We start from the raw sequence: 57,451 nt of genomic DNA, 5'->3' as shown, positions 1-57,451 counted from the left end.
CCGCCGCGGTTGAAGAGATCATCAACCATTGCATTGCCTGTAGTGATGGCAAATCCATCGTGGAGAGTATTGACAGCGTCGCCTACATTTCCTCCTTGAACGATTACGTGGCAAAGCCATCCCAGAAATACGCCGATTGCCAAAGCCGGCATTGCCGGAACTTTTTTCGCGACCATAACGACAACCGCGAGCGGCACAAGCAGAAGCCACGGTGAAATAGTGAAATTGCTGTCGAGCGTCGACAGGATAGCGTTGATCTCGCCTGAGTCTACAGCGGACCCGCCAAATTTGCGTCCAAGGAAGAAATAAGCGATAAGGGCAATTAATAAACCTGGTATGGTTGTGTAGATCATGTGCTTGATGTGCTCAAACAGGTCAGTGCCCGTAATGCCGGCCGCTAAGTTTGTCGTATCGGAAAGCGGAGACATTTTGTCACCGAAATACGATCCTGAAATAACTGCGCCAGCAACCATTGCGGCTGGAATTCCCATGCTCAAGCCGATTCCCATGCCCGCAACGCCGATTGTGCCCATTGTTGACCATGAACTTCCGATGGCCAAAGTGACGATTGCACAAATCATGCAGATGGTTACTAAAAACAGAGAAGGCGTAATCAGTTTCAAGCCATAGAAAATCATTGTAGCGACTATTCCCCCGCCAATCCAAGAACCGATGATCATGCCGACAAGTATGATGATAAGAATCGCTGGCAGTGCAAGCCGGATGCCTTTATAAGCCCCTTCTTCAATATCGTCCCATTTGTATCCGAGGCGCCAAGCGATAATCGCTGCAGTGGCGGTTCCGATCAATAGCGGGATGTGGGGGCTGCCTCCAAATTTAATGATTGTGACTGCCATTGCAGTAATCATCACCAATAAAGGAATGATTGCCAGAAAGAATGGTGTATGTATCTCTTGATGTTTTTTCATGCTTTCTCTCCTCACTTTTTAATCTATTAGTTATTTTGCCACTATAACAATGTAAGCGCAATCAGAATTTATAAAAACAAAAAAATTTCAAAAATTACTTTTTATAATTATTATGTTATTTTATTAAATATACGATACTTCGTTCAGGCGTGAAGAACCCGCCAAAACTTGAAAAGGAAAAGAGGGTTCTGGATGGGCAAAAAAATATTGGTGATCGGCGCTGGAATCGGCGGCCTCACAGCAGCATCCCTGCTTGCAAAGAATGGCGATACAGTCACCCTGCTGGAAGCATCTTCAGAACTCGGCGGCTGTGCCGGCAAATTCAAGCGCCATAAATTCCTGTTTCCCGCTGGCGCAACGCTCGGAATGGGACTGGAAGCAGGCGGCATCCACGAACGGATCTTTCGTTTCCTGGAGGCGCCGCTGGCGATCGAACCGCTCGAACATGTCATGGAAATGGTTCATCCTGAAGCGACTTACGAGTTCCTAAAGGACAGAAAGCTCCATGTTGACGGCATTGCGTCGCATTTCCCGGAATACGACAAACAGATTCGTTCTTTCTATCGGGAAATCCAACAAACTGCTGCGGTTGTCCGGACTTTGATGGGTCCACTCCCTTCCTTGCCTCCTTCGACACCTAAAGAATGGGCCTATCTCGCTGCCGCTGTCCGGCCGGTACATGTCAAACTGCTGCCCTTTCTGAACCAGACACTCGGGCAGCGCTTAGCGCACCATGGCCTGGCACAGCTCCAGCCTTTCCGCCATATGCTGGACGGCTTGTTGATCGACAGCATGCAGACCGGCAGCGAGGATGTTTCTTATCTTCTCGCCGCAACAGCGCTTGATATTTACCACGAAGGCGCTTTTTATGTACCGGGCGGGCTTTACCGGTTCGCTGAAATCATGGCGGACAGCCTGGCCGCAAATAACGGTGTCCTGAAGAAAAGGCGGACAGTCCTTAAACTCGAAAAAAGTGAAAGCGGCTGGCACGCAATCGATCACCGCGGCAATGGCTATGAAGCGGATGCCGTAATTGTCAATGCACCGATCCAGTTGTTGCCGCAGATGCTGCCGCCAGAACTCATGAAGCAATTGAAGAAGCCGCTCGCTGAAGGCATTCAAAGCGAAACCTGGACGACGCTGACGCTTTACATTGCCGTTGATGAATCGAAACTGGCGGCACCCCTGCCCTTGTTCCGGCAGATTTCCACAGGCGGCGGCATGGCAGAAGGGCAGCATTTCTTCATGTCTTCTTCGCATGCGGAAGATCGGCTGCGGGCTCCTGAAGGATTTCGCACGGTGACTGTTTCTACGCATTCAGAAGCACGCCATTGGGACAACAAGGAAAAATACAAATCCACCCGCAGAACTTTGACCGCGAAGATGCTGGGTGCAATCGAAGAGCAGATTCCGGGTTTCCAGAACGCCATCGTCCATCTTGAAAAAGGGGCGCCGAAGGCTTGGGAACGTTTTACCGGCAGGCCGAACGGCTATGTCGGCGGTTTTCCGCAAACGCTCGATTCCGCTTTATTCAACTCCATTTCACACCGTTCGGGAATCTCCGGCCTTTACCTTTGCGGAGATCATATTTTCCCTGGCGGCGGCACGATCGGCGCAGCAGCAAGCGGCATCCACGCCGCACGTTCGATTGCTGGAAAACGGCTGGTTTAATGTTTCTGCTAATGAAAATCTATAAATTCGATTAGACAAAATAGAAAGGGGACGGCTATTTTGCGAAATTATATATTGGATTTTCACGATATTACTGACAAGGACTTGCCGCTTGTCGGCGGCAAAGGATTGAACCTCGGTGTACTGGCTAAGATTCCCGAAGTGGCGGTGCCTCCAGGTTTTTGCGTTACAGCGGCGGCATTCAAAAAAATCATCACCGAAAACCCGGAAATCCGTAAAGCGATCGAAGGCCTCTCGGCGTGCCTTGCCGATGATTTTGCCGGCATCAGCAGCGCAGCCGGGAAAGTGCGTGGATTGATCGAAGCGGCCGAAATTCCGGAGGACATCCAAAAAGAAATCGTGCGCCGCCTTGCAGAATACGGCGAGCACGGTGAATACGCTGTGCGTTCAAGCGCAACCGCCGAAGATTTGCCTTCCGCCTCGTTTGCCGGCCAACAAGACACCTATCTGAATATCAAAGGATCCCAAGAGATTCTGCACGCGGTCCGCCGCTGCTGGGCCTCTCTTTTCACGGAGCGCGCTGCTATTTACCGAAGCCAAAACGGCTTTGCGCATGGCAGCGTTTTTCTTGCGGTCATCGTCCAGCGGATGATTTTCCCGCAAGTGTCCGGCATCTTATTCACAGCGGATCCGGTTTCATCAAATCGGAAAATGCTGTCGATCGATGCCAGCTACGGACTTGGCGAAGCTTTGGTATCTGGCGTTGTGTCTGCGGATAATTACAAAGTCCAAAACGGCGGAATCGTTCAAAAAACGGTGTCTACAAAAAAAGTCGCAGTCTATCCGATTCCAGGCGGCGGCACGCAAGAACAGGCAGTCGAAGACGGCAAACAGCAGCTCCAAGCTTTGCCGAACAATGAGATTTTGAAGCTGGCAAAGCTCGGGAAGCTCATCGAAGCCCATTTCCATACACCCCAGGATATCGAATGGTGCATTGATAAAGGAGAGCTATTCGTTCTTCAAAGCCGCCCGATCACCACCCTTTTTCCGCTTCCGCCCAAAAAGGACGGCGCGCTCCGCCTCTATATGTCCATTGGCCACCGGCAAATGATGACAGCACCCATCAATCCCCTGGGCATGTCATTTTTCAGATTCATGCCGGACATCCCGATGGATGCAATCGGCGGCCGCTTGTATTTCGATATTTCCCACGATTTGGCTTCCTGGAGCGGAAGGAAGATGCTCGTCAATGCGATGCGCAAAAGTGATATCAAGATGCATCATGCCCTTGCCGATTTCACCAAAAGAAAAGAACAGCTGCCACGCGGCAAAAGAGCGTTTAAAATTGGGTCCGGTGCGCTCTCCTGGAAATTCGTTTTTGAATTATTCAACGTCTACTTCCAGAATGACCGGGCTATCGCAAAAAAAGTTATTGCCAAAAACGAGGCTTCCATTCGGCAGGCTGCTGAACAAATCGGGTTGTTCTCCGGCGATGAACTGATTGCTTTCCTATTGCGGGACCAGGAGAATTTGAAGAAAAATGTCTACGATCCACAAGGTTTGGCCATCATCATGGTCGGAATTTACGCACTGATGTGGATCAACGCGAACATGGAGAAATGGCTCGGCGAAAAAAATGCGGGCGATACCTTGTCCCAATCCGTTCCGGATAACGTCACCTCTGAAATGGGCTTGGATTTGCTGGATGTGGCAGACGCTGCCCGCAACTCACCCGCCGTCATCCGCTTTTTAGAGAATCCGGATAAAGAAGACTTTTTCGGCGCGCTCCAAAAGCTCGAAGGCGGCAAAGTGTTCAGTGCGGCATACTGGGAATTCCTTGATAAATACGGCATGCGCTGCGCCGGCGAAATCGATATCACTCAGACACGATGGATGGAGCAGCCCGCTATTCTCGCGCCGGCCATCATCAGCAATATCCAAAATTTCCGGCCGAATGAAAAAGCGGCGCGGCTGCAGGAGGGCAAGTTCAAAGCGGAGATGAAAGAACAAGAGCTCGTCAGCGGGCTACAACAGAAGCGCGGTGGCAGAAGAAAAATCAAGAAATTGAAAAACCGCATCCGGATCTTAGACAATTACCTCGGTTTCCGGGAATATCCGAAATTCGCTTTTATCAAACGCTACGGCATTTACAAAGAGGCGTTGATGGAAGAAGCCCGTTTGCTGCAGGAACGTGGGGCTATACATGAACGGGAGGATATCTATTATTTATTCTTCAATGAATTGCAGGAGCTTGTCCATACCGGCCACGTGGATTACCGGCTTATTGAAGACCGGAAAGCTGCTTACCGGCAGTACAGCAAAATGGTGCCGCCCCGCTTGATCACTTCTGAAGGTGAGGTGTTGACAGGAGAATACGATACCGGAAATATGCCTGCAGGTGCGTTGCCGGGCATCGCCGTTTCAAGCGGCATTGTAGAAGGGCGCGCGCGTGTGATCATGCGGATGGAAGACGCTTTTTTGGCAGAAGGTGATATTCTCGTCACTGCGTTTACCGATCCGAGCTGGACGCCGCTGTTCGTTTCCGCCAAAGGGCTCGTGACCGAAGTGGGAGGGCTCATGACCCACGGTGCGGTCATCGCACGGGAATACGGCCTCCCTGCGGTGGTAGCCGTCGAAAATGCCAGCCGTCTGATCAAAGATGGCCAGCGCATCCGCGTCAATGGTTCGGAAGGCTATGTCGAAATCCTTTCTTAAACTTAGGCCCATCAAAAAGAGCCGATCCTGGATGCATTAAAGTCCAGAACCGGCTCTTCTTTTCTGCTTTTTAAATGGCCCAATTGCTGTCCGCCTCAAAAATCGGCGGCTCTTTTTCTTCGTAAGGCACAACGCTTACCTTCAATTCAGCATTCCCTTTCACTGCATTTGAAAACGGGCATCGCTCAAATGCACTATCCGCCAATGACTGTACTTGCGATATAGCCAATCCTTTAACCGATACATCCAATGCCATCGCAAACTCAGAACCCCCGCCTGTTGCATTCGGAATCATTGATACTTTACAGCTTATGCGGGTCCTGCCCGCTAGCCCCGCTTCTTCCATGATGTCTGCCATAGTGAAACTGAAGCTGCTGCTGCAGCTCAGCGCCAGAAACTTGGCCGGGCTGAAACCTTCACCTTTGCCGCCCATTTCCCGCGGCAAGGACACAAGCGTCGAAAATGCTCCGTCTTCCATGTAGCTTTCCCCGCCTGGACCGTCAATTGTGATGGCCGCCGCTGTGGTATGAATAGCTTCGGAACGATTGTCCATTACTGCCATCCCCTTTCTGAATCTTCCTTTAGCGACAGTATACGCCCATTTCTTCAAGCATTCCATCAGCAATTACCCGGAGAATTTTAACTGGTGTTCCGCTGGAGGGAGTTGTAGAATTAGGCAATGCATCGTTTTCCCACGAGCTCTAAACCCACCGAACCCTCTAAAGGAGCCTGATAACCATGAACAAGCAACAGCTCACGGCACGCATCCAAGCCGCCAATAAAACCACCCAAGCGGATTTGGTCATCCGCAACGCCCGGATTGTCAATGTCTTTACAAGAGAGCTGTCTTCCGGCGACGTCGCCATTGTAAACGGCACCATCGTCGGAATCGGAGACTATGAAGGAATTGAAGAAATCGATGCCGCCGGACGCTTCTTGTCCCCTGGTCTCATTGATGCCCATGTCCACATTGAATCGTCGATGGTCACGCCGCATCAATTTTCCCAAGTCGTCTTGCCTCATGGCGTGACGACCGTCATCACTGACCCGCATGAAATCGCCAACGTCCGCGGTTCAGCTGGCATCGATTTTATGCTCGATGATTCGGCAGACACGATGCTCGATGTCATGTTCATGCTTCCTTCATGCGTACCGGCGACGCCTTTTGAAAATAGCGGTGCCGCATTAAGTGCTGAAGACTTGCGCCCATTCGTTTCAAACAGCCGCGTCCTGGGGCTTGCGGAAGTCATGGATTTCCCCGCGGTCCTCAGCGCTGATAACGCCATGCTCGATAAATTGCTGCTCAGCAGCCAAATCGATGGCCATGCCGCCGGGCTTTCTGTAAATGATATCAACGTCTACCGCAGTGCCGGCATTCTGACCGACCATGAATGCACGACAAAAGAAGAAGCGTTGGCGCGCATCGAACGCGGCATGTATGTCATGCTGCGCGAGGGCTCGGTTGCTAAAGATTTGAACGCCTTGCTCGAGGCGGTAACTGAACAAAATGCTTCCCGCTGCTTGTTCTGCACTGATGATAAGCACCTCGATGATTTGATTGAAGAAGGCAGCATCGACTTCAACGTCCGCGCTGCCATCGCCTATGGACTCGATCCGATTACGGCTATTTCGATGGGCAGCTTTAATGCCGCGCAATGCTACGGCCTTTCTTCCAAAGGGGCGATTGCGCCGGGCTACGACGCTGATTTCATTTTACTCGACAGCTTGGAGGATTTTACGATTTCCGAGGTTTATAAAGGCGGCAAGCTTGCTGCCAAAAACGGCCGCTATGTCGGGGCTTCTTCTGAACGGGCAATCGCTGGCAGCGTTCAAGATACGGTCCATATGGCCGCATTGACGGCCGATAAGCTGCGCATCCCGCTCCAAACAGGTGCAAAAGCGCATATTATCGGCATCCATCCGAATAGCCTTCTTACATCGCATCTTATAGAAGAAGTTCCGCAAAGCGCTGGCTTTTTTACAGCTGATCCACAGCAGGACCTCTTGAAGATTGCGGTTATTGAACGCCATAAAGCAAGCGGCAACGTCGGGCTTGGAATCGCAAAAGGGCTCGGCTTGCAGCGCGGGGCCATTGCCACGACTGTTGCCCATGATTCGCATAACATCATTACAGCCGGCACGAATGACGCCGATATGATGCTTGCGGCAGAAACCTTGCAAGGGATGGGCGGCGGTTTGGCCGTAGTAGAGAACGGCCAAATCCTCTCCTCGCTGCCGTTATCCATTGCCGGCCTGATGTCCGAAGCACCGTTTGAAGATGTCTACTCACAGCTGAAAGAACTGGATAAGAGCTTGCTGGCAATCGGGGCTCCGACTCATTTCAACGCATTTCTGACCTTGTCGTTCCTGTCGCTGCCGGTCATCCCGGATTTGAAGCTTACCGACCTCGGGCTTTTCGATGTCAAAGCTTTCAAGCATATCCCGGTATCCCAACAAGGCTAGTAAGCTTTCTTCCTTGGTGGCAGAACCTTTTTATACTAGAATAGATGATGGATACAGATAGAATCTCAGAAACGAAAGGTTGTTACGCATGAAACCCTTTAACAGCATTACGGACTTGATCGGCGATACGCCGGTTGTGAAATTGAATAGACTGGTCCCAGCAGGCGCTGCGGATGTTTACGTAAAGCTTGAAATGTTCAACCCGACGAAAAGCGTCAAAGACCGCGCTGCGTTCAATATGATTAAAATGGCGGAAGAACAAGGCATCCTGAAGCCTGGCGCGACAATCATCGAGCCGACAAGCGGCAATACCGGCATCGGCCTGGCCATGGTCGCAGCAGCAAAAGGCTATCGTGCGATTCTTGTGCTGCCGGACAACGCCACCAAAGAACGCATCAATTTGCTGAAAGCTTTTGGGGCCGAAGTGGAATTGACTCCTGCCGATGACAAAATGCCGGGTGCGATCGGCAAAGCGCTTGCGTTGAAAGAAGAAATTCCGAACAGTTTTATTCCACAGCAATTTGAGAACGCGGCGAACCCGGATGCCCACCGCAATACGACGGCCACTGAAATCTTGGAGCAGATGGACGGCAAGCTTGACGCTTTCGTCGCCTCAGCGGGAACAGGCGGCACCATCACCGGGACAGGCGAAACCTTGAAAGACCATTTGCCGGACCTGCACATCGTTGTAGTAGAACCGAAAGGATCTCCAGTGTTGTCTGGCGGGAAACCCGGCAAGCATAAATTGGTGGGCACGAGCCCTGGCTTTGTACCGGATATCCTCAACACCAAGATTTACGATGAAATCATGCAAATCAATGATGACGATGCCATCGATATGTTCAAGAGAATGGCGCGTGAGGAAGGCATCTTCGTCGGCCCTTCCGCAGGAGCCACCGTTTTTGCGGCAATTGAAACCGCGAAGCGCCTCGGCGCCGGCAAAAAAGTGCTGTGCATTGCACCCGATACCGGCGAACGTTATTTAAGCATGAATCTTTTTGACTGATTGAAATACCCCTGGTTGCCGCGGCAACCAGGGGTATTTTCATGGAGTTATTCAGTTGATTTCATAGTCGAGCGCATCGCCTTTTTGCAGCTTGCGGATGTTCGATACCGACAATTTGCTGATCCGGGCAACCGCTTCGTATGTTGCCCCACCGATATGGGGAGTTGCGACGACGTTTTCAAGTTGCGGCAAGCCATTCGCCGGTGGTTCCTGTTCAAACACATCCAAAGCGGCTCCAGCAATTCCGCCTTTTTCAAGCGCCTCCGCCAGGGCTTTCTCGTCTACCAATTGGCCACGTGAAATATTGACCAAAAATGCGGTCGGCTTCATTTGGCTGAGCGTTGCTGCATTGACCAGGTGTTTGTTTTTCGCCGTCAGCGATGTCGCGACCACGATGAAATCCGCTTCGCTGAACAAAATATCCTTGTCGACAAAATGTGCATTTAATTGCTCGGCCAGCACATAATCTTTATGATTCCCATAGACGAGCGTCTTCATGCTGAATCCTGTCGCGCGCTTCGCGAGTTCTTTGCCGATGGCACCGAATCCGATGATGCCGAGTGTCTTGCCGGACACTTCAAAACCCATCTCCGTTTGCCAGACCCCGTTTTTCACTTCGCTGTCTTTTTTCGGAATGCGGCGCGCCGCTGACAGCATCAAACCGAACGCATGGTCCGCCACTGCCGGCGCATTCACTCCCGGTGCGCTCGTGACGCGAATGCCTTTTTGCTTAGCGTAATCGACGTCGATATTGTCGATCCCTGCCCCGAACTTGATGATGCCCTTCAAATTTGGCGCAGCATCGATCACTTCTTTATCGAGTTTAACGATATTCACCAAAATAATCTCCGCATCTTTCACTTCCGCTTTCAATTGGTCTTTCCCGATGCCATTATCCGTATGCAGCACTTTCACTTCACCGATTGTTTCAAGCTCGGGTATCAGGTTTTTGTCCGCTTCGTAAAATGCCTCTTTCAGCAACAACACAATATTCATCGAATCCCTCCAGCAATTGGTTTTCTTCAATCTTACCTTTCAGCTTCCCTTAATGGCGCAGTTTTTGCAAATTTACACATAAAAAAGAGGTGATCGCTATCACCTCTTTCCGTTAATTCTTATACTGCTCCCGAATTTGGCGCTTGAGAATTTTGCCTGACGCGTTTTTCGGCAGGTCTTCTACAATGGCCAGCGCTTTGAGGCGCTGATATTTCGCTGCTACACGTGTGTTGGCCCAGTCCATCAACTCGGCACTGCTGATTTTTTGGTTCGGCTTCAAGATCACCTGGGCTACAGGAATCTCGCCCCATTTCTCATCAGGGATGCCGACGACTGCCACTTGGGAGACCGCAGGATGGGAACTGACCACTTCTTCGATATCTTTCGGAAATACATTGACGCCGCCGGAAATGATCATGTCTTTTTTCCGGTCGACCAGGTAGATATAGCCTTCCGCATCCGTAAAGCCAATGTCGCCTGTTTTTATCCATTTGCCATCTACAAGCGCTTCTTCCGTCAATTCCGGCTTGTTCAAATACCCCGCCATCATCGTCGGGCCGCGCCCAAGAATCTCACCCGTTTTGCCCAGCGGAACTTCCTGGAGCGCTTCGTCGACTATCTTGAATTCATTGAAAATCATCGGCGGCCCGACTGAACCCGGCTTCTCCAGTACATAATCAGGGCGCAGCGTCGTCAGGAATCCTTCTGTCAGCCCATACAATTCAAACAGCCTGCCAGGCAATTCGGAAGCCAGCTGCTGTTTGCGGTTCTGCGGCAGCGGTGCCCCCAGCGCCAGCAATACTTGCAGCGACGACAAACGTGCCGGATCATAGCCAGGATGGTCAAGCACAGTGATGATCTGTGTCGGCACCATCATTGTATGCGTAACCCCTTCTCTTTCAATCAAACCGATAATTTCATCTTTATCGAATTTGCTTTCAAGGATGTAGGTCGCACCCGCACAGATCGCCGGGTACATGAATGCCACCGAACCGTTGAACACCAGGCTTCCCGTTGCCAGCACCGTGCTGTTGAAATTCACGCCGTATTCCATGCCCCACAAAAACGCATACATGATGCGGGTTTTATGGGTATGGATAATGCCCTTTGGCAGACCTGTGGTGCCTGATGAATACATGATGTTCACTTCATCGTTTTCGGAAATGGAAACATCCGGTTCGTGGTCCGGCTGGCCCTCGACCAATTCACTGTAGCGGAGGAATTCGCCCCGTTCTTCAGTGGCCGACACCAAGTACCGTATAAAACCGAGCTGTTCTTTGATGCTGGCAATTTCATCCTCGTAAGATGCATGGAACACCGCCATTTTTGGCTGGCAATCTTCCAATTGATAGATATTGTCCGTACCTCGGACCATTGGATTGAGCGGTACAATGACAGCGCCGATTTTGGCAGCCGCCCAGAAAAGCTCCAGCATCTCGAGGCTATTTGGCAATAACATCGCGACACGATCGCCTTTTTCGATGCCTTTGCCAATCAAGGCATTTGCCAAACGATTGACGCGCCCATTAAATACTTTATACGTCAGCCGTTCGCTGCCGTGGATGATGGCTAATTTCTCTGGGTAATGGCGCGCATTGCGCTTCAGCATCATTCCGACATTCAAGAAGTCCATATTCATCTCCATATTGCGCTTCCCCCCCCGCTTATTTCAAATTCAATCCGGTAGTGAGTCCGCCGTCCACTTCAAGCAAAGTGCCGGTTACATAGCTTGAGGCAGAGGAAGAGAAAAACAGCACCGCTTGGGCAATTTCTTCCGGTTCCCCTACGCGCTTCATCGGGATTTTCTTGAGGAACTTCTCTTTCCCCTTTTCATCCATCGATTGGAACAGCGGGGTATCGATCGAGCCTGGCGCAATGCTGTTGACCGTTATTTCCGGAGCGAGTTCCAATGCCGCAGTGTTCGTCAGCGACACCAAACCGGCTTTTGAAGCGGAATAATTCGCCTGCCCGAAATTTCCTTTATGCGATACCGAAGAAATGTTGACGATTTTGCCATAGCCGCTTTCTTTCATCAAAGGCGCTATTTTCTTAATAGTGAGGAATGCCCCTTTTAAATTGACATCCAGCACGCCGTCCCATTCTTCCTCCGACATATTCACCAATTTCTTGTCGCGGAAGATTCCTGCATTATTGACCAGGATATCAATGCGCCCGAATTTTTCCATCGCCGCATCGACGGCGCTGTTTATATCTTCGCTATTTGCGACATTGCCTTTCGTGAAAAGGCTTTCATTTTCGAGTGAATGTGTGATTTCTTTTGCATCTTCATTCAAATCAAACACGACGACCGATGCGCCCGCCTGATCGAGTTGTTTGGAAATCGCAGCTCCAATGCCACTGCCTCCGCCGGTTACAAATGCAATCTTTCCTGTTAAATTCATGAGAATTCCTCCATCCTTTTCAAGAGACCCGAGTCTCTGAAAATCCAAAAAAATGATCGCCTTTTGGCAATCTGCGTATATTCCTGTAAAATGAAACCAGCTTGAAAGACCAGAGTCTTTAAAAATCATATCGCCTCAACCTTTAATTGTCAAACTATTCTAAACCTAAGGAGGCCATCCACTTGGCATCACGGCAACAGCAAGCACAGCTGACCCGCAAGAAGATTCTCGACGCCGCCCTGGAATTGTTCAATGAGAACGGCTTTGATGAGGTGCGCGTCAGCGACATCACGGAAAAATCCAACACTTCCAAAGGCGCATTCTACACGCATTTCAATTCCAAATACGAAATTTTCTTGGAGAAATTCAAGGAAATCGATGAATTTTACCTGGCTTTTGAGCAAGAGCATGCGGCAAGCACAAGCCCCATTCTTTTCCTTGAACGGCTGCACATTGCCCAAGCGCGTTATTTGCGCGATGAACTAGGGAAAGACACGGTGCGTACCATCTACATGAACCTGCTGCGGCCCAGCGAACAGAATTTTGTATCGGACCCAGGCCGCCCTTATTTCCAAATTGTCAAAAGACAAATTGGAAAAGGCCAGCAAGCAGCCACATTCCGCACAGATTTGTCGGCCGACGCACTTTCCTCCCAATGGGCAAAAGCGATCCGCGGCAATGTCTATGATTGGTGCGCCCATGACAATTTTGATATCGAAGAAGAACTGAAGTTGCTGATGGAGATTCTGTTGTCGGGGATTAAAGCGTAAAAAACCGCCTTCAAAGAAGACGGTTTTTTGAATTCAGTTCGACCCTATGGCCTTTTTATTATTATTGCCAAGCGACCAGACAACAATCGGGATGAGCAGAAGCGCCAGGAAGCCACCGCCAAGCGATAGCACCGCGTAGCTATATCCGGCAACAACCATCCCCGACAACATGCCGCCTGCCGCACCAGACAGAGCGACGAGCACATCAATCGTTCCTTGTGTTTTAGCCCTGGCTTCTGGCAGCGTCGAATCGACGATAAGCGCCGTTCCGCTGATTAAGCCAAAATTCCAGCCCAAACCAAGCAAAGCAAGTGCCAGAATCAGCATGGGAAGCGAGCCGCCTGGTGCAATTGCCGCCACAATTCCAGCGGAAAGCAACGTTGCGCCCGCTGCGATGACCATGGCCGTTCTCCCGATTTTATCGACCAATACCCCGGTCAACAATGACGGCAGGTACATTGCAGTGATATGGATGCTGATGACCATGCCCACTGCGCTGAGGTCATGTCCGTAATGACCCATGTGGACAGGCGTCATTGTCATGATCGCCACCATGACAATCATCGTGACAACCATCACCGAAGCTCCCAGAAATACACCGCGGCTATGGATTGCCGGCGTGCTTGCTGCAGGTTTATTCGCCGCTTTGTCGTCCTGCACTTTTTTATCCGCAACTGCCTGTGCCACCAGCAAAGGATCTGGACGCAGGAAAAGGAACAGCACAATGGCCGCAGTAAGATAAACGGCTGCCGATAAGATGAACGGCCCAGCAAGCGCCGGAATGCTGATGGACTCGGCGAATCGGCCCATGACACCGACCAGGTTCGGCCCGGCGAACGCGCCGAATGTCGTTGATACCATAACGATGCTGATGGCCTTTCCTCGCTGTTCCGAGCTTGCAAGATCCGTACCGGCGTATCGGGCAAGCAAATTAGTTGCCGTCCCTACCCCATAAACCAATAGCGAAATCAGCAGCATCACTATATTGTCCGCAAGGGCTGATACGATGACACCGACCGCTCCCATGCTCCCCACGAAAAAACCGGTAGCAAGACCTGGACGCCGGCCGTATTTCTGCGACAGCTTGCCGACCAGATACGCTCCGCCTGCTGAACCTAAAGTGAACAGAGCGGTCGGGATGCCGGCAAAGCTCTCGTCCCCGAACATATCTTGCGCCAATAATGCACCGACCGTTACACCTGCGGCTAGCCCTGCACCGCCAAGCATCTGCGAAAAGACCACAATCCACAATGTTTTCCGATACAGCTGCTGCAGCATTTCCGGCGATTCAGCGTATTGCCTCATCAACGCGGAGTTACCTTGGCCACCATCAAGGCTTTTATTTTTTTGTGACATAAAGCTTCCTTCTTTCTATATCCCTGTTTTGTTTTAGTATGCGCTTGAAAAAAGGTTTCAACAATACCTTAATTTAAATAGAGGGATAGCTCAGGATGAAGCGAATTTATATAGTATCAGTTTGGCGGGTGAGGGAACTGTTCTCGCTTGCTGCTTCCACCGCTGCCGCCACGGCGCACAAAAGCTGCACGATATCCATATCCAACTATCTAGAAGGAGTGAAGAACATGGATGAAAAAGATTTCACACCGTTCAAATCGTCTCCATTGCTTCCGATTTTCGAAAAGTTTTCAACAGCGCGCGATGTATCGCTCGTCTATGGCGATCCGATTGAGATGCAGGGCCGGACTATTATTCCTGTAGCCAAAGTCAAATACAGTGTTGGTGCAGGTGCCGGCAGCGGCTATGAACGCGAAGGCGCAGATGCCGATTCTTCCGATTTTGGCGAAGTGGAAGGCGGACAAGGTGAAGGGGCTGGCGGTTCTTTCCAAGTGAAGCCGGTGGGCATTTACAACATGACAGCTGAGAAAACCGTCTACCGGCCGATTGTCCCGGTGGAACTGATTATCCTTATGCCGCTCATGATGGCGGGCCTCGCTTTCTTGATGGCCGCAAGCCAGGACAAGCCAGGCCGCATGGATCACAAAAAAAGAGGCCGTATGCACATGGGCTCCCGCTGCAAAACCAAAGGCCAGGGCATGAAGATGAAAGGCCAAGGCATGAAGATGAAAGGCATGGGGCATAGCGATTAAGTTTCATAGGCCATTTTGAAAACGGCAAGAGCCCTACGGAATCAATTGATTCCGTAGGGCTCTTTATTTCGTTGAATGTCAGTTCGGCACCTATTCAATCTGTATTTGCTTGCCTTTCTCCTGTTTCTCTTGTTCTGTCGCTTTCGGAACTTGAAGCTGCAGCATCCCGTCTTTGAATGAGCCGGAAATCTTGCTGTCATCGATTTCCCCCACATAGAAGCTTCGTTTAAAAGAACCATACGAACGTTCTTTGCGGATAAAATGGCCGTCTTCTTCTTTTGTCTCCTTATTTTCCTCGTGAGTCCCTTCCACTTGCAGGTAGCCATCCTTGTATTCGACTTTGACGTCTTCTTTAGAAAATCCCGGCACGTCCATCTTCATTTCGTAATGATCTTCAACTTCTTTGATATCCACTTTCGGATAATGGGATTCCTTGAAAAACCGGTCGAACAAATCGGTTTCGAATCCGCTTTCAAATAGGCTCGGGAAAAAATCATCACGTTTGCTTGGCAAAAATTTTCGCATTGCTGCATCTCCTCTTTTCGTTTTTTTGAATAGCGCTCGGCATCCCTCGGCCTTTGACGCCTCTCAAATCCTCTTTTCCATAGGTTCGGCATCCGCCTCCCTGCATGCATTTTTCCGCTTTCACTCAAACTAAATAAAGTTATTAGAATATTTAGTTTTCTATAAAAATTATAATCCTAATCAAATTAATGTCAACCGTTTTTCATTTTTCTTCGCTTACTTTATTGGATAAGCGCTGAAAATAATAAATGGCGAAGCTACGTAATATTCATTAAATCGGGTATATAAAATTATCGCATAGCGTAACTTAATAAGGAGGAATCAGATGTTCATACCCAGCGTGCTCGTAATCATCGGCTTTATCATTGTCCATATCTTCACAGACGCTATCAAGTTCTTGGATGAACGCCCCACTAACCGGCTGGTTTCATTGGTTTCAGGCGGCTCAATCGCATATGTCCTCCTGCACCTCGTTCCGGAACTGACCCATTACCGGGAAGTTGTTGAAGAGGCGACGCTGCCCGGCTGGCTTGAACAAATCGATTACGTCACTTACGTAGCCGCATTGCTGGGAATTGCTGTTTTTTACGGCATCAATCAATTGAGCGAAAAATCGGAGAGGGAGAACACAGAAGAAAAGAACCTCACCCGGCCGGATAAATCCATATTCGCTTTGGAAATCGGCGCATTCTCTCTTTACAACGGCTTAATCGGCTATCTTCTCGCTGAATTAAGCGGGGATAATATTGCCGCATATGTTATTTACTTTATCGTCTTTTCCTTCCATTTCATCGCCAATAACCGAATTCTCCACTTGACCCACGAAGACCTCTATACGAAAATCGGGCGCTGGGTTTTGGCTTTTTCCGTTTTGGCAGGCTGGATCCTGTACGAGACAACCCATGCAAGTGATTTGACCATTGCCTTCCTGTCCTCTTTCCTGACAGGCGGTATCGTGTTGAACATCCTGAATGATGAGCTGCCGGATGAAAAGAAAAGCAGCTACCCTGCATTTCTCATCGGAATGGTGTTTATCGCCGTTTTGCTGCAGGTACTCATAAAATAAGGCAACATAAAAAAGGGCTTTCAGGCCCTTTTTATGTTGCCTTATTATTTTTCCAATGCCCCGGTCATTTTTTCCAGCATATTTTCCACCGGTGAAATTCGCCCATTGCTGTCTTTGAAAAGGATATGCTTGCGCTCAAGTTTCGTAGGAGAATCGACGCCCGCAGCAGCAGCGATATTGTATAACCCTGCGCGCAGCGATGTCAGGTAATTCGTCGTCCGGAAAAGCTTTTCTTCAACGACAAGCCCTTCCTGCAACTCCGGGTCCGTTGTCGCCACTCCGGCCGGGCACGTATTCGTATGGCAGACCTCCGCCATGATGCAGCCAACGCTGATCATAAAGCCGCGGGCAATCTGAACAAGGTCAGCCCCCATAGCCAGTGCAATCGCTATTTTATCCGGTGTGATCAATTTGCCTGAAGCAATCAGCTTTACCTGGTCCCGGACGCCATATTCACGAAGCACTTCATCCACAATCGGCAACGCGGTCATGATCGGCAGCCCGACTGAATCCGCCAGTTCCTGGTATGTCGCTCCGGTACCGCCTTCTCCGCCGTCAATGGAGATGAAGTCCGGTCCGCTTTGGCTTCCGCGCTCTTTCATCATTTGCGCCATTTCCTGCAATCCTTCAATATCGCCGACCACGATTTTTATGCCCACCGGCTTGCCGCCTGCTTCGCGCAGCTCGTCGACAAAGTCGAACAGTTTCGGAAACGTATCGTATTTTACAAAACGGTTCGGGCTATTGACGGTTTTCCCTGGCTCGATCAAACGGATCCGCGCAATCTCTTCAGTGACTTTCTTGCCTTCCAAATGCCCACCGCGTGTTTTAGCGCCTTGCGCAAGTTTCACTTCAAAAGCTTTGACTTGGTCAAGCGCGGCCTTCTCTTTGAATGCCTCCATCGAAAACTCACCATCTGGTGTCCGGACGCCGAACAGGCCGGGACCAATTTGCATGATGATGTCCGCTCCGCCTTTCAAATGGTAGTCGGACAAGCCGCCTTCGCCTGTATTCATCCAGGTTCCCCCAGCTAATGCCAAGCCGCTGGATAGCGCAGTGATTGCATGGTCTCCAAGCGCACCATAGCTCATGCCCGCTTGCCCGATCAGCCCTCGAAGACGGAACGGTTCGCGCACTCTGTTTTCACCCAGGACGACCGCATCGTCTTCGCGCAAATAATACGGGTCAATCTGCACGCCTTCGCGATGCTCTTTGCGCGACATCAAGCCTTCTTTGTCGATAACGTATTTAAAGGTGTCGATTTTTTCCGTATTGTCGACACGCAGTTCCGTGTCCAGGCGCGGGAACAGGCTATTTCGTATGTAATAGCCTTCTTCTTCAAAATTCCGGTTGGAACCGAAGCCGATCAAGCGCTGATTGTATTTTGCTGACCGCATGACATCTTCGAATTGAAGCCGCGAAAACGGCTTTCCTTCATTATCATCCGAAAACAGGTATTGCCGCAGTTCCGGCCCAACCGCTTCCGTCATATAGCGCACACGTCCGAGCAGCGGAAAGTTCCGCAAAATGGCATGCTGTTTTTGATTGTCATCCTTTTGGTAAAGGTAAGCCACATAAGCCAGCGGCGCCAAAATCATCGATCCCGTTAATGCCGTCGGCAAGTGTTTCGATATTTTCCCCATCAATAACCCACCTTTTTCAATTTGTCTTCTTTCATTGCAGGGCTTTCAGTGCTTCAGAGATTGCTGTTGTCCCCGGCCCAATTTCAAATGACCGGTTTGCTGCCGCCTCGCTGCCGAGCGACTCTACGAGAACCGCTGCCACATCTTCAAAAGGAATCTCGCCTTCTGCATCACCTATTGAGGAGGCTGCCATGATCGTGCCAGTTGCTGGCTTGCTGGCAGACTTGGCTGGACGGATCACTGTGTAGACCAGCCCAGAATGTATAATCATTTCCTCCGGCTCATCTTTTGCGCCGGTTTCTTTTGATTCTTCCGATTCGTCGGGGCGCACCGGACTTAAATAGATAAAGCGTTCTACGCCCTGCTGCTGTGCTTCTTCGACTGCGCGAATTGCCGCTTTGTGGTCGACCAGCATATTCTTGTTCTCACCGGCAATTGGATTGTCGCCGGCGATGTAGATAACTGCACTGCAGCCGGCCAATGCCCCGCTGAAGTCTTTTTCCGCCGCCACAATGACTTTGGATGCGCCCAGCATTTGGAGCTCCTCCGCCCGGATTTCCGTTTCCGCCATCGCCACCGCGTCGTGTCCACCTGCGGCCAGCTGTTTCAGCACGTGCCCGCCGATATCGCCGCCGCTGCCAAAAACAAACACTTTCATGCGATCCCTCCTCTTATCTAATCTTTTATCCTATTCCCCTTCTCGATGGCGAATAAAACAAACGCTCCTATAGCTCTGCCCGCCAGTACCCGGTGTAATGCCGCTCCAGCCATTCGCCCAATTCGAATAATGCCTCTTCATTACCATTTTTGCTGATCAGCTGCACAGCGACAGGCATGCCGTTGCCATCAATGCCGACCGGCACCGTCAAGGCAGGCAAGCCCCAGACATTTGCATAAGCCACATATGGCAAGTATTGCTGGAACGTTTTCTTCAAGGAAAAGATTTCATTATAAACGGCGCCGTGCTTGGCTGCGCCTGTATGATAAACCGGCAGCACCAGAATATGGCCGTGTAAATACCCTTCCAGAATATGGTCGCCATGTTCGATGAACTTTGTAATTTTCTTTATGCGGTTCGCTGATGGTTTGAACAGCGATGCACCGATGAGCGCCCATGACAGATAGCGATGGATATCGGCTTTTCCTGTCATCCGTTCTTTCACGTATTCCTGTAAGGGCTGGGAAGATTGAGTACCAAACGCTTCCCGTTTCGGGCCCTCCGCTCCACCGATGGACATGATTTCCTGCCACAGTCCGGCAGAATCTTCAAAATACGGCGGCACTTCCCGCTCGGTATCAAACTCCCGCGACAAATCGGCGTAAATCGAGTCGAGCAGATGCGCGGTCTCCAGCGATAAAGGGTACCCTGTCTTTGGCAATACGTTGATAGTGAAATCATGCAATTGCTTTTTCGCAGGCGGCGTTTTCGCCACAATGGAATAAAGGAGCCGGGCATCCCGGACCGTTTTCGCTATCGGGCCAATGCCGAGCATACGCTCTTGAAGCCCTTCTTCTACAGCGGGATAACTGCCTTCAGAAGATACTTGGCCTTTTCCTGATTTGAAGCCGATGACACCATTGAAGTGACTTGGAAAACGAATAGAGCCGCCAATGTCGGAACCCAGCCCGACAGCTGCCCCACCCGCCGCTATCAGCGCTGCTTCGCCTCCGCTTGAGCCGCCTGCCGTACGCGAAACGTCATGCGGGTTGTTCGTGCGGCCGTAAAGCTTATTGTCCGTTTCCTGGCAAAAGCAAAGCTCAGGCGTATTCGTTTTCCCCAGGATAATCGCACCTTCCGCCTTTAGTTTGCGCACGGCTTCCGCATCCTTGTACTGAAAGAAACCTTTTCGGCGCAGTAGCCCGCCAGTCGTCTGCATGCCCGCCACATCGAATGCCTCTTTCATGCCGATCGGCACACCGAATAATTTCCCCTGCGCAGTTCCTGCTGCAATTTGCGCATCTGCCTGGTCCGCTTCTTCGAGTGCCTCGGTAAACCGGTCTTCCACAAGGCAGTTGACCGAGGGGTTGATTTTCTTGATATGTGCGATGAAGATTTCCACTGCTCTTCTTGAAGTAATTTCTTTTTGTGATATGAGCCGTGCCAATTGCGTCGCGTCCATGTCCAGTATGCTTTGTGCCGTACGTTCCATCGTTCCCATTATTTCGCCCCCAAAAATTATCTATCTATTCTGATTATATATCAGCTGCTGGAAAACAAACCAATTATTTCTCAGCGTGAAAAAGCCTGCAGCGATATTGCTGCAGGCTTTGCATAAGTTAATAGGCCGACCAGCCGCCATCCGCGACAATCACCGCGCCATTGACAAAGCTCGCTTCATCGGACGCCAGAAACAACGCTACGTTGGCGATTTCTGCTGGTTTTGCGATGCGTGGATTCAAAGCCATCCCAGGCTGGGTCCGTCCCATGCCGAATTCATTGATGGCGGTCATGCTCGCGCCGATATTTGTTTCAACTGCTCCTGGTGCGATTGCATTGCAGCGAATCCCTTCATTGGCGTACATGAACCCCGTGTTTTTCGTAAACCCGATCACAGCGTGTTTACTGGCAGTATAAGCGGCGCCGGCGCGCGCTCCGTAGAGGCCGCCGATCGAAGCGATATTAACAATCGCCCCTTTCTTTTTCTCCCGGAAGATTTTCAAAGCTTCCCGGCTGCCAAGCATGACGCCATTTGCATTGATCGACAAAACGCGGTCCCACTTGGCTTCGTCGATATCACCCGCCGGCTCGAAATTATCCATGACGCCCGCATTATTGACCAAAATGTCCAGTGTGCCATACTCATTGACCGCCAAAGAAATCATCGCTGTGATGTCTGCCGTATCTGCAACGTCCGTTTTTACCGCAATCGCATTGCCGCCGGCCTCCGTGATGCCCGCAACGACATTTTCCGCGCCTGCCAGATTGATATCGGAGACAACGACTTTCGCCCCTTCTTCCGCAAACAATTCCGCTATTGACCGCCCGATTCCGGATGCCGCTCCTGTAACGATAGCCACCTTGCCTTCAATCCTCATCACACATCCCCCATTCGATTTCATCGTTCAGGATCTGCCTTAGACTTCGTAATCGTTTTGAGGCGGCCAAGTGCCGATTAAACTGCGGGTCGTTATGACTTGGCCCGCGTGGTAACTATTGTGGTTGACCATCACCATCAGCAAATCCCCGCGCGTCCTATCGGGACGGCTGAAGCCTGTCTCCGCCAAATCTTTCCCCGCTTCCTGTTCCGCATCCTTCAAGCCTTGCAGAAAACGCTCAACTCCGTATTCCCACGACTTCCGGCTTTCCGGCATCGGGTCAGCTGGCCAGGATTCTTCCGGATGGTCCGGCGCCTTGACGACATCGCCCTTCAAATAGCCAAGCATAAAGTCTTGCCAATAATTCATGTGGTACAGCAGCTCCCAAACCGAGTGAGGGCAATGTTCCGGTTTTTTTCCGGCAGATTGCCAATCCAAACCATCAAATATCAGTGCCGTGTCGACATGGGCGGAACGTCCATGCAAAGCTTTTTGAAACATTGATTCAGTCATCTTACTGCCTCCTTTATTTATCAATCCAAAGCATGTTTATAAGTAAGATTCAACGCACGGCAGTAAAATCCTTTTTTCGAGCGGATGTTTAGCTTGTGTGGAATCGGGTTGATATAATACGGAAGACAAATTCATTACATACTAAAGGAGTGTTTGAGCATGCAAGAAGTAAAAGGCAAAAATGCGCTGATCACTGGAGCTGGCAAAGGCATCGGGCGCGCAGCCGCTATCGCTTTCGCTAAAGAAGGCATCAACGTCGGGCTGCTTGGCAGAACTGGCGCGCATCTTGAAGAAGTTTTAAAAGAGCTGGAGCAATACGGAGTCAAAACTGTCATGGCAGCTGCTGACGTGTCCGACAACGACGCTGTGCTTTCAGCTGTCGAGCATATCAAATCCGAGCTTGGCCCAATCGATATCCTGGTCAACAACGCCGGCATCGGCAAATTCGGCAAATTTCTCGAATTGCCGCCGGAAGATTTCAAGAAAATCATTGATGTCAATCTGATGGGCGTCTATAATGTGACGCATGCCGTCCTGCCCGAAATGATTGAACGCGAAAGCGGAGACATCATCAACATCGCATCGACAGCCGGACAAAAAGGCGCGCCGGTAACAAGCGCGTACAGCGCTTCAAAATTCGGCTTGCTTGGATTGACCGAATCGCTCATGCTCGAAGTGCGGAAGCATAACATCCGTGTCAGCGCGCTGCTTCCGAGTACCGTTGTAACGGACTTGGCCCATTCCGAGAACTTGATCTCAGGCGATCCGGAGAACGTTATGCATCCGGAAGATTTGGCGGAAGTGATGGTTGCCCAACTGAAACTGCATCCACGCATCTTGCTGAAATCAGCTGCGCTTTGGTCGACAAATCCATAAACTGAAAAAAGCGAAGCCCTTCATGATATTAATGAAGGGCTTTTTACTTGTGCATCGGCATTTATTTAAGAGCCGCAATTGGTTATACTTATTTATAATTAACTGAATTTTTAGATAAAAAGGAGGAATTTCAATGCGCAAAACTTTGCAGGCTGCTGCACTGGCAATAGGCGTAACCGTTCCGCTGCTTTATGTCACTGATATGCGCCGCGCTTATAGAAGGCTCGAAGAATACGGAGCGTCAAAATTCAGGTCCGAATTCGGTATGATGGCTTACGTTGATGAAGGCTGGGGCGAAACCGTTTTGATCAGCCACGGTATTTTCGGCGGCTATGACCAAGGCATGGCCTCACTGAAAGGCATGGTCGGCGAAAGCCACCGGAAAATTGCATTGTCCCGCTTCGGCTATCCGGGCTCCAAGTTGCCGGCCCTGCCAACGCCCCAAAATCAGGCGAGAGTGTTCGCGGAATTGCTTGATGAGCTGAATATCGAAAAAACCTTTGTATTGGCCACTTCGGCCGGCGGTGCAGCGGCATTGTCATTCGCCCTCACCTACCCGGAGCGTATGAAAGGGCTGGTGCTCATTTCTTCCGATGTTCCCTCGTGCAAAATGACACCAGAATATTTGAAACCGGCTGGTCCGCCCAGCCCTTTGCTGAGCGAATTCCCGATGTGGCTGTCCACCAAATCGCTGCGGCCTGTCTTTAATGTGTTCTTCGGTTCCGATGTCGACAAAGTATTCTTCCAAACCATGCTTCCGGTCAAACCACGCCGCAAAGGCATCGAAGCCGATGCAAACATCACCAATCTGGACATGGACTTGAATTACGAAAAATATCCGGTAGAGGACATTAAAGCGCCGATACTTGTCATTCACGCCAAAGATGACCCGATGGCGCTGTTCGACTGTACTGAAAAATTCATTGCCCGCACGCATCCGGAAACCGTTATTTTCGAAAGCGGCGGCCATCTTCTGTCGGGCCATCAAACCGAAGTCACTGATGCAATACAGCAATTCATTCAAAAAAACGCTTGAAGAGTTAATGCCAGATGAATAATGTGAAGATTTTAGGCATTTATAACCACAAGTAATAAATCAATATTCCTTATAACATTAAATTCCACTAGTTAGTTCAGCATAAATACAGTACAATATCTAGACAGTTATCATTAAGCATCGAACATTCTAGTAAATTTTTCATTTCAAAGGCAAATTGAACGGGGGTAAGTAAATTGATGTCGCGCTGCAGAATTTTCATCACCGCTTTGATGGTTTCCGGATTGGCGCTCACCGGTTGTGCGCCGGAACAAGCCGCCGTTTTAGAAATAAGCAATAGCAATTTCGGTACACGTACGGCACCGTCGAACATCATTCCGGCGGAATTAAGCCAAACCCGCACAGCATCGATTTCCGCAATCGGCGATGTGCTGATCCACGGCACTGTTTACACGGATGCTCAAACGGCAGACGGCTATGATTTCAATCCGATGTTCGAAAAAGTGGCGCCATTCCTAAGCCAATCCGACATCACCGTCGCGAACTCGGAAAGCATCATCGGCGGCAGTGAAATCGGCGTATCGACCTACCCTTCTTTCAATAGCCCCTATGAAGTGGGAGACGCAATGAAAAACGCCGGCATCGATATCGTGTCAATGGCCAATAACCATACACTGGACCGCGGCGTCAAAGCAATCGAGAACGCGGTGACTTATTGGCAGTCAATCGGCATCAAACACACAGGCTCCCATTTATCCGCAGCACAGGAAGCTGAAGTCACAACAATCACGAAGAACGGCATCACTTTCTCGTTCCTGTCTTTCACGTACGGCACCAATGGCGTCCTGACGCCTGCCGGCAAAGACTATTTGGTGAAGCGCATCGATAAGGAAGCTATCCAACGGGATCTGGCAAAAGCGCGGACCCAATCCGATGTTGTTGTCCTCAGCCTGCATTTCGGCATTGAATATGAAAATATGCCGAATGCTGAACAAATCGACTTGGCGCATTTTTCGGCTGACAATGGTGCGGATATCATCATCGGCCATCACCCGCATGTTTTGCAGCCAGCCGAATGGATCGAAACAAGTGATGGACGCAAGGCATTCGCCGTCTACTCGCTTGGTAATTTCCTCTCCGGCCAGGATGTACTCGAACGAAAAATCGGCGGAATCCTTCATCTGGAAGTCGAGAAGACAGAGAACGCCGACAGCAAAACGATCACTTTGAAAGAACCGGCGTTTACACCGACCTTTGTCCGCAATACCAATTTACAGAATTTCGAAGTAGACCTTCTGAAAAATGTTGATGCTAACTTGAATAACGCAGCAAAAAAACATATGTCGGTTTGGGTACCCGAAATGAAGTTCATAGAGTAATCAAGCAGCTGCGGCTGCTTAGACTGTAGACAAAGTTACTCAAAATGAATAACTTTGTATAACCCAACCGGTCTAGCCACTTCGCTTTCCGTGGGCTCAGCTTCAGCCTCCTCGTCACTGAAAAAAGAGTTGCTCCTGCATCGCTGCGCTAGCTTCGTCGCAAACGAGGTTATTCAAACCTCGTTTCCTGCGGGGTCTTCAGCCTTCGCTGTCCCACAGGAGTCTTCGTGGCTAGACCGGTTGTCAGCATGTAGCTCAAATGAGAAAGTGTAACCACCTAATCCGCTTTTCATAAGCAATTTCTCAAGGATTCGGAGCGCAATGCGGCGACTCCTGCGGAAGAACGAAGTGATGAGACCCCACAGGAGCTTGCGACGAGGAGGCTCAGCGCTTCGTCCGCGGAAAGCGCCCGCATGGAGCGCAGAATCCTGTATATCTAAAATGAAATGACTTTTTATTCTTTAACTAACATAAAATTCTACTTGTCTACTACCTGAAGCAGCTGCGGCTGCTTATTTTTTTGGGCATTTTAATGCTTCAGCCACAAAAAAAACCGCCCAAGCGGACGGCTTCTTTCTGTTATTCTTTTTTCTTCTCCATAAACAACTTCGGTTTTTCCAGCAATGAAATCAATTCGTCCAGGAATTTTGCAGCCGGTGCGCCGTCAACCGCCCGATGGTCTACAGTCAAACTGAGCGGCAGCCGTTTCCGAACGTGAACTTTGCCTTTTTCAAGCACCAAATGATCTTCGATCCGGCCGATGCCGAGAATGGCGATTTCCGGCGGATTGATGATTGGCGTGAAAAATTGGACGCGGTATCCGCCCAGACTGGTAATGGTGAATGTACTGCCGCTGCCTTCCGCCTTCGCCAGCTTGCCGCTACGCGCTTTTTCCGCAAGTTCCACAAGTTTTGCATGCAATTCAGCAGTTGGCACCTTATCACTTTCCTGCACAACCACCACTTGCAGCCCTTGCTCTGTATCGATCGCAAACCCGAGATTGATTTCACTTCTCGGCTCGATTTTATTGTCTGCGATATGGGCATTCATATGCGGATGCGCACTTAAGGCTTGAGCAACAGCCTTCGCAAGGAGTGCCGTCCAACCGACAGCGCCGCCAAGCTTTTCTTTCTTGGACACGAGTTTGGTAACGTCCGCCCATGCCGTTTCGGTGAGCTGAGCACTTTGCTGAAGGCTTTCCACCATCCGGCGCGCGATCGTTCCCCGAATTCCAGCCAGCGGAATCGCGCCCTCCGGCTCCGCTTTATCAACGTCCACTTCGGCTGGCGGGTTAGCCGCATTGCGGATATCGTCCCCGGTTATGTTGCCGTTCCTGCCCGTGCCTCTGACTTGGCCGAGGTCGACATCAAGTTCCCTCGCCAATTTCCGGAGGCCTGGTGCAATGCGCACCATCTTCGGCGCTTCTTCACCCGCGCCCTCTTCTTTTTGAGGCACCTGCTTCGTGATTTTTTGCACATCCGCTTCCGTGGCCCTTGAAGCCTCCGGCGCCGCCGTTTTTTTCACTGCCGTTTTCTGTTTCACAGGCTTCGGTTTCGGGCTGCCTTCCGGATCAATCAATGCAAGGACCTCTCCCACTTTGGCCGACTCTCCGCGATTTACCATGATCTCTTTCACCTTCCCGCTCTCTTCCGCATCCAGTTCCGAGACCTCTTTTTCGGTCTGCACCTCCACCAGGCGATCGCCTTTTTCCACGGCATCGCCTTCGGACACAAACCAGACGACGACCAGGCTCTCCTCTACATCATCCCTTAACTTCGGCAGCTTCACTTCAAACATCCCAACGCCTCCTGTACCCATGTTGTTATTCGTTCATCAAACTCTTCACTTGCTCGTAGATTTTGTCCGCATTCGGCAGCACAAATTGCTCGAGCGGACGGCTGTATGGAATCGGCACATCCGGATTCGCCAATCGGCGGATCGGCGCTTCAAGGTCGTAAAACGCTTCTTCCGCGGCGATTGCGGCTATTTCTGCAGTCATGCCATATGATTTATAGTCTTCATCGACAATAAATAGACGGTGCGTTTTCTTGACCGAATCAATGATTGTCTCTTTATCGATCGGCGCAATCGAGCGAAGATCGATCACTTCGGCTTCGATGCCGTCTGCTGCGAGGCGTTCAGCTGCTTCCATAGCTTGATGTACGGTCATTTGAATGCCCACAATCGTCACGTCTTTGCCTTCGCGCACCACTTTCGCCTTGTTGAGAGGCACCGTGTAGGATTCTTCAGGCACATGCGCCGCCGACACATCAAGCTGTTCCATCCACCCTAAGCCTTGCAGTGATTTATGGAACATGAACAATACCGGGTTGTCGTCCTGGATCGCTGAAATCATCATGCCCTTCAAATCATATGGATTCGATGGGGCGACCACCTTTAATCCCGGCATATGGCCGAACGTCGCGTACAATGTCTGCGAATGCTGCGCGGCATCGTTATAGCCGCCGCCCACCGCAGTCATGAGCACCATCGGCAATTTCACATTGCCTCCGGACATATATTGGATTTTGGCCATATGGTTGTATATTTGATCCATGCAGACGCCGAAAAAGTCCACGAACATCAGCTCTGCAATCGGACGCATCCCTTCTGCCGCCGCACCGATTGCCGCGCCGATGAACGCCGTTTCCGAAATCGGAGTATCCAGCACGCGTTCCTTCCCGAATTTCTCAATAAGCCCCTGTGTCGAACCGAAAATTCCACCGTACTTTCCAATATCCTCACCCAACACAAAGACGTTCGGATCCCGCTCCATTTCAAGCGCGATAGCTTCAGCCATAGCCTTATTGCCAGTCAATATTCTTTTTTTCGCCGTTTCCATTCGGAATAGACCCCTTTCTGAATTTAAGATGAGAACACGTCATCCAATGCGGCTTCAGGCGCTGGATAGCTGCTGTCGCGAGCAAATTGATAGGCTTCGTCCACTTCCTCCTTGACGCGTTTCTCGATTTTCTGCAATTCTTTTTCTGTCGCCCCTTTTGCTTCGACAAGGCTATTGCGCAATTTCAAGATTGGGTCCTGCTCACGCAATCCCGGTACTTCCGCCTTATCGCGGTACAATTCGGGATCCCCTTGGAAATGCCCCAGGAATCGGTATGTTTCAATTTCGATAATCGTCGGACCCTGTCCGTTGCGTGCTCGTGCTACCGCTTCTTCAGAAACTTTATACATGGCGATCGGGTCATTTCCTTTGACGTACGCGCCCGCAATGCCATAAGCGGCAGCGCGAAGATCATTCGTTTCTACAGAAGTTGCCGTTTTTTTCGGCACTGAAATTCCATAAGAATTATCTTCAACCACTAGAATAAGTGGCAAATTCCAAACAGCCGCCAAATTCAGCGACTCGTGGAACGCTCCGGCATTGGCTGCTCCTTCGCCGATGAACGCAACAGCTACCCAATCCTTGCCCTGCATCTTCGCAGCCATTGCGGCTCCGACAGCATGCGGAATGCCCGCGGCGACAATTCCGCCACAGGAGAATTTCACTGCTGGATCGAACAAATGCATGTGTCCACCTTTCCCTTTGCCCAACCCCGTTTCTTTGCCGAACATTTCAGCAGCCATCTTCTTCAGATCGACGCCTTTTGCAATGGCATGATGGTGTGGACGATGCGGCGCAGTTACGGTATCGTCTTTCGTCAAGTGGACGCAAATACCTACAGCCGCAGGCTCTTGTCCGGTGGATAAATGCATCTCACCAGGCACTGGCCCGGCACCGATATTAAAGACAGGTGTCTTGCCCTCGGTGTAGACTTCCACCATTTGATCTTCGAAATAACGGCTTTTCGCCATCATTTCATACATCCATTTCAATTTTTCCACAGATACGGCAGGCTGTTTTTCTTCGAAAGTAGTCAAATCTCTTCCTCCTTTTCAGAATGATGAGCCTTTTTCCCCTAATAACCGATGCCTTAACCAAAGGTTTTTCTACTTAATATAGTATCCCTTTTCACTATATTGTCAATATTCTGATAAAATCAAATGCTTTTGCAATGCGCTTTATAAGATATTCCAACTTCCCCGCTCACAAATAATCATATTCTTTTTGCTTTTTTTAATTTCCAATGGTTATCTGTAGTAATTTTATGATAAGATAATAGTAATCTGAATCTTCGGAACTATCGAACAGTCCTTCAGGCACAGGTAATCAGGATTTCAAGGAGGCAACGATTATGGATAAAAACACCCCTTTCATAGATGAAAAGTTGCGCCGGAGACGGCCGTCTAAAATGGGCATGAAGATTTTGCTCGCCTCTTCTTTACTGTTCGGGATGAATTTCACGGCCGAATCCGCAGCTGCGCACAACGGAGAAGGCAATTGGCCATCCCATCAAGTCCGCGGAATCTCCTGTGCAGGCGCTTATAGCAGCGGCAAAGGGATTGTTCGGGCCTATACGCCAAGATCGGCAGTGGCATGGGATGGCCGGGCCACCGATACGGTGTTTTGGAATCCGATCCTCTACCGCTTCAACGGCCAGCAATACGTCCAATGGTCATCGATGAATTATCCAGCCTTTGCTTACGTCACGCCATACGGTTTTAATCCGAACTTGAAAGCCGGTTGGCGCAGCTCATCTACCAATAACATCATTAATTCAGTAGCGTTCAGCAATGTACCGCCCGGCTCTTATAAAGTCCTGAACCAAATTCACTGGGCGAGCACGGGTATGACCCATGCAGAATGGGGACCGAATGCATGTGCCGTTAAATAACGCCAAAAGGCGGATTCCAAGTCCATGGAATCCGCCTTTTCCTATGTGCTTCAACGTCCGATTTTCAATAATCCCTCAAGCGGATTGTGCCGCTCATGGATCAAATCTGCCAGTAGCTCCGAACCGAGCATACTGTAAACTGTGCCATTTCCGCCGTAGCCTAGCAGGTAATAATATCTGCCTTTTTTTGGATGGCGTCCGATGAATGGCAGCTGGTCGCCTGATTCGCCGAATGCAGCGGACCATGAAAAATCCGTGTCAAAAGCATACATTGGAAACAACGCCTTCACTTGCTGCGAAAGTTCACCCGCGCGCTCGTCGAGATGCTTTCGGCTGCCGCCGTCTTCTGAAAATGGCTCATCAAGCCCTCCCGCAATGATGCGGTTGTCATCAGTGGTCCGCAAATACAGATATGGACGCTGGGTTTCCCAGATCAGCGCCCGATCTTTCCAGTCCGCTAAATCGTCGATTGGAGAAGAAGTGACGACAAAAGAACGGTTCAACTCAAGCTGTTCCTGCTCCAGAAAAGGTGCATTGTCATAACCGACCGCAAAAATGATTTGTCCTGCCGAAAAATTCCCTGCAGACGTCAATAGCTCAACGCTCTCTTCACCTTCTTTGTAATTTGTAATGTCGACTTCTTCAAACAAATCGACACCCATATCCCGCGACTTGTCGATCACGCCTTGGCTGAAAAGCAAGGGATTCACTTCGGCATCGCCAAAAGTGATTAACGCGGCTTCTTTGGAAAAGGGATAATGCTGCTCGATTGTCCGGCGGTCCCAATACTCCACTTCGAAGCCATGGCGCTGCAGCATTTCAAATTCTTTTTGAAGCCTTGTTGCATCCGATTTCTCGGACGCGAAGTACAGGCTTTTACGCGAATGGAAGCTGCAATCATAATCAAGTTCAGCAGCGATTTCTTTCAATTGTTCAACAGCTGTTCGGCAAGCTTTGTAGAACAGTACAGCGTCTTCTTCACCAATCTGCTGCGCCAGTTCGTGGAGCATGATGTCGTTAGAGTATTGCAGCAACCCTGTATTTGCCGAAGTGCTGCCGTGGCCTATTTTGTCTTTATCAATCAGCGCTACCGACAACCCTTGTTTTTTCATCGTATACGCGCTGAGCGCTCCTGACATTCCCCCTCCGACCACAATGACATCATACTTTGCCGCTGGCGTTTTTTTATCGTTCTTGCGCATCTCTTTATACTCCGTCGTATTCCAATACAATTCACCATTATGTAAGTTCACGCGATTTCCCCGTTTCATCTATTTCCTTTTCATTTACCCTTTCTATTACCTATACAAAACCTCCACAAAAAATTTACAGCCGCCCAAAAAAGCCGCCTTATCCGAAGATAGGCGGCAGTTTCAAGCTTATTCCTGTTCCAATTTTTTAATCGCTTCGTCCAGCTTTTCACGCTCTTCGCCCGAAATTTCCGGGAATTTCGGATCGATGCCCTCCAATACCTTGACCATCGCTTCCGCAACAATATAACGCGAAAACCATTCGTTGTCAGCTGGAAGTGCATACCAAGGTGCATGCTCGGTGGATGTATTGTTCAACATCTCCTCAAAAATGTTCTGGTAGCCGTCCCAATGCTCCCGTTCCTGCACATCGTTGAAAGAAAACTCCCAGTTCTTTTCCGGATCTTTCATACGTTCCAGTAAACGGTTTTTCTGCTCTTCTTTTGACATATTGAAAAAGAATTTCACGACCGGGAAGCCATTTTCCGTCAAATATCGCTCAAAATCATTGATTTGCCGGTAGCGGGTCGCCCAGATATCATCGTCTATCAAGTCATCCGGCAACGGCGTTTCTCCCAACAAATCATGGACGCGCGGCGCAATCACTTCCTCGTAATAAGAACGGTTAAAAATGCCGATCTGCCCACGGGAAGGCAACCCTTCACGGAATCTCCATAAATAATCATGTGCAAGTTCTTCTTCGCTCGGCTTTTTGAAAGAAGATACTTTCAGCCCTTGTGCAGTCAATTTAGAAAAGATGAACGTGATCGCTTCGTCTTTTCCTGCGGCATCCATTGCCTGCAAGACAACGACAATTCCTTTTTCTTCCTCTGCATGCAGCTTCAAGTGAAGCTTTTTCAATTTCTCCAGCGTTTCCGGAATGAGGCGGTCGCGCAGTTCCTCATCGCTATAACGCGTTTCTTCAGACGCCGGATATTGGGATAACTCCACATTTTCGTTTTGCTTTACCAAGTATTTTGTAATATCCATGATCATCCTCCATTCATTACTATGCAAGTGTTGCCTCATCTTGGCATATATATGCTTACTCATTAAATACCCGGTCCTTTTCAACACAAACTGCTAAGCGGCTAAAATAACCGCCCTCTAAGGTGCCTGACTTAAATTCGACAAAAAAATCACCTTTCAAAATCCGAAGATCTTAAAAGGTGGTCGATTTTCACACTTTATTCAATGCCAAAGAATGCATTTTTTCATCTGTCATATAAAATCCATGGACGGCCAATAATCTTATTTTCAAAGAATCACTAACCTTGGAAGCATCGTATGCACAAACGGAGACCGTATTTCTTTCGGGCACCATCATATCCAATGCTTTTTCATATTCCACGATTTCACGTTCGATGTCTTCTTGGTCGCCCCATTCAATATGGCCCCATGTCCGGACACCATTTCCATTTTTAAACAATTGTCCTGTCGCTTCTTTGAAATGCTTCAAGATGGTCGGTGGATGGAAATTGCCATTGCGCCAATAAAAGTCGAAATTATTGACGTATAGCAGCTGCTCCAATTCCACAGCTGTCAAACGGTCTTCCAACTCTTTGCGGATCATCGGGTATATACGCGTATTTTCGACAAACAGCACGTAATCCCCTTGTTTGATGCCAAAGACAACAAAAGAAATTGCATTCTCAATATATTTTTCTAATTCCTGAGAACAGTAAAATATATGGCCGGTATTAACGCGCTGCAATCCTTTGCTCATTTCTTTTACGTTTTCGTTCATAAAGAGGCCCTCCTTCGGCTAAACTCATTAGCTAATCACAAATAGGCATCAGCGAAATGCAAAAAAGAAAAAAGCTCTCTACCACTATACAGTGTCACCCTTGTTTAAGATACTCATTTGACTTAAGTGCCACGGGAACTGGCGTTTCCATTAAATTATCAAAAAGAAAAGGCAGCTCTTCAGCTGCCTGACTGCCTTGCGGGTTACGCGACACCGTTGCTTTTCAGGAATTTGATCAACTCCGTATTGAATTTTTCGGGTTCGTCGGCATTGATGCCGTGTCCACTGTTTTCAAATGGCACAAGAACAGAATTGGAAATTTCTTTTTGCAGTGTCTCCCCCAACTCAAATGGGCATATCTCATCTTTCTTGCCGTGGAATATCGCTGTCGGCAATGTGATGCTGCTGATTTCATCACGTAAATCTTCATCCCGCAGCGACTCTGCTGACAGGATCGTGGAATGTGCACCGGCTTCTAAGCCCAGCGATTGGAACCAATGAAGGAATTCAGGCGATTTCTTCTGTTCGAAAAACATATCAGCAAACTGAGATAAGAATGCTGGACGATCCGCTTTCAGCTGTTTAATGATGTCATCCACACCTGACGGCGGCATACCGATTTTGAAATCATCGCGCTGCGTGAACAAAGGTGCTGCAGGACCCATCAATAAGAGCTTATCGACATTGTCCTGGCCATATTTCGTCAAATAGCGGATGGCAATCGGTGCGCCCATCGAGAAGCCTGCCAGCACGAAATTGTCGAGTCCCAAATGGTCGACAACCGCTTTGACATCGCTTGCTGCAGTATCGTAATCATACCCAGACCACGGCTTATCGGACTTCCCGTAGCCGCGCAGGTCAATACCGATAAAACGGAAATTATTAACGGCCAATTCACCGACCTGTGATTCGAAAGACTTGCTGTTCAATGGCCAACCGTGGATAAAAACGACCGGCTGCCCTATACCGATATCTTCTGCATAAACCTTTACTCCTGCTTCAACTTCAATATAATGTCCCAATGTGCTGTTCCTCCTCATTTATTCACCTTGTTTTTACTCATTTCCCTAGTCCGCTATTTTTAAACAATTCACTCATTTGCAAAGCCGATTTTTTTATTCGCTGTTATTAAAGGCGATACAGCGCGCGGCAAACTTATTTTCCAGTCTGCCGCTCTTGCATAAGCTTTGGTGCAATGGCACAATTATTAAAATGCATTTTATGGAAAGGAGCGGAAACGATGGCTCGCCGTTCAAATCCAGAACCGAAAAACCAGCTGCTATATACCCAGCAGCATCTTGCGAACGAACGCACGTACCTTGCCTGGATCCGTACCGGGATTTCCATCGTCGGCGTCGGATTCCTCGCAACAAGCCTCCATTTCACAATGGGGGTCATCCGCAACCAATTTGTCGATGTCTTTACGATCGCCCTTGGCATTTTTGCCTGTATTTTCGGGCTGACCATCATTTTCTCCGCTACCCAGAACTACAAGAAAAAAAGGCTGCAGATTATCAATGAAACCTTTTATCCATCAAATATGCACATTACATTGATTTCTTCCATGCTCGCCGTCATGATCATCATGGTGATCATCTACTTTTTCATGATCATGTAATGCTGCTGCCGCAAAGGAGGCTATACTTTGGATCCACTGTATATTATTGAGAACCCCCAAAAACTGAAACCTGCATTTCAGCCGATCATCAGTGCAGTCACACACACGGTCATCGGCTATGAGCTGCTCGCCCGCTTCGAGGAAAATGGCGAATGGCTCAGCCTGGCGGATTTTTTCAAAGACACAGACGTGCCAGACGATTTTAAAATCGATGTTGACCGGCAGCTGCTCCAACAAGCAGTCGGCCAAATGCTTGAAGTCCGTTCTGAGGGCGTGTTATTCATTAACCGCAACGCGAAGCAGCTGCTTGCCAATGGTGGGGAAGATTTTCTGAACAGCCTGCAGGAATTCGAAACACAAGGATTCCCGATGGACCGCATTGTCCTTGAAATCACCGAACACGATTTTGACGAAGATTTCGATGTGCTCAGCCATCTGCTCCTTTATTACAAAACCTATGGCATCCAGATTGCGGTTGACCACGTCGGTGCTAAAAGTTCGAACATCGACCGCATCCGGCAATTGCGCCCGAATATCTTGAAGATCAATACCGGCATCACCCGCAATAACAACCCGGACGTTTTTGAAGACATCATTTATTCGCTGTCGTTGCTTGCACGGCGCATCGGTGCGAAATTGGCTTATGAAAACATCGAAGACAAGAACCAGCTTTATTTCGCCTGGAAGCATGGCGGCCATTATTACCAAGGTTTTTATTTGGCAAAACCTTCGTTCACGCCTCTGCCGACAGGCGCGCTGGCGATGGATGTCGGGAACAATGTGAAAGAATTCGTCATTCGCGAAAAATCGCTGATTGAAGGGCGTTTCCATTTTGCTGCTGAATGCGAGGAGAAAGTGAAGAAACTGCTGCCGCAATGGCATGGCCCCGAACAAGCCGATGTGTTTATCGAATCGCTGCTCCAACCGTTCAGCCAAGAAAGCTTCCGCATGTATATCTGCGGCAGCGATGGACGGCAGGTATCATCCAACTTCCGGAACCGCGGGGGCAATTGGGAGGTCGAACCCCAAGTCCAAGGCGCAAACTGGGCTTTCCGGCCGTATTTCCTGGAGAACGTCATGCATATGAAAACGTGGCATAAGGGCATCTTATCTGATACCTATTCCGATATCGAGACCGGCCAAACGGTCCGGACGTTCAGCTACCCGCTGCCGGATGATTATTTCCTCTACATCGATATCAGCTATTCGTTCATTTACGAAAACGACTTTCTTTTTATGCAATAAAAGCGCAAAGGGCATGACGCCCTTTGCGCTTTTTCGATCTTTAAACAAATCGTCCGACCTCTTGAAAAAACTGAGTTATTCCTACATCTTGTTTGCATAAAAAATCATTGTTAACGGTATTGAAGTACACATAATACAGAATAAAATGATCAAAACTTGTGTTGCTGTTAACACAACAGGTACGAAAGAAGCTGTCAGAATAAATAATAACGTAATGGTGCCGAATAACACGAAGTAATTTATACTCATGCTTTTGCCGATGATTTCAGTTGAACGTTCATCTTTAGGAAATAGATGCGGCGACAAATACGCCATCATCAACGAACTCGTTCCCAAAAAGAAAATCATCATGCTTTCCGGAAATGCCAGTTGGATTATATAGCGATAGTTTAAATAAACACCCAACGTAACCATCAATATGCCTGTAAATAAATATGTGAGCTGATTTTCACGGGCTTTTTTCATTCTTTTTCTCCTTCGTATATAAATATCTCTTCAATGCTGCATTTGAAAACTTCTGCTAATTTAAACGCCAGCGTTATTGATGGATTGTATTTTTCTTTCTCCAGCGATATGATCGTCTGCCTGGAAACACCTAAGACTTCGGCCAATTGATCTTGAGTTAATCCATGTTTTGTCCGCAGCAATTTAATATGATTTTTCATTTGATTCCCACCTTATCAGTAAAGCTCGCCTTACTTAAAGTAAAGTATACTTTACACTGAATTTGAATGTCAAGCTTACTTTACATGTTCCTGAAATTTTCGCCTTGATTAACAATAATTAGATTACATGCGAAAAAATGACGATCAAATCGATTTCTCGATTTGATCGTCATTTTCAATTAGATTTCTATTGATTTCAATAAGAAAGAGCAGGCTTGGGCTAACGAGCTTTTTCAATTCTCACTTCTGCAGTTCAATCAGACGGTCGCGCTGCCAATTCCTTTCAGCAGCAATGGCTTGAGCGTCAAATCCACTGGCAAATGCCACAGATTTCACCGCGTATGTAGAGGCGTGAATAGCATGGCCAAACAAGTGAGCTGTTGAAATCGCTTGCCCCGCTGCACGCGCTGCCGCGATTGCCGCTTCATTTTCACTCATGCGCGCTGCCGCATGGGTATCAAACGCTGCACTCCGGGCTTCACGCACATTGATGCTTCCTGCTACCCAATCACGGCATGCCTGGACGGCTTTTCTGGGGCGCTTATCTTGTGGATGAAGCTCTTCGAAACTTTTCAGGACGTGCTCTGCGCAGTCCGCGGCCCAGCCGACAGCTGTTTGATGATCTATCTGCCCAAGCAATTTCTCAATTTCTTCTTTGGTTTCTGTTGTATCTGTAAATTGATGCTGTGACATATCCATCCCACCTTAGGCTTGATTTTATTATTTAATCAGATTGATTTTCTTTAATGTACCTTTGAGCATTTTAGCCAGGAAATCCCGGATATCGTGAACCGGCCGCACCGAGCTCCTGCTCTGCCATTGAATCCATTCCAGTGCCAGTATACTCAAAATCAGCCAAATGGCGCCAGCGATAAAGCCAGCCAGCACGTCACTCGGGAAATGAGCCCCCAGGTAGATGCGGCTGATGCCGATCAAGACAACGAGCACACCCATTAAGCTGATGGCGAGCCCTTTGAACAACTCGCTCCTCCCGCTCCGTAGAACCAGGTACATGACGAAGCCGTAAAAGATGACCGACCCCATCGAATGGCCGCTTGGGAAACTGAAGCCGATTGCATCTATTTCCGGATTGATCGACGGCCGTTCCCGTTCATATAGGTTCTTCAGCAACAAGGTCAATAATCCCCCGCCGCCTACCGCAATGAGAAAAAACAGAATCCCCCATTTATCGCGTTCCTTGAACCACAACAATCCAACCACTGCAATAGAGAAAGCCGTCACGAACCATACCGATCCCATCTCCGTTGTGGCAATCATTAATACGTCTAGCACAGAACTTTCAATTGACTGGAAAAACCCGATAATTGCCGAGTCGAATAGCCAGGTTTCCTGTTCCATGGCTTCTTCTGCTATTTCGGAAAACAATACGATGAATAAAGCTGAAAATCCTAATCCCGCAGCAAGCAGCAGTACCGTAATGCCTATTTTTGTATTTTCATTGATCATGGGACCGCTCCTAATCTTTATGTGAACTGATTAGTCTATACCCCGCCAGATAAGAGATATTCGTTATTTTTCCAAAAATGCTCGAGCTGTTTGGGCTGTTGGCATTTTCATTGCTAACAAACCGCTCAAAGCAAATGCAAACGAAGCGATATAAAATATGCTCGCAATCGTCAGAAAGTCCACCAAATAGCCAGTGCCGATTACTGCGATAGCCGCCGCAATCGATGTCCATGTATGGTAATTGCCGATTTGCCTTCCAGCTGTCGGCTTATCGACATAGCGTGCCAACACGGTTTTTTCCGAATTTTTCTGGACAGCTCCTAAAAGCCCCATCACCACTTGCAGTCCGTAGACATGCCATAGTTCCGTGGCCAGTGGAAAAAACAGCAACGTTAACGCCATTCCCCACGAATAGACACTAAGCAATGCTTTGTCGCCAACCCGGTCGCCGGCTTTGCCGATTAGCGGATAACTGACAGCAGCTGTGAGAGCAAAGAGTCCGTACGCCCAACCGAATTGGGCGTAGCTGGTGCCGGCATTTTTCAGCAGCAAGATATAGAACGGAAAAATCATGGTCGATGCCATGCCAACCATGCCTTGGTATTGAATAAATTTTTTATAGTTCATTGCCGGTACTCCTCGTAAAACATATTCAGGAAGCGCTGCTCCGGATCATAGCGGTCTTTCAAATCGAAAAACTCTTTTGTCCGGGGATAGGAACGGACCATCTGTTCTTGGGTCGGGTAGCCGTAATACGGCAAATAATAAGTTCCGCCGTGGTCCAGTGTCACGTCGATCATGCTGCGGACGACACGCCCTGTCTCGGCTATGCCCTCCGCGTCCGCTTCCTGGTTGACCAGCAGCACCAGCGAGAACATGTCTTCCCTGGCATAAGACAGCACCGCCTTGTCATTCTGGCTGGTGTAGCGGATGGTGACATTCAGCAAATTGAAGTTGTCTTCCTGCTCAAGCAGTTTTTTCAAATCTTCGATATAATCCGCGAACTCGTCGACCGGCACGAAATATTCCTGCAGGATTTCGGTTTTGGCGGCGTTGCTGTATTCCATGAATTCGGAATCAGAGCGCATGGCGTTATTGCGGGAAATGAGTTTGCCGTCAATGGAACGGATATAGGTTTTCTGGGAATGCCAGAACAAATCCTTGCCTTCGTCGTTCAAGCGTGAAATTCCGAGCAGCAGTTTTGGCGCTGCAATCAGCTTTTCCTCTTTCAACGCGCTGTGCTCCGGGAGCTGCTCCTGCCCGTCAACCAAGCTGTAATTGATGGCATACATCTCTTCCATAAAACCTTCCGGCGAAATCGAAATCCGCGCCAAGTGCATTTTTGTTTTCGGATTCCCCAGTACTTGCTGCTGGAAATAACTCGTGTAGTCTTTGTAATCGAAAAGTTTCGTACTGACTTCGTATAATTCGTCGTCCACAAGCTCAAACGTCACATCCAGAATGACGCCGAACAGCCCATAGCCGCCGATGACGGCTTGAAACAATTCCGGTTTTTCCGATGCGCTCAATTCAATGATATCGCCGTTAGCATTCAGCAGCCGCAGCGATACTACCGAGTCCATCATGCCGCCATTGCGGATATCAAGCCCGTGCGCCTGAACGCTGAGCGAGCCGCCGACAGTGAAAATGTTCTGCGATTGGCTGACCTTTAAGGACAGGCCGTACGGGTTGATATGCTGCTGGATATCATTCCAGGTGGCGCCGCTCTGGACGGTGATGGTCTTCGCTTTTTCGTCAAAATCGAGGATCCGGTTATAAGGTTTCATATCAAGCAGAATCCCGTTTGGGTATAGTGTTTGTCCACCTTGGCTATGCTGCATCCCCGCAATCGAAATTTTGTCGCCTTTCTTATTGGCGTCCAACACAATCTTGCGGATGCCTTCTTCACTGGCGCCCGCTTTTACGGCTTTGATTTCAACAGGCAAAAGGCGATTGTGGCCGCTCTCCTCCGGCTCTTGCAGCCCACTGAAATAGAGGGAAGCCGACAAGCCAAGAACACATAGGTAGATGCCGGCGATTAAATAGGTTTTCATACTTGCTTCGACCGACTCCTTCCTGCCAAATCCTTACTTCCTATTTTACACAATTTTTTCTGTCATAGCTTAAGCGCCAATAAAAAAACGGCATCTCGCAAGATGCCGTTTCAGTCCACAATCCATTTGTCCAGTTCTTGCAGAAGGCTTTCCGCCAGTTCCGCAGCAACAGCTGTATTAATCGCTTCGAAATCAGCTTCCAGCTTCGCCTTTATTTCCTTCGGCAACCTTGCGCCAAGTTTTTTCGGCAGCGTATACGCCTCGTAACTGAGAAAAGCCAGTATAACTGGCAGCAGCACATATGCCGCTGGAATACTCACCGTCACTGCCCCCACACCGATGATTACTGATAATGCCTTCGCCACAGTTGCCTTCGCAATGGCTGCGATTCCTACTTTCGCCAGCACTGCCAGTACAATCGGTTTGATAAAAGATACGATGCCGGATGAAAACACAGCTTTGCCGATATTTGCAATCACTGCTTTATAAGAGGCTTTTTTCAAAAGCGACAGCACTTGTTTCATCGCTAGGGCAAATGATTCCGCCGTGAACTGGTCCATAGCAGATTTCACAGCGCCGCCTGCCTGTCCTGAACCGCCGCGCTTCTCCATGACTTTTTCCACATCCAAATTATTGTATAGGCCTTCTTGTAAGTTAAGGTCATCCTGGATTTCGCTAAGCCGCTTCTCCATGCTGAAGAGCACCTCTCCCACCCTGCCGGCGTCAGCGTAAAAAGCGATGAATTCGTCTTCCACTGCCTTCGTAATCAGCGGAGTCAAAAGGCTGTCAAACGACAAACCGTCCATTTCTTTATTCGTTATGAATGCCAGCAGCGCTTTGGCGTACTTCGTGTTCGCTTTCGGCTGAAGTGCCTCCTGCACTTCGCCATTCCTCACACGATTGAGCGTAAGCAAATCTTTGTGGCTAAGCCCCTCGAGCTGCGCCTCCAGCGATTGCCTGATCCCTTCGAACAGCAAATGCCGATCTTTCGAATAAAGGCGGCCGATTTCGTCCGAATCCACCAATGTGGCAAGAATCACATTTCGCACATCCTCACTCCTCTCCTCTGCCAGTCCAAGAAGCTGCATGAAAAATTTGGCAGGCAATAGGTTTCCATTTATCACATTATCTATTAAAATCATATCAATCATAGATGAAGAAAGGGGACGTTGACATGAATTTCGATTTTGAAGAAGCCATTGAAATACTTGAGCGCACGCCGCGCACATTAGAAGTTTTTTTGTCTGGATTGTCCGAAGGCTGGCTTGAATGCAATGAAGGCGATGATACGTGGAATGCTTATGAAGTCATCGGCCATTTAGTCGAAGCTGAGATTTCAGACTGGATGCCGCGGCTGGAGATGATTTTGTCAAAGGGTGAAAGCGAGCAGTTTCCACCGTTCGACCGCTTCGCGCATCTGCAGAAAACGCAAGTGCAGTCAATCGACGCCTTGCTCATGGAATTCCAAAAGCTCCGAAAAGACAATATCCAAAAACTTTGGGACCTTGTCGATCCGTCGCAGCATCTTGAACTAACCGGCATGCATCCTGAATTTGGGCCAGTGCGTTTGAAAGAACTGCTCGCAACATGGACCGTCCATGACCTCACTCATATTTCCCAGATTGTCCGTGTCATGGCAGAACGCTACAAGGAAGACGTTGGCCCCTGGTCCGCTTATCTGGGAATCTATCGAAAAAGAACAGATTGACGCCAGCCAAAAAACGCAGCTTCCCTTGAATGGGAGAGCTGCGTTTTCTATCTATTGGCTGTCTAGCAGCATTTTTTCATTTTTTGCTGAACGGCCATTTTTGACTTGCAGCATTCTATCAACGCAATAGCCAGTTTCCGCCCATTCTCAAATTCAACAGGGTGTGCCCATAATTCGTGGAATACAAAGTGGACCAGCTCTTCACATGAAGCTTGGTCAGCCTGGTTCCGTCGAGCGAAATTCCAGACCAGCAGATGGTAGCGATCATAGATTTCCGATAAGGCTTGTTTGTCGCGGTCCGCAAGCCTGCGGATTAATTGTTCATCTATGCTCATATCTGCCACCCCCTGTATTTCTAATTGCCTATGCACAAGCCGCATAAACCTTAATATCTCGAAATAAGGGTATTATTTGAAAAAAATAAATTAATAAGTGAAAATGCTTGTGTATATAGAAGAAATTGATTCTTTTATCCTATTTTAAATATCCAAAATACCCCATATACCGCATTTCCATAAATTATGATTTGGAGTCTGCTGCTTTAGCTGCTACCCCGTTTTCCATACAATTCTTCAAAATAAGTTTTCAGTAAACGATCCATCTGTGGGTCTAAAGCTGTGTATGCCTTGTCCGCTTTTTCCACGAGCACATAAAACGCTTCTTCTTCTAAGCCGCCTTCTTCCAACGCTTTATAGCCCTGCCATAACGGCAAGCCATATTTCTTCTCGATTTCTGCATACGCGGCGCCGCCGATACGGATTAAACTTTGAATCAGGCCGTGAAAAAAAGTAGACGGGCCGACCTTTTCAATGTCTTCTTCGAACATATTCAGGAAACTTTCATGCCCTCCGCCCTCCATCGCCGAATGGAATTGGAACAGCAAAAAAGCTTCATCCTTGGCAGCATCACCTGTCGGATAATCCATGCCGCTTATCAGATCAACCATTGCATTCCATATATCGTCTGCAGTCATCTTGTTCTCTCCTTTAGGTTAAATGCGCTACTTGTTTGACTTAGCTCCTAAACCGGGTAAATAAAAATCATTACTCAAAAGGTGGGATTTCTATGCGCATGTCTTGCATGGGCAGCATCATCATATCCATCATTTTGTCGATTTTGCTGACCATTATCTTGAACCTGATGTTCTGGTGACCTATGAGAGTCTCTTCTACTTATTTGGAAGAGGCTCTTTTTTGATGTCTCACAAATATTGCAGCCCCTCCGCTTTACTGGCGCAATACAACATTCTTCTACTGCGAATTCGCATTTTGCAGGGATTGCCACTGCTGACGATTGGTGCTTTGATCTCCAATTCTTAAGTGCACCTTTAACATGTTCCACATTAGGAAGCTCTAGACCTTTTCAAATTTGTGAAATCCCATGAAAATATGCAATTATAGAATTATATTGAGTTAGACAGGAGTGTCCGCACGTGGAAACGATCATTCGAAAATTATCACCCGAAGATTTCCCGGCTTTCGACGCCATGGAATCAGGAATAGAAGACGATTATGTCAAACGCATTTTCAAAGACATCGCTTCAACAGAACGCCACCAGTTGTACGGTTTATTCGTTGAAGGGCAATTAACGAGCCTTTGCGGACTTTCTGTTTTTGCCGGCAGCTACGCCATGATTGGACGCATCCGCAGCGACGTCCGGTTCCGCGGGCAATCGTTCGCCACCCGCTTGACTGCTTATGTCATCGAAGAAGCAAAAAAAAGGCCAAATGTCCGGTGGATCGGTGCAAACACCCAAGAGGAAAACTTACCGGCGCGGCGAGTGTTGGAGAAGCTTGGCCTGAAGCCGCACAAGCCGATGATCGGCGCCATCGGCAAAGATGTTTCCTTGATGGAAAAAGGCGGTGCCCCTTGGACCGAAGTGCATAGCCTTGAGCGCAAGAAGCAGTGGATCGAGCAATTGTACATAAAAACCGGTGACTTGTTTCCCTACGAATGCTATTACCTTTTTCCGGCTTCGGAAGCCTTATTTTCCGATGACAAGCTCTCCGAATGGTCTTTTTTCGAAAACCGGGAGGGTGACCGTGTGCTGATTTTGCAGCATGACTTTAAAGCCCATTACCACCTTCACACCATCTACCCATGGGATGACCTTATGGCGCAGGATGGCTTATGGGAAACGGTTTCCGCTGAATACCAGAAACTGAAAATGGAACATGGCGAGGAAACTGACATCTGGATGGAACTGACAAAAGAACAGGCCGCTCTTCTTGCTGAAGGGCATGGATTCGACTTCCCTTCCGCATGGGTGTTGTACGGTATAGAAAACACAACAATATAAGTATATGTACAAAAAAACAGCCAGTCCCTGAAAAGGGGCTGGCTGTTTTCATGCACTTATTTTTTTGGCTTCGCAGACATCCTTCAGATTTTTAAAAGTCTGTTCCATCGCGTTGTCCAAAAGCTTGCGGATGATCAATTTATCTGCCACTTTCCGCAAAAGGCTGTTCGGCATTTCGTATGCCTCACTGTATGAAACTTTTGTGCCTCGCCCTTCCTTCATGTAAGTCCAATGCTGATGGGATGTGATCGATCCGGTGACTTCGCCTTTCCACGAATAGCCCATGCCGCTTTGCTTGTTCTCGATTACTTCGACAGTAATCGGCATATGCATGCCCATCATGGTGTAAGTGAAATCCGCTTTTGTGCCAACCTCACCTTGACCGGTCATATTTTTCGGTTCAGATAGGCCAGCATACCATTGATACCAAAGCGTCGGGTTGCTTCCGTATTCATAAACTTCTTCAACTGGACGGTCGATAATAATGCTTTTTTCAAGCGTCCACATGATATTCTCCTCCTCGTTTTAGATGCAGAACCCCAGGCATGGAATTTTACTTCCCTCCTTTTCGCTTCTGAATCCACCGGCTGCGACGGGAATAAGGCTGCTTAGCAAGCTGCTATGTATGTTGTTTGTATATTCTTCTTCATATTAATACGAATTCCATTAAAAGTAAAAGGAACGGAACTGCATATTTTGAATAAAAAACATAAAATCCGACTATTTATTCATCTGCCATGTCATAAGGAGGAGCCGGTTATTTCTTGAGACCGGCACTCCTTGCTGCAGACATTTCCGCCAAATAGGCATATAATAATAGCTGTCTGTTTTAATTAGTGGGAGGAGATTTTTTGAACGCAAAAGCTTTTTCATTGGCCTTATTCTCGATTTTGATTTGGGGCTCTTCGTTTGCGGCAATCCGTGTCGGCCTTCAAGGCGGCTACGATGCCGGACAAAATGTTCTCATGCGTTTCCTTATTGCATCACTGCTGTTCCTGATTTATGCGCTTTGGCCAGGGACTGCCTTCCGTTTGCCATATAAGAGTGACATCATCCGCATTCTGGTGCTGGGCTGGATCGGCATCAGCGTTTATCATATTTTCGTGACTTTTGGTATGGAAAACATTTCGGCAGGCACTGCCGGCATGCTCGTCGGTTCAGGACCGATTTTCACTGCATTAATCGCCTATTTCGTCTTGAAAGAACGCCTCACCGGACTAGGCTGGCTTGGTTTAGCAGTAGGCTTTACGGGAATTTCCATTATTGCGCTGGGCTCGGCTGGCGCATCAATAGCGATGACAGGCGGTGCGCTTCTTGTCATTATCGCTGCTTTGGCTTCAGCTGTGTTTTTTGTTTTCCAAAAACCATTGCTGGCCCGCTATTCTGCGATTGAACTCACCGCCTATTTCACTTGGGCTGGCACCTTGCCATTCCTGTTGTTCTCACCAGGATTGTTGGATGCGGTGCAAAACGCTTCAGTGGAAGCTCATTTCGCAACGCTGTATGTCGGCATTTTCCCAGCGGCAATCGCCTATGTCACTTGGTCAGCCGCATTGTCGATGGAGAATGCCAGCTCCGTTTCCAGCCTCATCTATTTGGAGCCGGCTGTCGCAATAGCTGTCGCCTGGATGTGGCTTCATGAATTGCCGACCGGCATGTCACTTGCAGGAGGCGCAATTGCCATCAGCGGCGTTTTGATTGTCAGCCTTCTTGGCAGAACCCGCCGCAGAGCTTCCCGGAAAACAACGGAATCAATCGCTTAGGAATAGTACACATCATAGCAAAAAGGAGGTGCCCAAAATCACTTTTGGGGCACCTCCTTTGCTATGTCAGTACTTGAACAGCTTATTCAATATCCGGTTGGCTGCTCTGCCAGCCATTCGCCGTGCAAGCCGTCGCCCAATTGAACCGTTTCGGACCGCCCTGGCGTCTCCTAATAGACGATCGGTTTTATAAAGGATGCGCTGAACTTTTCTGATGACCATATCCGCCCTCCGCTCTTGAGTGGTTTTCAACTCTATACCCGTTTCAGCTATTTACGGAACAGCGCATAAAAAGTTTCAACAGGCGCTGTCGATGCGAAAAAAATAAAAAGAAAGCTGGAGTGCTGCATGCAGCCATCCAGCTTTCGCATTCAGTTTTGAAAATTGGTTCCATCATCGAAGCTAAACTGCCAGTCAATGCCGAATTTATCTTCGACTGCACCATACGCTGGACTCCAGAACGTTTTTTGCATTTCCATCTGCACTTTGCCATCCTGGCCAAGCCGATTGAATTCTTCGGTCATCTGCTCAAGATTGTCGGATACCACCGTAACATTGATGTTTTTACCGAAAACTACCGGCGCATTCGGCATGGTATCGGAAAACATGACTTCGCTGCCATGGATATTCAAACTCGTGTGCATGACCTTATCCTTCACCTCTTCCGGCATTTCCCAGCTTGGATCTGGCGGCATATCGCCAAAAAGCATAATCTCAGGCTTTCCGGTTTTGAAAACTTCTGCATAATACTCTGCGGCTTCCCTGCAATTGCCATTGAAAATCATATACACATTAACTGACACGTTGCTCACCCTTTCCTCTTATCGTATTCCGTATGTAAAGTCCCCCTTCGAATGTCCATAGCCGTTTTGAAAGATCTAAAAAGAGAACGCTTGTTCTAATTAATTATACCTTTTCCCATAGAAAAAAGGAAGTTATTTATCTAAATTTTCCGTCTTTTAAATTCGAAATCAATAACAATTTCTAAAAAAAGCGCAATCCGCTCGCTATGCGATTTGCGCTTAAGGTAGTCGACAAATAAATATTTAAGTTACTTAAAGAATAAAAGTCATTGCATTTTAGGTATACCGGAATCTGCGCTACATGCGGACGCTTTCCGCGGACGAAGCGCTGAGCCTCCTCGTCGCAAGCTCCTGCGGGGTCTCATCACTCCGTTCTTCCGCAGGAAAGATCGTGTCCGAAAGAAGTTCGGACATGGTCTTTGCGACGAAGCTAGCGCAGCGATGCAGGAGCACATATTTGCTCTTCGCCGCATTGCGCTCCGAATCCTTGAGAGATTGTTTATGAAAAGTGGATGAGTTGGTTACTCTCTTCAATTAGAGCTACATGCTAACAACCGGTCTGGCCACGAAGACTCCTGTGGGACAGCGAAGGCTGAAGACCCCGCAGGCACGCCAGTGACGAGGAGGCTGAAGCTGAGCCCACGGAAAGCGAAGTGGCCAGACCGGTTGGGGTATACACAGTTATTCTTTTTGATTAGATTTTGTATACCTTCTGAAGCACAATCCACAATGCGGTTTGCGCTTACTCCTTTAATGCAAAAAGCTGAATGTCAGGACATATCCTACATAAGCGCCGATTTCACGCGCAAAAAAAGGCAATTGGCTGCTTAGTGATTGATAAACTGAACTCGTCGTCGGTGATGAATAGGCATCAATCCCTGCAACATGCGCCATCAACAAGGCGCGCTTCATATGTAAGGGGTCGCTGACAACTAAAAAACTGTCCAGTTCCTGTTCAGCGGCAATCTCACTGGCGTATAAAAAATTCTCCTCCGTGATCATCGATTGCGTTTCGATCAAAATATCTTCTGCAGGCACATTCTTGCTCAATGCATAATCACGGGACACTTCCGATTCGGCGAAATCCGCCCCATCCGTCTTGCCTCCAGTGAAAATGATTTTCCCCACATAGCCGTTCTCGTATAGCCAAATTGAATGATTGATGCGTTCCTTCAGCACAGGCGTGGGCTGATCGTCAATGACTTTCGTGCCTAAAACGATGGCGGCATCGGTCTTTATAAGTTCCGATTCCCCTGCAAATGTCCAAATTCCGTATGCAGCAAAAATTGTGAAAATGAGCAGCGCTGCTAAAATCAGGCGCGTAATTTTCCGAGTGATCGTTGTCGTCAATAGCCGTCTTCCTTTTTATGTACTTTTTTCTATACAGTCCCTATTGTGTCTTCCCATCTCATTAACAACCCACTTCTTCTGAATGAAAAGAGGAATTTTGAAAAAAACATCAAATAATCACATTTCCAGCGTTCCATTGAACCGCTGCCATCTGGCTAATAAGCTAGTGATGGGCTGCAGCGGTTCGCGCAATCACATCTTTTTTATCTATCTACTTTTCTTCTACTTAAATTTCATAAATATTATACATTGTTAAATTATCGCCACATTCTATTCAGTTTCCGACGTTTTCCTGCCTTGCTTTAAAGGTAAAGGAAAAGAAAATGCTTGCTCGTTTCGCATTTGGTTCGGAGGTTTTCATGAAAGATATAGATTACTGGCTTTACCTGGTTTTGTCCCTGTCTAAAATCTATTTGTTCAGCGTGTTTACAGCGAGCGCATTTAACTTTAATTTCTTTGTGATTAATCTTGCGGGCATCCTGGTGCTGACGAGCTGGTCGTTGGTTCTGAAACCGAAGGTACGCCGTTGGATTTTGCTGGCGTCGCTATTTCTTCATAGCACACTGCTCATTTCGGACACGTGGTATTACCGCTATTTCGAAGACTTATTGTCCATTTCGCTGCTGTCGGATATCGGCCAGATGGGCGATGTCGGAGGCGGCTTCATGACCTTGATCGAAGCAAAGGATTTCTTGTTCTTCGGTGACCTGCTCCTCTTCGCCTTCTTGATATTCTTTACACGCAATAAAGCGGACAACACACCTCTCCGCAATCGGCGCATACGGGCTGGCGCTGTTACAGCACTGGGCCTTGTGCTTTTCATCGCCCCGTTAGCCTCCAGCTACGCCAATGAAGAAGATTGGCTGGTGGAAGGGTCGATTTCCAATATGCGTGAGTATTACCAGCTTGGTTTCTGGGGTTACCACGGTGCCGATGTAGCGAAAGGCATCGCCGCTGCCACTGGATTCGGCGAAGAAATCACTCAAGCGGAAAAGCTGGAAATCGAAACGCTGAAACCGGAAGAACCGGTGGCGGCATCGGCCAAGCAGCCGAATGTCATCATGGTGCAGCTCGAATCTTTTCAAACTTCCGTCATCGACCAGCAGATTAACGAACAGGAAGTGACGCCGAACTTGAACGCGTTGAAACAGGAAATGCTGTACTTCCCGTCTTTCTATCATCAGACCCATGAAGGGCGTACGTCGGACGCCGAATTTATCACCAATAGCTCGCTGCATCCCGTAAAATCCGGATCGGTTTATACCCAATACGCGGACAATGAATTTGAAGCGCTGCCCGGGCTGTTGAAAAAAGCTGGCTACGAAACGGCAGCCATGCATGCGTTTGAAAAAGATTTCTGGAACCGTGATGATTTTTACAAGAACATCGGTTTCAATCAGTTCTTCAGCAAGAAAGACTTCCCCGATGATGGCGTCATTGGCATGGCATTAAATGATAAAGAATTTTTCAGCACTTCCGTGTCTTTAATGGAAGACTTGCCGGAACCGTATTATGCATTCATGGTCGCGCTGACGAGCCATACGCCTTATGACATTCCTGATGAAGAAAAACGGCTTGATCTCACTGGCTACGAAGATGAGCTTTTGCAGAATTATTACCACACCGTACATTATGTCGATGCAGCTATTGGATTAATGGTTGAAGACTTAAAGAAAAAAGACATGTGGGATGATGCATTAGTGGTATTTTACGGGGACCATGACAGTGGATTGAACGCACCAGAAGCTGAACTCGCACAAAAAGCGGGTGCTGAAACAGCCGCCGATGCCTTCCGCCTCGACCGGCAAGTTCCGTTGTTCATCAAACCGCCGAACTTGAAAAAAGGAGAAGTAGTCCAAGCGGGCGGTGGACAAATCGATATTGCACCAACTATTCTCGACTTGCTTAATATGAAGCCCGCCTATATGCTTGGCCATTCGCTGCTGGACGAAGAACCCAACATCACAGTTTTCCGAAACGGTGCATTCCAGTATGAAGACGTTTACTACAAACCCGATTTGACGCAAACGGCTGGTGAAGGCATTTGCTATTCTCTGGAAACTGGGAGCCCGACAAATTTCGCGGACTGTGAAAAAGGCATAGAACAAGCCGCCGAGCAACTTCGCCTATCGGATACAATCATTGAACGCAACGCGCTGGAAACAATAGAGTAAAAACAACATGAGCTTCAATTCAATAATAGAGGCAGCTCCGAAAATCATTTACATGATTTTCGGAGCTGCCTTTTTTGGCTTCAATCACTTTCACTGATATCTTTGAGGTTTTGCAATGTCTGCTCGACTGAATTGCTCATCAGCTTTTTGACGTAAAACCTATTTGCCACTTTCCCCAGAATGCTGCCGTGCAATTCATAATCCATTTCAAACTGGACGACAGTGCCTTCTTCTGCCGGCAAATAACTCCAAGTCTGGGTCGCGTCGATCGCACCAGAGATCAGGCATCGCCAAATATAGCCATCGTTCACCGGCGCATTTTCCTCAACAAGCACATGCAATGCTAGATAACGTCCAAGAAAAGAATACTTCAAATCCAAGCTCGTGCCTTTGCCACCCGTTCCAAGCAAGTTTTCGGCTTCCGACAAGCCAGCGTACCATTGATACCACAGCTTCGGATTCGTTGCGAATTGATGGACTTCTTCCACCCTGCGGTCGATATAAATAACTTTTTTCAAGTTCCACATTACGGCATCCTCCTCTTGCCTGAAAATCTCTGCATCACTTCGAACGGTTCCGAAAAACGAAAAAGACAATAAGTCCGATTACTAGGACTGCTGCAGCCATCATAACGGGTGAAAATGCGAAGACACCTTCCATAAAATCACTTCCTTTAATCAATAGTACAGCAATCATTGCCTTAAATAAACTGATTTTTCTGATATCTACAAAATTTTATGGTAAAATCAGTAGCATATAAAAAGTGCCGGAGGACGCGGATTACGGGCTACTCTTTTTCACTCTTCCCCTTGTCTCTATTGCGCAATTTCAAGATAACAAAAGCGCTGATTGAGCCGCCGATCAGCCCCATGATCATATCGATCATTGTATCGTCCGGGTCACGGCCTTGTGCGGTGAAACTAAATAGTTTATCGCCTGCAAACTCCATCAATTCCCAAACAGCCGCAGCCGCAAGTGAAAAACAGATCATGTAAAGCGCGATAAAGGAGTTCGGGAGATTGGCAGCACCGCCGTTGCGGATTAGACGGCGAAAAATGATCCAGCTGGCATAGCCAATCCAAATGCCTGAGAATATGTGGAGGAAATCGTCGAAATGATTGATTTTATACCCTCCGCCGAACGTACCGACAACGACCGAAAAAAAGACGAAGCCATAGACAATACTGGCGAAAATAGATGGCAGCGGGTACTGGAAGCGCCTTTGCACAAATGCGATGGCTATCATGACCCCGATAGTCAAAAAGCCCATAAATACTTTCGTTCCATTGTTTTGGGTGTACATATAATAGATGCCCGCCAGCAAAGAGGCTTGTACCGACCACCAGACAATCCGCTCTATGGCAATCGCCCTTCTGTTCTGCACAGATTCCATGATTATCCTTCCTTCCGCGTTGCCTTTTTTCTCTTGTTCTTATTGTAAGTATTCAACAAACTTTGAAAATCCCCTGTTGCCTTGTACATTCCCGCTCATGTTTTATTGCAGAAAGGAGAATCCAGCCATGAAAACATTGATTAAGGTTTTGCTTATTGCAACTGCACTCTTTTTAATCGTTTCCATTGCAATCCTATATGCCATCTACAATTCAGATTCGGCAGAACAGGAAGTGCTGGAGGAGAAGACCTTCGGTGCAGAAATCAAAGACATGGAAATCATAGTGGAAAATTCCCGGGTGGACTTTCTGCCGAGCAATGATGGCACATCCCGAATCGTGCTGACAGGAAATAGCGATGATTTCATATTGAAAACAGATATTTCTGGCGGCCGCTTGTTTATTGAAGTCGAGGATCGTTCCCGCTTTTTCGTCTTCGGCTTCCACCGCTCCTATTCGCTGCAAGTCTATGTGCCTGAGGGTGGTTTGGAATCGCTCACTGTAGACAGCAATAACGGAACGATTCAAGCGCAAGGTATTCGGGCTGCTGAACTATCCCTGGAAGCGGACAATGGGCGCATCGATTTGGAAGCGGTCGAAAGTGATGTCGTCAATATCGAAACAGCTAACGGCGCAATCGATTTGGCAAAAATGGACGCTGACATGACTGTCCGCTCATCGAATGGACGCATCATTTTCACGGATGTGTCAGGCGAGCTGCAGGCCAAAGCAAATAACGGGCGCATCGAATTGACCACTGACACGCTAGATTTCCCAGTCGACTTTGAGACGAATAATGGACGCATTGAAATTCATACCAAAAACGAACCTGCCAACGCCCGCATCCAGGCACGTGTTGAAAATGGACGCCTGGAAGTATTCGGACGCAATTCTGGACAAGTCAGCTTCGGCAGCGGAGATGTGCTTATCAAACTTGCAACAAAAAATGGCCGCATTGTGGTGGATTGAAGGGAGTGGAATCTATTGGTATTAGAACTCAAAGAAATTACCTTGCCGAATAACAGAAAAATTTCTTATATAGAAGCCGGCGATCCGCTTGGCATTCCGATGATATTGCTGCATGGGCTCGGCGATTCCTGCCGGTCATTTGAAGGGCTGTTCGAGCATTTCCCAAGCCGGATTCGGGCTATCGCTTTTACACAACGCGGACACGACGGCATTGATATGCCTGACATGACGTACAAGACGCAGGATTTTGAAGCGGACTTGCGGCAGTTCATGAATGCAATGGGCATCCGGAAAGCCTTTATTCTGGGGGCATCCAGCGGTGGGTTTGCTGCAAGGAAATTCGCTGCCCGCCATCCTAAGCGGGTTCTTGGACTTATCCTGGTGGGCGTCCCTTCCGCTCTTGGCGATAAGCCGGATATTGTCAGAACACAGGAATCCACGTTGTCCCGTTTAAGAGACCCCGTCAGTTTGGCGTTTATCAGAAGTTTCACAGACGGCCTTCTTGTCAAACCCGTTCCTGCTGATTTTCTGGAGATGATGTTCAGCGAATCGCAAAAAGTGCCCGCACGCGTATGGAGAGAAGCAAGCGAAGCTTTGCTGAAAGAGAAATTTCCAGATCAGCTTCATCTAGTAAAAGCTTCTGCGCTTATTGTCTGCGGCGGCAAAGACACCATCGCTTCACGAAAAGACCAGGAAAAACTGGCGAGCGCCATCACAGATGCCCGTCTCACCGTTTTCCCGCAGCTCGGCCATATGCTGTATTGGGAAGATCCTAAAAATGTCGCCAAAGAAATCACCACTTTCATCGATGACGTCTGGATGGGTCCGGATTCAGCGAAATTCGAATACGAATAACCCCTGCCAGCCACTCGATTCCAGTAAAGTTCGAATCGATCAGCTGGCTTTTCAATGATCTAAATGGATGTTTATAGCGTTTAATAGGTAAGCATTGTATTTCTTTAAGGATAATTTCACGATTCCGCCTTAAAATAGCTCCTTCTTTTATTTATTGGAGGGTCTTCAATGTATTTTCTGACAATTCAGCTATATGATGAAAGTAAACTACGAAGCTGCAGCCATCGGGCTTCTTTTGCAGAGGATGATTGCGATGAATACACAGATAAAAATATTGCTGCTGGCGGCTTTTGTTCTGGCATTAGCGGGCTGTTCATCGGCACCCAGTGCAAATAATGGAGATGCCGCCCCTGATTTCGAACTTGTCGATATAAATGGGCAAAGCCATAACCTCTCGGAATACGAAGGCCAAAAAGTCTATATCAAATTCTGGGCTTCCTGGTGCTCGATCTGCCTTTCCGGCATGAGCGAATTGAATGAACTGACTGGCGAAGAAAACGACTTTGCTGTATTATCCATCGTTTCGCCAAGTTCAAATGCTGAAAAGAACAGCGAATCATTCAAGAAATGGTTCAAAGGCGTTGAGAACACCGAGAACGTGCAAGTGCTTTTGGACGAAGGAGGCCCTGTCTTTGAAGATTACGGCGTACTGGCCTATCCTACATCCGTCTATATCGGCTCGGACGGTGTGCTTGTCAAAAGCTCGCCTGGCCATTTCAGCAACGAACAAATAAAAGAAACATTCGATACCATCCAATAACGAAAGGCGGACATCCCAATGAATATTAAGCGTTTTTCATCCCTTCTCTTCTTCCTGTTCCTGCTCCTCTTATTGTCCGGATGTTCGAATCCGCTGACAGATATCGGCAGCAGCACAAATAGCGGTACAAGCGGCAGTAACAGCGGCGCAGATTCTGCACCCGCCTCCCCTTTCCCGGACAACCCAAATAAGGATTTGGACTTCGATACCGCAAACTTGGAGGAAATCTGGCTTGCGGGAGGCTGCTTCTGGGGAGTCGAAGCTTATATGGCAAGGGTTTACGGCGTCTATGATGTCACTTCCGGTTACGCCAACGGCAACACGGAAAACCCTTCTTATGAAGATGTGACACGCCGAAATTCCGGCCATGCGGAAACCGTCCATGTACGCTATGATCCCGAACGTGTCGATTTGGAGAAGCTGCTGTCGCATTATTTCATGATCATCGACCCGACACTCTTGAACCAGCAAGGCAATGACCGCGGTGAACAATACCGCACCGGTGTTTACTATAAGGATGAAGCAGACCGCGCTGTCATTGAAAAAGTCATGGCTGGCGAAGTGGACAAATACGATGACCCAATCGTTACGGAAGTCGAGCCGCTTGTTCATTATTACCTTGCGGAAGAATACCACCAGGATTACCTTGAGAAAAATCCGGACGGCTATTGCCACGTGGAGTTCGACTCCCTTGAAGACCAGGAAGTTCCGGCTTTGATCGATCCGGCGATCTACCCGAAACCAAGCGACGAAGAATTGAAGGCACAGCTAACTGAAATTCAATACAATGTTACACAGAATGATGACACCGAAAAGGCTTATTCCAATGAATACTGGGATAATTACGAACCTGGGATTTATGTGGACATCACAACCGGTGAACCACTGTTCTCTTCAAAAGACAAATACGATTCAAAAACCGGCTGGCCAAGCTTCACAAAACCGATTGAGCCTGCTGTCGTGACTGAACACGAAGACAACGGTTTTTTAGGAACACGAATTGAAGTGCGCAGCCGCACCGGCGACAGCCACCTTGGGCACGTTTTTGATGACGGCCCGGCAGACAAAGGCGGGTTGCGCTATTGCCTCAACAGCGCCTCTCTTCTTTTCATCCCGCAGGATGAGATGAAACAGAAAGGGTACGGCTATTTGGAAGACATTCTGCAATAACAAAATAAAAATAACTGCCCGGCAATTAAGGGGCAGTTATTTTTATTTTGGCGTATTTTCTTCTGGCAGTTCTTTTTAAATAGGGTGATTATTGATTTTCTGCGGCGTTAAAATATGAGGATGGAAACCATTTATACTTGCAATGTTTCGTTCTTGGCTAAACTATTACAACAACTCGGTCACATCTCTACCGCATCTTGCCGATGCACCCTGCTTTTAAATCTCGTATTCATAAGAAACGCTTCCATCTCCTTGTTGCTCGTAAGGAATTTTCTCGCTTTCCAATACATTAATCAGAACGGCATTTCTGCGAGCCAAAAGTGCTTCTTGACGACTGATGATTTGATTCATTTCTTGATACTTAGCGTTAGAGTTTTCAGTCTTGAGCACATTCGTCATTTGATAAGCTAGGGTATACTGTTCTTCCAAATATACCTTCATTGCAAGAAAGCGTGGATCGTCTGTCTCTCCCTCTTTTTGGAGTTCAAATAATTTTTGCTGTGCCTCTTCAATATGAAAAAGAGTTAAAGCATTTGCATTATATTGCTCTACCAAAGAAACCAAAATCTCATTGACCGCCATTTCTATACCGGAACTTTTTTGTATGTATTGATGGACTTCGAACTGGTCCGTGGATAATAACGTATTGTTTCCTTGCCAAGGAATTATATAAGAAGAAAAAGCGTATAAATTCCATATCAACACTAATAGACTCACGACACCGCCGATTTGGAGCAGTGGCCTCTTATAACGCTTGCTTGGTTTTTCACTCCCGAAGCGTTGATCCTGATAACTGTAAATATCTTTTTGATTTTGTTTAGTAGCTTCCGCTTCTTTCATCAGCTTGCGGAATTGGCGCTGGCGATTGTTTAGCATAAATAATTCTCCTTAAGGTTATGATAAGATCATACCAAATTAAGGGATTATAACGAATCTTTTTTCTTACTAAAATAATTATGCACATAAGAAATAAAAGTTAAATTAAAACCTGATGCCATTACAAAAAAGCTGGTCGTTTTGTTCATCAACGAACAAAACAATCAGCTTTCATCTTTAAACCTTTTTAACTCTCAGGCCATTTAAACCCGTCATAATAATACTTTTTCTTAAGTTGGCTAAGGTCATACTCCCATTCCGCAATAGCGTACTGGTATTTCTGCTCACCATTTTTCTGTCTTTTTCTTAGTCTCACATTTGCGCTAATGATATTGACCACTTTCTTTAATCCTAATGCCGGAATCGCCCTTCTAAGAACTTCCCATCTTTCTTCTCTTGTGATGCCGCTAATCCGATACCCCATTTTGTTCAATTCGCTTTGCTCACTGAACAGCGAATCTTCGATTGGATCCTTTAAAAAAGATGGCTTCGCATCAATTGACCCCCACTGAATTCCTGCTGTATCGGCACTTTGTTTTTCTCGGACAGGGTGCTTTATAGCCGTAAGTTGCCTATGCTTCAGAACCAATGGCGAATACCTTGCTTGCAGCTTATCAAATTCATCCTTCACCATATATATTTCTTTTAGCAATAAATCGATAAAGATGGTTTCCACTTCTGTATACAAGTAAATCTCACGTGAGTTTTTCGTTTCATATAGAGGCAATATGGCGTCTCGCTCAACTAAGTTATATTTTCGTATGAATGTTTCAAGGGATGTTCCATCAATGACATTCACTTTATAGCGGTAAATCGCGGGCTTTACAGAACCACTTATTGCAGAAAGATCAGTTGCTGCAAATGAACCAGTGGAACTTGAATTTTCATAATACGTCTTTTCCCGCTGTTTCTTTTCATTTGCCGCTTCCAAATCCCTCCTTACCTGCAGGAGCGTATCTTCCCATTCATCTTCGGTATCACGCTTGTCCACCGTTTCCTGTGAAATTTTAGTTGGCGGGTTTTCTTTTGCTGTGAGCGTTACAAGCTCGGAAGAGGTTTTTTTCTTTTCTTTAGCGGCTTCTAAATCCAAGCGTACTTGCAGCAGTAAGTTTTCCCCTTCACTAACTCTCAACTGTTTTCTTAGCTCTTGAACTTCTTTTTGCAGCCGCTCTATTTCTTCTGCCTGGCTTGCATATTGCCGAAGTTCTTCTATCTCTTCTTTTTGGCGTTTAATGGTCAATTCATGGCCATCCACTACACGCTTGATTTCTTTTTCAGCTGACGTCACTGCTTCGATGATTCTTGATTTAAAATCCATAACTAAATTCCTTCCTGCAATAAAATGGATATATTATACAACTAGCTTCATAATAGCATAAGTTCAAGGCACCCTGATCTCCATAAAATGAAATCCACATCGATATTAACCTTATTTCTCTATATAAATTTCAAGGATAAATCTGCATCTTATGGGCCGTTTTGTTTTTCTATAATATTG

The 57,451-nt window shown here is 48.0% G+C and carries 56 protein-coding genes (1 of these 56 cut by a window edge); 21 read left to right on the top strand and 35 right to left on the bottom strand.

Annotated features, from left to right (window positions below):
- Positions 1 to 929, bottom strand: the 5' portion of a protein-coding gene (gene nhaC, locus QMA09_RS09850) for a Na+/H+ antiporter NhaC (RefSeq protein ID WP_290212984.1). It extends 538 nt beyond the left edge of the window; 929 of the gene's 1,467 nt are visible here — the first part of the coding sequence; its start codon is at positions 927 to 929; the stop codon falls past the left edge of the window.
- 192 nt (positions 930 to 1,121) lie between these two features.
- Between nhaC and QMA09_RS09845 the strand changes: the two genes are divergently transcribed.
- Positions 1,122 to 2,600, top strand: coding sequence for a phytoene desaturase family protein (locus tag QMA09_RS09845; protein WP_290212983.1), 1,479 nt, complete (start codon positions 1,122 to 1,124; stop codon positions 2,598 to 2,600).
- Between the two features lie 60 nt (positions 2,601 to 2,660).
- Positions 2,661 to 5,276 (top strand): phosphoenolpyruvate synthase, encoded by a 2,616-nt coding sequence (ppsA, locus tag QMA09_RS09840; RefSeq protein ID WP_290212982.1) that lies wholly within the window; start codon positions 2,661 to 2,663, stop codon positions 5,274 to 5,276.
- 70 nt (positions 5,277 to 5,346) lie between these two features.
- Here ppsA and QMA09_RS09835 read toward each other — a convergent pair whose 3' ends face one another.
- Positions 5,347 to 5,829 carry an OsmC family protein gene (locus tag QMA09_RS09835; protein WP_290212981.1) on the bottom strand — a complete coding sequence of 161 codons (483 nt, stop codon included), beginning with the start codon at positions 5,827 to 5,829 and terminating at the stop codon, positions 5,347 to 5,349.
- A gap of 185 nt (positions 5,830 to 6,014) precedes the next feature.
- On the opposite strand from QMA09_RS09835, the gene ade reads away from it, so the two are divergent.
- A complete protein-coding gene (gene ade, locus QMA09_RS09830; protein WP_290212980.1) occupies positions 6,015 to 7,739 on the top strand; it encodes an adenine deaminase in 1,725 nt (574 codons plus the stop codon).
- Between the two features lie 88 nt (positions 7,740 to 7,827).
- Positions 7,828 to 8,745 carry a cysteine synthase A gene (gene cysK / locus QMA09_RS09825; RefSeq protein WP_290212979.1) on the top strand — a complete coding sequence of 306 codons (918 nt, stop codon included), beginning with the start codon at positions 7,828 to 7,830 and terminating at the stop codon, positions 8,743 to 8,745.
- A gap of 51 nt (positions 8,746 to 8,796) precedes the next feature.
- On the opposite strand, the gene QMA09_RS09820 is transcribed toward cysK, so the two are convergent.
- From QMA09_RS09820 to QMA09_RS09810, 3 genes are all read right to left on the bottom strand, one after another.
- Positions 8,797 to 9,741 (bottom strand): phosphoglycerate dehydrogenase, encoded by a 945-nt coding sequence (locus QMA09_RS09820; RefSeq protein ID WP_290212978.1) that lies wholly within the window; start codon positions 9,739 to 9,741, stop codon positions 8,797 to 8,799.
- A 112-nt stretch (positions 9,742 to 9,853) separates the two neighbouring features.
- Complete coding sequence (locus QMA09_RS09815) at positions 9,854 to 11,386, bottom strand: class I adenylate-forming enzyme family protein (RefSeq protein WP_290212977.1); 1,533 nt, start codon at positions 11,384 to 11,386, stop codon at positions 9,854 to 9,856.
- 19 nt (positions 11,387 to 11,405) lie between these two features.
- Entirely contained in the window at positions 11,406 to 12,143 is a 738-nt protein-coding gene (locus QMA09_RS09810; protein WP_290212976.1) for an SDR family oxidoreductase, read from the bottom strand.
- Between the two features lie 182 nt (positions 12,144 to 12,325).
- Here QMA09_RS09810 and QMA09_RS09805 point away from each other — a divergent pair, with 182 nt between their 5' ends.
- A complete protein-coding gene (locus tag QMA09_RS09805; RefSeq protein ID WP_290212975.1) occupies positions 12,326 to 12,913 on the top strand; it encodes a TetR/AcrR family transcriptional regulator in 588 nt (195 codons plus the stop codon).
- A 33-nt stretch (positions 12,914 to 12,946) separates the two neighbouring features.
- On the opposite strand, the gene QMA09_RS09800 is transcribed toward QMA09_RS09805, so the two are convergent.
- Positions 12,947 to 14,269: an MFS transporter gene (locus tag QMA09_RS09800; protein WP_290212974.1), complete on the bottom strand. Its 1,323-nt coding sequence runs from the start codon at positions 14,267 to 14,269 to the stop codon at positions 12,947 to 12,949.
- A gap of 227 nt (positions 14,270 to 14,496) precedes the next feature.
- Between QMA09_RS09800 and QMA09_RS09795 the strand changes: the two genes are divergently transcribed.
- On the top strand, positions 14,497 to 15,021 hold the full coding sequence (locus tag QMA09_RS09795; protein WP_290212973.1) for a spore germination protein GerW family protein: 525 nt from the start codon (positions 14,497 to 14,499) through the stop codon (positions 15,019 to 15,021).
- Between the two features lie 90 nt (positions 15,022 to 15,111).
- Here QMA09_RS09795 and QMA09_RS09790 read toward each other — a convergent pair whose 3' ends face one another.
- Positions 15,112 to 15,546 carry an Hsp20/alpha crystallin family protein gene (locus QMA09_RS09790; protein WP_290212972.1) on the bottom strand — a complete coding sequence of 145 codons (435 nt, stop codon included), beginning with the start codon at positions 15,544 to 15,546 and terminating at the stop codon, positions 15,112 to 15,114.
- A 325-nt stretch (positions 15,547 to 15,871) separates the two neighbouring features.
- Here QMA09_RS09790 and QMA09_RS09785 point away from each other — a divergent pair, with 325 nt between their 5' ends.
- Positions 15,872 to 16,612: a hypothetical protein gene (locus QMA09_RS09785; RefSeq protein ID WP_290212971.1), complete on the top strand. Its 741-nt coding sequence runs from the start codon at positions 15,872 to 15,874 to the stop codon at positions 16,610 to 16,612.
- 44 nt (positions 16,613 to 16,656) lie between these two features.
- On the opposite strand, the gene QMA09_RS09780 is transcribed toward QMA09_RS09785, so the two are convergent.
- From QMA09_RS09780 to QMA09_RS09760, 5 genes are all read right to left on the bottom strand, one after another.
- Positions 16,657 to 18,255 (bottom strand): FMN-binding glutamate synthase family protein, encoded by a 1,599-nt coding sequence (locus tag QMA09_RS09780; RefSeq protein ID WP_290212970.1) that lies wholly within the window; start codon positions 18,253 to 18,255, stop codon positions 16,657 to 16,659.
- Positions 18,256 to 18,286: 31 nt separating this feature from the next.
- Positions 18,287 to 18,913, bottom strand: coding sequence for an NAD(P)H-binding protein (locus QMA09_RS09775; RefSeq protein WP_290212969.1), 627 nt, complete (start codon positions 18,911 to 18,913; stop codon positions 18,287 to 18,289).
- A gap of 67 nt (positions 18,914 to 18,980) precedes the next feature.
- Positions 18,981 to 20,414: an amidase gene (locus QMA09_RS09770; RefSeq protein WP_290212968.1), complete on the bottom strand. Its 1,434-nt coding sequence runs from the start codon at positions 20,412 to 20,414 to the stop codon at positions 18,981 to 18,983.
- 118 nt (positions 20,415 to 20,532) lie between these two features.
- Positions 20,533 to 21,291 (bottom strand): SDR family oxidoreductase, encoded by a 759-nt coding sequence (locus QMA09_RS09765; RefSeq protein WP_290212967.1) that lies wholly within the window; start codon positions 21,289 to 21,291, stop codon positions 20,533 to 20,535.
- Positions 21,292 to 21,330: 39 nt separating this feature from the next.
- A complete protein-coding gene (locus tag QMA09_RS09760) occupies positions 21,331 to 21,804 on the bottom strand; it encodes a DinB family protein (protein ID WP_290212966.1) in 474 nt (157 codons plus the stop codon).
- Positions 21,805 to 21,963: 159 nt separating this feature from the next.
- On the opposite strand from QMA09_RS09760, the gene QMA09_RS09755 reads away from it, so the two are divergent.
- The 3 genes from QMA09_RS09755 to QMA09_RS09745 all read left to right on the top strand — a co-directional run bounded on the left by QMA09_RS09755 (position 21,964) and on the right by QMA09_RS09745 (position 25,056).
- Complete coding sequence (locus QMA09_RS09755) at positions 21,964 to 22,680, top strand: 3-ketoacyl-ACP reductase (RefSeq protein ID WP_290212965.1); 717 nt, start codon at positions 21,964 to 21,966, stop codon at positions 22,678 to 22,680.
- Between the two features lie 133 nt (positions 22,681 to 22,813).
- Complete coding sequence (locus tag QMA09_RS09750; protein ID WP_290212964.1) at positions 22,814 to 23,716, top strand: alpha/beta fold hydrolase; 903 nt, start codon at positions 22,814 to 22,816, stop codon at positions 23,714 to 23,716.
- A gap of 200 nt (positions 23,717 to 23,916) precedes the next feature.
- Positions 23,917 to 25,056, top strand: coding sequence for a CapA family protein (locus tag QMA09_RS09745; protein ID WP_290212963.1), 1,140 nt, complete (start codon positions 23,917 to 23,919; stop codon positions 25,054 to 25,056).
- A gap of 579 nt (positions 25,057 to 25,635) precedes the next feature.
- On the opposite strand, the gene QMA09_RS09740 is transcribed toward QMA09_RS09745, so the two are convergent.
- The 3 genes from QMA09_RS09740 to QMA09_RS09730 are packed head-to-tail and all read right to left on the bottom strand — an operon-like array spanning position 25,636 to position 28,881.
- Positions 25,636 to 26,853 (bottom strand): dihydrolipoamide acetyltransferase family protein, encoded by a 1,218-nt coding sequence (locus tag QMA09_RS09740; RefSeq protein ID WP_290212962.1) that lies wholly within the window; start codon positions 26,851 to 26,853, stop codon positions 25,636 to 25,638.
- Between the two features lie 25 nt (positions 26,854 to 26,878).
- Entirely contained in the window at positions 26,879 to 27,898 is a 1,020-nt protein-coding gene (locus QMA09_RS09735; protein ID WP_290212961.1) for an alpha-ketoacid dehydrogenase subunit beta, read from the bottom strand.
- Between the two features lie 23 nt (positions 27,899 to 27,921).
- Positions 27,922 to 28,881: a thiamine pyrophosphate-dependent dehydrogenase E1 component subunit alpha gene (locus QMA09_RS09730; protein WP_290213013.1), complete on the bottom strand. Its 960-nt coding sequence runs from the start codon at positions 28,879 to 28,881 to the stop codon at positions 27,922 to 27,924.
- 368 nt (positions 28,882 to 29,249) lie between these two features.
- Between QMA09_RS09730 and QMA09_RS09725 the strand changes: the two genes are divergently transcribed.
- The gene (locus QMA09_RS09725; RefSeq protein WP_290212960.1) at positions 29,250 to 29,789 is read left to right on the top strand and encodes a hypothetical protein; all 540 of its coding nucleotides are present in this window, start codon (positions 29,250 to 29,252) and stop codon (positions 29,787 to 29,789) included.
- 50 nt (positions 29,790 to 29,839) lie between these two features.
- Here the strand turns inward: QMA09_RS09725 and QMA09_RS09720 are convergent, their stop codons facing one another.
- The 4 genes from QMA09_RS09720 to QMA09_RS09705 all read right to left on the bottom strand — a co-directional run bounded on the left by QMA09_RS09720 (position 29,840) and on the right by QMA09_RS09705 (position 33,808).
- Complete coding sequence (locus tag QMA09_RS09720) at positions 29,840 to 31,042, bottom strand: NAD(P)/FAD-dependent oxidoreductase (protein ID WP_290212959.1); 1,203 nt, start codon at positions 31,040 to 31,042, stop codon at positions 29,840 to 29,842.
- A 126-nt stretch (positions 31,043 to 31,168) separates the two neighbouring features.
- On the bottom strand, positions 31,169 to 32,029 hold the full coding sequence (locus QMA09_RS09715) for a PPK2 family polyphosphate kinase (RefSeq protein ID WP_290212958.1): 861 nt from the start codon (positions 32,027 to 32,029) through the stop codon (positions 31,169 to 31,171).
- A gap of 190 nt (positions 32,030 to 32,219) precedes the next feature.
- Positions 32,220 to 32,786, bottom strand: a complete 567-nt coding sequence (locus tag QMA09_RS09710) for an MEDS domain-containing protein (RefSeq protein ID WP_290212957.1) — start codon at positions 32,784 to 32,786, stop codon at positions 32,220 to 32,222.
- A gap of 203 nt (positions 32,787 to 32,989) precedes the next feature.
- Positions 32,990 to 33,808, bottom strand: a complete 819-nt coding sequence (locus tag QMA09_RS09705) for an alpha/beta fold hydrolase (RefSeq protein ID WP_290212956.1) — start codon at positions 33,806 to 33,808, stop codon at positions 32,990 to 32,992.
- Positions 33,809 to 34,026: 218 nt separating this feature from the next.
- Between QMA09_RS09705 and QMA09_RS09700 the strand changes: the two genes are divergently transcribed.
- Both QMA09_RS09700 and QMA09_RS09695 read left to right on the top strand, forming a co-directional pair.
- On the top strand, positions 34,027 to 34,404 hold the full coding sequence (locus QMA09_RS09700) for a YidH family protein (protein ID WP_290212955.1): 378 nt from the start codon (positions 34,027 to 34,029) through the stop codon (positions 34,402 to 34,404).
- A gap of 27 nt (positions 34,405 to 34,431) precedes the next feature.
- Complete coding sequence (locus tag QMA09_RS09695) at positions 34,432 to 35,649, top strand: EAL domain-containing protein (RefSeq protein ID WP_290212954.1); 1,218 nt, start codon at positions 34,432 to 34,434, stop codon at positions 35,647 to 35,649.
- 81 nt (positions 35,650 to 35,730) lie between these two features.
- On the opposite strand, the gene QMA09_RS09690 is transcribed toward QMA09_RS09695, so the two are convergent.
- The 7 genes from QMA09_RS09690 to QMA09_RS09660 all read right to left on the bottom strand — a co-directional run bounded on the left by QMA09_RS09690 (position 35,731) and on the right by QMA09_RS09660 (position 40,884).
- Positions 35,731 to 36,114 carry a hypothetical protein gene (locus QMA09_RS09690; RefSeq protein WP_290212953.1) on the bottom strand — a complete coding sequence of 128 codons (384 nt, stop codon included), beginning with the start codon at positions 36,112 to 36,114 and terminating at the stop codon, positions 35,731 to 35,733.
- On the bottom strand, positions 36,111 to 36,314 hold the full coding sequence (locus QMA09_RS09685) for a helix-turn-helix transcriptional regulator (protein ID WP_290212952.1): 204 nt from the start codon (positions 36,312 to 36,314) through the stop codon (positions 36,111 to 36,113). The genes QMA09_RS09690 and QMA09_RS09685 overlap by 4 nt, the downstream gene beginning before the upstream one ends.
- 240 nt (positions 36,315 to 36,554) lie before the next feature.
- Positions 36,555 to 37,007 (bottom strand): putative immunity protein, encoded by a 453-nt coding sequence (locus QMA09_RS09680; RefSeq protein ID WP_290212951.1) that lies wholly within the window; start codon positions 37,005 to 37,007, stop codon positions 36,555 to 36,557.
- A gap of 27 nt (positions 37,008 to 37,034) precedes the next feature.
- Positions 37,035 to 37,781 (bottom strand): phosphatase PAP2 family protein, encoded by a 747-nt coding sequence (locus QMA09_RS09675; RefSeq protein WP_290212950.1) that lies wholly within the window; start codon positions 37,779 to 37,781, stop codon positions 37,035 to 37,037.
- A 63-nt stretch (positions 37,782 to 37,844) separates the two neighbouring features.
- Positions 37,845 to 38,408, bottom strand: coding sequence for an MFS transporter (locus tag QMA09_RS09670; RefSeq protein WP_290212949.1), 564 nt, complete (start codon positions 38,406 to 38,408; stop codon positions 37,845 to 37,847).
- Entirely contained in the window at positions 38,405 to 39,835 is a 1,431-nt protein-coding gene (locus QMA09_RS09665) for an FAD-binding oxidoreductase (protein ID WP_290212948.1), read from the bottom strand. Before QMA09_RS09665 ends, QMA09_RS09670 begins: the two co-directional genes overlap by 4 nt.
- A gap of 110 nt (positions 39,836 to 39,945) precedes the next feature.
- Entirely contained in the window at positions 39,946 to 40,884 is a 939-nt protein-coding gene (locus QMA09_RS09660; RefSeq protein ID WP_290212947.1) for a hypothetical protein, read from the bottom strand.
- Between the two features lie 125 nt (positions 40,885 to 41,009).
- Between QMA09_RS09660 and QMA09_RS09655 the strand changes: the two genes are divergently transcribed.
- Positions 41,010 to 41,543 (top strand): DinB family protein, encoded by a 534-nt coding sequence (locus QMA09_RS09655; protein ID WP_290212946.1) that lies wholly within the window; start codon positions 41,010 to 41,012, stop codon positions 41,541 to 41,543.
- Between the two features lie 62 nt (positions 41,544 to 41,605).
- On the opposite strand, the gene QMA09_RS09650 is transcribed toward QMA09_RS09655, so the two are convergent.
- Both QMA09_RS09650 and QMA09_RS09645 read right to left on the bottom strand, forming a co-directional pair.
- On the bottom strand, positions 41,606 to 41,878 hold the full coding sequence (locus tag QMA09_RS09650; RefSeq protein ID WP_290212945.1) for an RNA polymerase sigma factor: 273 nt from the start codon (positions 41,876 to 41,878) through the stop codon (positions 41,606 to 41,608).
- 206 nt (positions 41,879 to 42,084) lie between these two features.
- The gene (locus QMA09_RS09645; RefSeq protein WP_290212944.1) at positions 42,085 to 42,516 is read right to left on the bottom strand and encodes a hypothetical protein; all 432 of its coding nucleotides are present in this window, start codon (positions 42,514 to 42,516) and stop codon (positions 42,085 to 42,087) included.
- A 459-nt stretch (positions 42,517 to 42,975) separates the two neighbouring features.
- Between QMA09_RS09645 and QMA09_RS09640 the strand changes: the two genes are divergently transcribed.
- On the top strand, positions 42,976 to 43,842 hold the full coding sequence (locus QMA09_RS09640; protein ID WP_290212943.1) for a GNAT family N-acetyltransferase: 867 nt from the start codon (positions 42,976 to 42,978) through the stop codon (positions 43,840 to 43,842).
- A gap of 48 nt (positions 43,843 to 43,890) precedes the next feature.
- Here the strand turns inward: QMA09_RS09640 and QMA09_RS09635 are convergent, their stop codons facing one another.
- Complete coding sequence (locus QMA09_RS09635) at positions 43,891 to 44,349, bottom strand: SRPBCC family protein (protein WP_290212942.1); 459 nt, start codon at positions 44,347 to 44,349, stop codon at positions 43,891 to 43,893.
- 344 nt (positions 44,350 to 44,693) lie between these two features.
- Between QMA09_RS09635 and QMA09_RS09630 the strand changes: the two genes are divergently transcribed.
- Positions 44,694 to 45,605, top strand: coding sequence for a DMT family transporter (locus tag QMA09_RS09630; protein WP_290212941.1), 912 nt, complete (start codon positions 44,694 to 44,696; stop codon positions 45,603 to 45,605).
- Between the two features lie 371 nt (positions 45,606 to 45,976).
- On the opposite strand, the gene QMA09_RS09625 is transcribed toward QMA09_RS09630, so the two are convergent.
- Together QMA09_RS09625 and QMA09_RS09620 are read right to left on the bottom strand one after the other, a co-directional pair.
- Positions 45,977 to 46,408 carry a VOC family protein gene (locus QMA09_RS09625; RefSeq protein WP_135503061.1) on the bottom strand — a complete coding sequence of 144 codons (432 nt, stop codon included), beginning with the start codon at positions 46,406 to 46,408 and terminating at the stop codon, positions 45,977 to 45,979.
- Between the two features lie 750 nt (positions 46,409 to 47,158).
- Positions 47,159 to 47,758 (bottom strand): YdcF family protein, encoded by a 600-nt coding sequence (locus QMA09_RS09620; protein WP_290212940.1) that lies wholly within the window; start codon positions 47,756 to 47,758, stop codon positions 47,159 to 47,161.
- A 359-nt stretch (positions 47,759 to 48,117) separates the two neighbouring features.
- On the opposite strand from QMA09_RS09620, the gene QMA09_RS09615 reads away from it, so the two are divergent.
- Positions 48,118 to 49,932: an LTA synthase family protein gene (locus tag QMA09_RS09615; protein ID WP_290212939.1), complete on the top strand. Its 1,815-nt coding sequence runs from the start codon at positions 48,118 to 48,120 to the stop codon at positions 49,930 to 49,932.
- Positions 49,933 to 50,012: 80 nt separating this feature from the next.
- Here the strand turns inward: QMA09_RS09615 and QMA09_RS09610 are convergent, their stop codons facing one another.
- Together QMA09_RS09610 and QMA09_RS09605 are read right to left on the bottom strand one after the other, a co-directional pair.
- Positions 50,013 to 50,459 (bottom strand): SRPBCC family protein, encoded by a 447-nt coding sequence (locus QMA09_RS09610; RefSeq protein ID WP_290212938.1) that lies wholly within the window; start codon positions 50,457 to 50,459, stop codon positions 50,013 to 50,015.
- A 260-nt stretch (positions 50,460 to 50,719) separates the two neighbouring features.
- Entirely contained in the window at positions 50,720 to 51,325 is a 606-nt protein-coding gene (locus tag QMA09_RS09605; protein WP_290212937.1) for a DUF2238 domain-containing protein, read from the bottom strand.
- Positions 51,326 to 51,452: 127 nt separating this feature from the next.
- Between QMA09_RS09605 and QMA09_RS09600 the strand changes: the two genes are divergently transcribed.
- The 4 genes from QMA09_RS09600 (at position 51,453) to msrB (ending at position 55,077) form a co-directional block, all read left to right on the top strand.
- On the top strand, positions 51,453 to 52,292 hold the full coding sequence (locus QMA09_RS09600) for a DUF4097 family beta strand repeat-containing protein (protein ID WP_290212936.1): 840 nt from the start codon (positions 51,453 to 51,455) through the stop codon (positions 52,290 to 52,292).
- A 15-nt stretch (positions 52,293 to 52,307) separates the two neighbouring features.
- Complete coding sequence (locus tag QMA09_RS09595) at positions 52,308 to 53,147, top strand: alpha/beta fold hydrolase (protein WP_290212935.1); 840 nt, start codon at positions 52,308 to 52,310, stop codon at positions 53,145 to 53,147.
- Positions 53,148 to 53,400: 253 nt separating this feature from the next.
- Positions 53,401 to 53,907, top strand: a complete 507-nt coding sequence (locus QMA09_RS09590; RefSeq protein ID WP_290212934.1) for a TlpA family protein disulfide reductase — start codon at positions 53,401 to 53,403, stop codon at positions 53,905 to 53,907.
- 18 nt (positions 53,908 to 53,925) lie between these two features.
- Complete coding sequence (gene msrB, locus QMA09_RS09585) at positions 53,926 to 55,077, top strand: peptide-methionine (R)-S-oxide reductase MsrB (protein WP_290212933.1); 1,152 nt, start codon at positions 53,926 to 53,928, stop codon at positions 55,075 to 55,077.
- A 216-nt stretch (positions 55,078 to 55,293) separates the two neighbouring features.
- Here msrB and QMA09_RS09580 read toward each other — a convergent pair whose 3' ends face one another.
- Positions 55,294 to 55,953, bottom strand: coding sequence for a hypothetical protein (locus tag QMA09_RS09580; protein WP_290212932.1), 660 nt, complete (start codon positions 55,951 to 55,953; stop codon positions 55,294 to 55,296).
- Positions 55,954 to 56,140: 187 nt separating this feature from the next.
- On the bottom strand, positions 56,141 to 57,271 hold the full coding sequence (locus tag QMA09_RS09575) for a hypothetical protein (protein ID WP_290212931.1): 1,131 nt from the start codon (positions 57,269 to 57,271) through the stop codon (positions 56,141 to 56,143).
- Between the last annotated feature and the right edge of the window lie 180 nt (positions 57,272 to 57,451).

This window comes from Planococcus sp. APC 3906 (genome assembly GCF_030407685.1).
Lineage (GTDB): Bacteria > Bacillota > Bacilli > Bacillales_A > Planococcaceae > Planococcus > Planococcus koreensis.
The sequence above is the reverse complement of the archived record's forward strand: the minus strand, read 5'-3'. Positions and strand labels throughout refer to the sequence as shown.

Excerpts from the sequence above, each read along its gene's own strand:
- QMA09_RS09605 (WP_290212937.1), bottom strand. The coding sequence starts at position 51,325 with ATGGAATCTGTGCAGAACAGAAGGGCGATTGCCATAGAGCGGATTGTC.
- QMA09_RS09670 (WP_290212949.1), bottom strand. The coding sequence starts at position 38,408 with ATGAACTATAAAAAATTTATTCAATACCAAGGCATGGTTGGCATGGCA.
- QMA09_RS09755 (WP_290212965.1), top strand. The coding sequence starts at position 21,964 with ATGCAAGAAGTAAAAGGCAAAAATGCGCTGATCACTGGAGCTGGCAAA.
- QMA09_RS09795 (WP_290212973.1), top strand. The coding sequence starts at position 14,497 with ATGGATGAAAAAGATTTCACACCGTTCAAATCGTCTCCATTGCTTCCG.
- QMA09_RS09725 (WP_290212960.1), top strand. The coding sequence starts at position 29,250 with ATGGATAAAAACACCCCTTTCATAGATGAAAAGTTGCGCCGGAGACGG.
- QMA09_RS09800 (WP_290212974.1), bottom strand. The coding sequence starts at position 14,269 with ATGTCACAAAAAAATAAAAGCCTTGATGGTGGCCAAGGTAACTCCGCG.
- QMA09_RS09665 (WP_290212948.1), bottom strand. The coding sequence starts at position 39,835 with ATGAAAACCTATTTAATCGCCGGCATCTACCTATGTGTTCTTGGCTTG.
- QMA09_RS09810 (WP_290212976.1), bottom strand. The coding sequence starts at position 12,143 with ATGAATTTAACAGGAAAGATTGCATTTGTAACCGGCGGAGGCAGTGGC.
- QMA09_RS09655 (WP_290212946.1), top strand. The coding sequence starts at position 41,010 with ATGAATTTCGATTTTGAAGAAGCCATTGAAATACTTGAGCGCACGCCG.
- QMA09_RS09715 (WP_290212958.1), bottom strand. The coding sequence starts at position 32,029 with ATGGATATTACAAAATACTTGGTAAAGCAAAACGAAAATGTGGAGTTA.
- QMA09_RS09775 (WP_290212969.1), bottom strand. The coding sequence starts at position 18,913 with ATGAAAGTGTTTGTTTTTGGCAGCGGCGGCGATATCGGCGGGCACGTG.
- QMA09_RS09685 (WP_290212952.1), bottom strand. The coding sequence starts at position 36,314 with ATGAAAAATCATATTAAATTGCTGCGGACAAAACATGGATTAACTCAA.
- QMA09_RS09780 (WP_290212970.1), bottom strand. The coding sequence starts at position 18,255 with ATGGGGAAAATATCGAAACACTTGCCGACGGCATTAACGGGATCGATG.
- QMA09_RS09845 (WP_290212983.1), top strand. The coding sequence starts at position 1,122 with ATGGGCAAAAAAATATTGGTGATCGGCGCTGGAATCGGCGGCCTCACA.
- QMA09_RS09600 (WP_290212936.1), top strand. The coding sequence starts at position 51,453 with ATGAAAACATTGATTAAGGTTTTGCTTATTGCAACTGCACTCTTTTTA.
- cysK (WP_290212979.1), top strand. The coding sequence starts at position 7,828 with ATGAAACCCTTTAACAGCATTACGGACTTGATCGGCGATACGCCGGTT.
- QMA09_RS09590 (WP_290212934.1), top strand. The coding sequence starts at position 53,401 with ATGAATACACAGATAAAAATATTGCTGCTGGCGGCTTTTGTTCTGGCA.
- QMA09_RS09740 (WP_290212962.1), bottom strand. The coding sequence starts at position 26,853 with ATGTTTGAAGTGAAGCTGCCGAAGTTAAGGGATGATGTAGAGGAGAGC.
- QMA09_RS09650 (WP_290212945.1), bottom strand. The coding sequence starts at position 41,878 with ATGAGCATAGATGAACAATTAATCCGCAGGCTTGCGGACCGCGACAAA.
- QMA09_RS09745 (WP_290212963.1), top strand. The coding sequence starts at position 23,917 with ATGTCGCGCTGCAGAATTTTCATCACCGCTTTGATGGTTTCCGGATTG.
- QMA09_RS09635 (WP_290212942.1), bottom strand. The coding sequence starts at position 44,349 with ATGTGGACGCTTGAAAAAAGCATTATTATCGACCGTCCAGTTGAAGAA.
- QMA09_RS09575 (WP_290212931.1), bottom strand. The coding sequence starts at position 57,271 with ATGGATTTTAAATCAAGAATCATCGAAGCAGTGACGTCAGCTGAAAAA.
- QMA09_RS09690 (WP_290212953.1), bottom strand. The coding sequence starts at position 36,114 with ATGAAAAAAGCCCGTGAAAATCAGCTCACATATTTATTTACAGGCATA.
- QMA09_RS09835 (WP_290212981.1), bottom strand. The coding sequence starts at position 5,829 with ATGGACAATCGTTCCGAAGCTATTCATACCACAGCGGCGGCCATCACA.
- QMA09_RS09730 (WP_290213013.1), bottom strand. The coding sequence starts at position 28,881 with ATGTATGAAATGATGGCGAAAAGCCGTTATTTCGAAGATCAAATGGTG.
- QMA09_RS09675 (WP_290212950.1), bottom strand. The coding sequence starts at position 37,781 with ATGATCAATGAAAATACAAAAATAGGCATTACGGTACTGCTGCTTGCT.
- QMA09_RS09735 (WP_290212961.1), bottom strand. The coding sequence starts at position 27,898 with ATGGAAACGGCGAAAAAAAGAATATTGACTGGCAATAAGGCTATGGCT.
- QMA09_RS09615 (WP_290212939.1), top strand. The coding sequence starts at position 48,118 with ATGAAAGATATAGATTACTGGCTTTACCTGGTTTTGTCCCTGTCTAAA.
- QMA09_RS09580 (WP_290212932.1), bottom strand. The coding sequence starts at position 55,953 with ATGCTAAACAATCGCCAGCGCCAATTCCGCAAGCTGATGAAAGAAGCG.
- QMA09_RS09610 (WP_290212938.1), bottom strand. The coding sequence starts at position 50,459 with ATGTGGAACTTGAAAAAAGTTATTTATATCGACCGCAGGGTGGAAGAA.
- QMA09_RS09680 (WP_290212951.1), bottom strand. The coding sequence starts at position 37,007 with ATGTCACAGCATCAATTTACAGATACAACAGAAACCAAAGAAGAAATT.
- QMA09_RS09770 (WP_290212968.1), bottom strand. The coding sequence starts at position 20,414 with ATGGGAACGATGGAACGTACGGCACAAAGCATACTGGACATGGACGCG.
- QMA09_RS09790 (WP_290212972.1), bottom strand. The coding sequence starts at position 15,546 with ATGCGAAAATTTTTGCCAAGCAAACGTGATGATTTTTTCCCGAGCCTA.
- QMA09_RS09710 (WP_290212957.1), bottom strand. The coding sequence starts at position 32,786 with ATGAACGAAAACGTAAAAGAAATGAGCAAAGGATTGCAGCGCGTTAAT.
- ade (WP_290212980.1), top strand. The coding sequence starts at position 6,015 with ATGAACAAGCAACAGCTCACGGCACGCATCCAAGCCGCCAATAAAACC.
- QMA09_RS09820 (WP_290212978.1), bottom strand. The coding sequence starts at position 9,741 with ATGAATATTGTGTTGTTGCTGAAAGAGGCATTTTACGAAGCGGACAAA.
- QMA09_RS09765 (WP_290212967.1), bottom strand. The coding sequence starts at position 21,291 with ATGAGGATTGAAGGCAAGGTGGCTATCGTTACAGGAGCGGCATCCGGA.
- QMA09_RS09815 (WP_290212977.1), bottom strand. The coding sequence starts at position 11,386 with ATGGAGATGAATATGGACTTCTTGAATGTCGGAATGATGCTGAAGCGC.
- QMA09_RS09760 (WP_290212966.1), bottom strand. The coding sequence starts at position 21,804 with ATGACTGAATCAATGTTTCAAAAAGCTTTGCATGGACGTTCCGCCCAT.
- QMA09_RS09750 (WP_290212964.1), top strand. The coding sequence starts at position 22,814 with ATGCGCAAAACTTTGCAGGCTGCTGCACTGGCAATAGGCGTAACCGTT.
- msrB (WP_290212933.1), top strand. The coding sequence starts at position 53,926 with ATGAATATTAAGCGTTTTTCATCCCTTCTCTTCTTCCTGTTCCTGCTC.
- QMA09_RS09785 (WP_290212971.1), top strand. The coding sequence starts at position 15,872 with ATGTTCATACCCAGCGTGCTCGTAATCATCGGCTTTATCATTGTCCAT.
- QMA09_RS09645 (WP_290212944.1), bottom strand. The coding sequence starts at position 42,516 with ATGACTGCAGACGATATATGGAATGCAATGGTTGATCTGATAAGCGGC.
- QMA09_RS09700 (WP_290212955.1), top strand. The coding sequence starts at position 34,027 with ATGGCTCGCCGTTCAAATCCAGAACCGAAAAACCAGCTGCTATATACC.